The sequence below is a fragment of the Pseudomonas sp. RL_105y_Pfl2_101 genome (genome assembly GCF_963970585.1).
Classification (GTDB): Bacteria; Pseudomonadota; Gammaproteobacteria; order Pseudomonadales; family Pseudomonadaceae; genus Aquipseudomonas.
This window is the reverse complement of record NZ_CAXAPG010000007.1, coordinates 1-57548: the sequence shown is the minus strand read 5'-3', so window position 1 is coordinate 57548 and position 57548 is coordinate 1. Positions and strand designations below refer to the sequence as shown.

Sequence of the window (57548 nt, the reverse complement as noted above, 5' to 3'; positions counted from 1 at the left end):
AGGTACGCCTGGTGTTGCGCCAAGGTGATCCGCGGCGGCGCCTGATCCGGGTAGTGGGCCAGGGCCGCCGAATCATCTTCCAGGCACCAGCACCCCACTCCCTCGGGCACTGCACCGAGGGCCTGGAACATCGCCCGGTCACTGAGCAGCAGGCTGACGCCGCTGTCCTCGATCATGTAGCTCAAGCGGTCCAGCGGGTATTCCGGGTCCAGCGGCACATAGGCACCGCCAGCCTTGAGGATCGCCAGCAGGCCGATGACCATTTCCAGCGAGCGCTCCAGGGCCAGGCCAACCCGCACCTGCGGCCCGACACCTCGCTCAAGCAGCATCCAGGCCAGGCGATTGGCGCGGCTGTTCAACTGCGCATACGTCAGGGTCTGCCCGGCGAAAGTCAGGGCCGGCGCGTCGGGACGCATCCGGGCCTGTTCGTCGAACAGTTCGTGCAGGCAGTGGTCCAGGCGATGCTGACCGGGCTCGACGCCCAGGCTGTCGAGCAGTTGTTGCTGCTCGCGGGCATCCAGCAACGGCAGTTCGCTCAGGCGTCGGGCCGGATCGACCAGCAACCCTTCCAGCAGATTGCGCCAGTGTCCCGCCATGCGCGCGATGCGCGGTTCGTCGAACAGGTCGGTGCTGTAGGTCAGGCAGCAACCCAGGCGCTGATCCAGGTCGGTGACTTCCAGGTTGAGGTCGAACTTGGTGGCCCGGGCGTCGTTGACCAGGTATTCGACGGTCATACCGGCCAGCGTGCGACTCTGTTGGAACTCCCAGCGCTGCACGTTGCACATCACCTGGAACAGCGGGTTGTAGGCCGCACTGCGCGGTGGTTGCAGGGCTTCCACCAGATGATCGAACGGCAAATCCTGATGGGACTGGCCTTCGATGACGGTGTGGCGCACCTGTTCGAACAGTTCACCCACCGACATCTGCCCGTCGAGTTGGCAGCGCAGGACCTGGGTGTTGAGGAATGCCCCGATCAGCCCTTCGCTTTCCGGGCGGATGCGGTTGGCCACCGGCGCGCCGATACGCAGGTCGGTCTGGCCACTGTAGCGGTAGAGCAGCACGGCCAGGGCCGCGGTCATGGTCATGAACAGGGTCAGGCCATGTTGCGCGTTGAAACCACGAACCCGCGTCGCCAAATCATCACTGAGGTCGAAACGGAACAGTTCGCCGCGATGACTTTGCACCGATGGCCGCGGACGGTCACCGGGCAGTTCCAGCAGCGGATGTTCGCGGCCCAACTGCGCGGTCCAATAGTCGAGTTGTCGCTGACACTCACCGGACTCCAGCCACTGACGCTGCCAGACGCTGTAGTCCAGGTACTGCACCGGCAAGGGTTCCAGGGGCGATTCGCGATCGTCGATGAAGGCTTCGTACAGCGCGCTCAGTTCACGGGCGAAAATGTCCATCGCCCAGCCTTCGGTGACGATGTGGTGCAACGTCAGGACAAAGTAATGCTCATGCTCGGCGGTCTTGACCAGGCAGGCCCGCAGTAGCGGCCCGGTTTCCAGGTCGAAGGGCCGGTGGGCCTCGCTGTCGGCCAGTTGCTGTACCCGCTGCTGGCGAATGTCGGCGGCCAGCCTCGAGAAGTCCTTCCAGTCCATGCACAGGCCCGTCTCGCCGTGCACCTGCTGGCGGGCCACGCCATCGACGCTCGGGAACGTGGTGCGCAGGGTTTCGTGGCGCAGGATCAACGCCTGCAAGGCCACCTCGAAGCGCCCGACATCCAGCACCCCGCGCAACCGCGCCATGCCTCCGACATTGTAGGCCGGGCTGTCCGGCTCCATCTGCCAGAGGAACCACATGCGCTGCTGGGAATAGGACAGCGGCACTGGTTGGCTGCGGTCGACCGTCTCAATGGGCGGCTGGCGGTTGATCTGGCCGCTGGCCTGGATCAAGCGCACCTGTTCAGCGAAGGCCCCCAGCTCACTGGCCTCGAACAAAGTGCGCAGCGGCAGTTCGACGTCACAGATTTGGCGGGTGCGGGAAATGATCTGGGTCGCCAGCAGCGAATGGCCGCCGAGGGCAAAGAAATCGTCCCGCAGGCCGATGCGCGCAAGGCCCAGCACCTCGCGCCAGATGCCGGCGATTTGCTGCTCCAGGGCACTGCCCGGCTCGACGTGCTCGCGCACCTGCCATTGCGGTTCGGGCAAGGCGCGTCGGTCGAGTTTACCGCTCGGGCCCAGGGGCATGGCGTCCAGGCGCAGCAGTTGGGCCGGCACCATGTAGTCGGGCAGCTCGGCGGCCAGGGCGGTTTTGAGTCGATGGTTCAACTCGTCCTGATCCTGGGCGACATCCGGGGCGGTGTAATAGCCGATCAACTGCGGACCGGCCGAGGTGTCGCGCACCAACACCGCCACGTGGGCGACACCGTCCTGGGCCAGCAGACGCGCTTCGATTTCCTGCGGTTCAACCCGAAAACCGCGCAGCTTGACCTGCTGGTCGAGACGGCCAAGGTATTCGATCACGCCGTCAGTGCTCCAGCGCGTGCGGTCGCCGGTCCGGTACAACCGCGCACCGACCGGCCCCAATGGGTCGGCGACGAAACGCTCGGCGCTCAGGCCCGGACGACCGAGGTAACCCCGGGCCAGGCCCAGGCCGCCAATGCACAACTCGCCCGGCACACCGGCTGGTACGGGATTGAGGTCGCTGTCGAGTACCCGGCACAGCACGTTGCCCAAAGGTCGACCGATCGGCGAGCGCTCGCCATCGGCCTCGGTGCAATGCCAATGGGTGACGTTGATCGCGGTTTCGGTCGGGCCGTAGCGGTTGTGCAGTTGCGCCGACGGCAGTTGCGCCAAGACCCGGTTGCGCAGTTCGGAAGGCAAGGCTTCGCCACCGCAGAACAGCCGGCGCAGGCTGCTGCAGCGGGCGCTCAACGGCTCATCGACAAACAGACTGAGCAAAGGCGGCACGAAGTGCAGCGTGGTGACGCCAAACTGCTGCACCAACTGGGCGATGCGGTGCGGGTCACGGTGTTCGCCGGGGCCGGCCAGCACCAATTCGCTGCCGGTGATCAGCGGCCAGAAGCATTCCCAGACCGACACATCGAAGCTGATGGGGGCCTTTTGCATCAGCACATCGGTGGCATCCAGCCCGTAGGTCGCTTGCATCCATTGCAGGCGCTCGGCCAGGGCCGCGTGGGTATTGCCGACGCCTTTGGGCTGGCCGGTGGAACCGGAGGTGTAGATGACGTAGGCCAGGTGGTCGCCGTGCAGGTGCAGGCCCGGCGGGTGGCTCGGCCATTGCTCCAGATGCAGGGCGTCGATGGCGATGACACTGACGCCGTCGCACGCCGGCAAACGCTCCAGCAGTGCGGTTTGGGTCAGCAGCAAGTCGACGCCACTGTCGTGGAGCATGTACGCCAGGCGTTCGGCCGGGTAGTCCACATCCAGCGGCACATAGGCGCCACCAGCCTTGACGATCGCCAGCACGCCGATGAGCAACTGCGGCGAACGCTCGGCGGCAATCGCCACGCACACGTCCGGGCCAACGCCCTTGTCCCGCAGGTAATGGGCCAGGCGATTGGCCTGGGCGTGCAGCTCGGCATAATCGAGTTGGCCACCGTCCCAGCGCAACGCGATCCGCTGCGGCGTGCGCCGGGCCTGCTCGTTCAATTGCTCCGGCAGCCATTGGCTGGCCGGCGCGCACGGGGCTGCGCTCCATTGCTGCTGCTGGCTGTGTTCATCGGCGCCCAATAACGGCACATCGCCAATGGCTTGCTGCGGATCGGCACAGACCGCCCGCAACAGGTTGCAGTAATGCGTCGCCAGACGGGCGATAGTCGCCGCCTCGAACAGTTCGTCGGCGTAGTCGAACGACAGCGTCAAGCGGCCATTGCGATCTTCTTCGCTGTGCAGTTGCAGGTCGAACTTGGCTTCGCGGCTGTGCCACGGCAATGCCTCGACCAGTAACCCCGGCAGGCGCCGCAAGGCACTCAAGTCACGCTGCTGGTGGTTGAACATCACCTGGAACAGACCTTGTTCACGCGCCTCGGGAAACGCTTCGAGCAATTGTTCGAACGGCAGGTCCTGGTGGGCCTGGGCACCGAGTGTGGCTTCCCGGGCCTGGGCCAGCAGCGCGGCGAACGGTTGACGGGAATCAACCTGCCCGCGCAAGACTTGGGTGTTGATGAAGAAGCCGATCAGCCCCTGGGTTTCCAGGCGCGGACGGTTGGCATTGGGCACGCCGATGCGAATATCGGATTGGCCGGTGTAACGCTGCAACAGCGCCTGGAAGGCTGCCAGCAACAGCATGAACAGCGTTGCGTCGTGAGCCTGGGCCACGTGGCGCAAGGTATCGCCGAGGCCCTTGTCCAGGCGCAGGCTATGCCGTGCGGCACTGCGCTGGCGTTGAGCGCTGCGCGGGTGATCCGTGCCCAGCACCAGGGCCGAATGTTCCGCGCCCAGTTGCTGCTTACAGTAGCTCAGTTGGCGCTCGGCCTCGCCCTGGGCGAGCCACTGGCGCTGCCAACTGCTGTAGTCGGCGTATTGCAAGGGCAACGGCGCCAGACCGGCGACCTGGCCTTGGGAGGCGGCGAGGTACAAGCGGGAGAACTCTTCGATCAACACATCCATTGACCAGCCGTCGGCGACGATGTGGTGCAGCGTCACCAGCAACTGATGGTCATCCTCGTCAAGACGCAACAGGCTGACCCGCAGCAGCGGCCCCTTCTCCAGATCGAACGGCGTGGCCGCTTCGTCTTCTCGAACCTGGCGCGCCCGGGCTTCGCGCGAGTCGGCAGGCAGGTCGCCGAGGTCGATGACGTGCAGTTCGAATTCGCCTGCCGGATCGACCTGTTGCAGGGCCACGCCATCACGCTCCAGGAACCGCGTGCGCAGGGACTCATGACGCTCGATCAGTTGCTGGAAACTGGTGCGCAACGCGTCTTCGTCCAACTCACCGCGCAGGTGCAAGGCGCCGGGAATGTTGTAGGCATGGCTCGTCGGATCGAGCTGCCAGGTAAACCACAAACGGTTCTGGGCCAAGGATTGCGGCAACGCTTTGTCGCGCGACAATACGCTGATTGCGCCTTGAGGCTGGCCGCCGCCCTGTTGCTGGTTCGCCACCGCTGCGGCGAACGCGGCCAGGGTCGGGGCCTCGAACAGCAGGCGCAGGTTGAGCGCCAGCCCGAGGGTTTCGCCCAGTCGTGCGATCACCTGGGTGGCGGCGATGGAGTTACCGCCCAGCAGGAAGAAATGATCATCAGCCTGGATTTGTTCGACCTGCAACTGCTCCCGCCAGATTTGGCCGATGAGCGTTTGTAGCTCGGAGGACGGCGCAGATTCATCAGCGACCTCGACTTCGGCTGATGGGAACTGTGCATAACGGTCCAAGCTGCCGTCGGCCAATCGGCTGCGGCAGGCCGAGCGCTGCAACTTGCCGCTGGAGGTCTTGGGCAACGCGCCGGGATTGAGCAGCACCACCACGCTAGGGGCTTGCTGGCAGGCCTCGGCCACGGCCTGGCGAATGGCTTTGATCAAGGCTTCGGGCGGCAGAATTTTCTGCACGCTGCGGCTGATTTCCGCCGCGATGCCGATGCCTTCCTCGCCGCCATCGTTGACCGCGAACGCAGCCACGCGCCCCTTGCGCACCACCTCCACGTCGCGCTCGATGGTTTGCTCTATGTCCTGGGGGTAGAGGTTGTGCCCCCGGACGATCAGCAGGTCTTTCAGGCGACCGGTGATGAACAGCTCGCCGCCGCGCAAGAAACCCAGGTCACCGGTACGCAGCCAGGTCCGGCCCTCGTGCTGGACAAAGGTCTTGGCGCTGGCTTCGGGGTTGCGCCAGTAGCCCAGGGCGATGCTCGGGCCGGCAGCCCAGACTTCACCGACCTGATTGTCGGCCAGCGGCTGCAACGTAGCGGGCTCGACAATCAGTACTGCGTGCCCGGGCTGGCTGACACCGCAACTCATCACCGCACTGCCCTGCCCCGGCTCGGCACGGTTTTGTGCCAGTGCCGCATCATCGATCCGCAGCGAAGGAATGCCGTGGCGGCGTGGCGTGCCGGCGACGAATAGAGTCGCTTCGGCCAAGCCGTAGGAGGCCATGAAATTGTCCGGCGTGAAGCCGCACGGGGCGAACTTCTCGGCAAACCGCTCCAGCGTGTCGAGGCGGATCGGCTCGGAACCGGAATAGGCCACGCGCCAGCCGCTCAGGTCGAGATGCTGCAGGGCCGAGTCACTGACCCGTTCGCTGCACAGCCGATAGGCGAAGTCCGGGCCACCGCTGATGGTGCCGCCGTACTCGCTGATTGCTTCGAGCCAACGCTGGGGGCGGGCCAGGAAGTAGGCCGGCGACATCAATACGCACGGGACGCCGCTGAACACCGGCTGTAGCAAGCCGCCGATCAAGCCCATGTCGTGGTACAGCGGTAGCCAGCTGACGATGACGTCATCAGGGTTCAGATCGATGCCGAAGCCCTGGCGTATCAGCAGTTCGTTGGCGACCAGGTTGCCGTGACTGACCTGCACGCCCTTGGGCAACGCGGTAGAGCCGGACGTGTATTGCAGGAAGGCAATGTCATCGTCCTGCAACGTCGGCATCCGCCATTGCCCCGCGCGGGCCGGGTCGAGGGTATCGACGCACAACACCGGCGGTGCTGATTCGATGGCTTGCAACGGCTCGCGCAGGTCGCTGCGGGTGAGCAACAGGCGCGGTTCGGCGTCGGCAATGATCGACAGCAAGCGCTCTTGATGATGGCGACGGGCGGACTCCGGCGGATAGGCCGGCACGGCAATCACCCCGGCATAGAGGCAGCCAAAGAACGCCGCGACGTAATCCGGACCGCTGGGGAACAGCAGCACGGCGCGATCCCCCAGCGTTGCCTCGGCCCGCAAGGCGGCGGCGATGGTGCGAGCACGCAGGTCCAGGTCGCGATAACTCAACACCACACCCTGCCCGGGGGTGTCGGTAAGGAAGCGCAGGGCCACCCGGTCCGGCGTCAACGCGGCGCGGCGCTGGAGGGCATGAGCCAGGGTGATGGGGAGTTCGAACGCGTCGGTCATGGGGGGTTCCTGCCTGGATTCGGCTTGCAAGTTGTCACCCATGGGAACGGATAGTCCCGACCAATAATTAGTCACGGAGCCTACTCACCCAAGCATCGCACCGAAGCATCCGACGGCCACGCGCCGCGGCAATGGGTCGCAGCACCAAGGCGGACTTAAAATATTCAATAGTTCTTCTTCTCAATTGACAATCATTATCATTAAGCCTAATTTGGCGCTCGATGTGTAGGACGAGTGCGGCATCCCGACGTCCTGCTAACTTTTTGCAGCAAGGTGAATTCCATGACGGAACAAGTATCCACAAGCAGGTGCGACTCACCGTTACTCCAGGCATTCGTTGATAACCGGTTGATCCTGGTCAAGATCGCAGCGCGCATTACCGGCTGCCGATCCCGTGCGGAAGATGTGGTGCAGGACGCGTTTTTCCGGCTGCAATCGGCGCCCCAGATCACCTCCTCGTTCAAAGCGCAGCTCAGTTATCTGTTCCAGATCGTGCGCAACCTGGCGATCGACCACTACCGCAAGCAGGCGCTGGAACAGAAATACTCGGGGCCGGAAGAGGAAGGGTTGAACGTGGTGATCCAGGGTGCTTCGCCAGAAACCTCCCATATCAACTTCTCCACGCTGGAGCACATCGCCGACGCGCTGACCGAACTGCCCAGCCGCACCCGCTATGCCTTCGAGATGTATCGCCTGCATGGCGTGCCACAGAAGGACATCGCCAAGGAACTGGGGGTCTCGCCGACCCTGGTGAACTTCATGATCCGCGATGCCCTGGTGCATTGCCGCAAGGTGTCGGGGGTTCGGGGCGATACTTTCGCCCGGCGGTGATATGAGGCGTCAGTTCCGGCGCCATCGCGGGCAAGCCTTGCTCCCAAAGGTTTTTCTGGCAGGCAGATAGTGTGTGAAACCCGGAGCCGGTGGGAGCAAGGCTTGCCCGCGATGGCGACCTGATGACCGCCACCTGCCCCATGCCAAACCTCACATCAACCCACACCGATCAAAAAACCGCTCTCGCCCCAGGATCATCAGCGCCGCGCGCTTGTGGGGAAAGTCGAATTCCTTTTCACAATGGAAGCACTGGTTGTGCAGGTGTCCGATCATCCGGGCGTTGTCGGCCCGAGGCTCGGCGACCACGCGCTGGGTGCGCGGGTCGTCCAGGAACAAGTAATGCACCAGCGCCGACAACCAACTGGCCACCTTGTGCGGCCCCCGGTGTTGCTCTTCACCCACCAGCATGTGGATGCCGCGATCGTAGTTGCCGGCGTCATAGAACGGTGCGATCCGATCCTCCTTGGCCCAATAGGCTTCGAAATAAGCGAACGGCTGGTCATCGAAACAGCCGATCAGGGTCAAGACCCGGGGATCGGCCTGCAGCTTGCCCAGGTATTCGCGATGCTGTTCCAGGCTGCCCTCCTCCTGCCAGAAACTCGCCACACGCGGGCTGTTCTGCCAGCGGTTGAAACGCGTAAGGTCCTGCTCGATTTCCAAGGTACGCAAGGACACCCAGGCGCCCAGCCGTGCATCGAAACGCCGGTACACCTCGCCACGAGGCTTGATGGGCCGGCGTGGATGGCGCTGGCCATCGGTGATGGTCATGTGTTGCGGGTAACTGCCATTGAACGACACGCCCAGCCAGGGCTGCGGCAATTGCCAGAACATCGTGCGCTCGCAAACGTATTCACCGGCACGTTCAGCGGCTGTCAACAAACCGCTGAGCAAGGCTTCGCCGGGACGCTCGTCAAGGTGCCAGGTCAGGCGCTGGCAGTCGGGGTCGCGAGCAAACAGCCAATAGCAGGCCGCCCACAGCGCCGGGCCCACCGGTCGGTCGTTGATTTCCTGCAAGTGCACGTGCAACTCCGGACCGCGCGCAAGGCGCAGCCGGATCAGTGGCGCACCTTCAAGCATCAGGCTCAGGTGGCGTTCGGTTTCATCGGCGCCGAGGCGACGGCCGCCAGGCAGGGGCAGCGTCGTCGGGGGCTTGAGGTTGGACATGGGAGGGGCTCGCGTATTCGTCGGTAGTCAACGTGGGACGTGAGCCGGGAAGGGAAATTTAGTGGCGCATTCAATGTGAATGCATGGACACCAGATGAATTTGGTAGGGCTGGAAAATCTTCAGCAACTGGCCGTTGTCCCGCAACATTTGCAGCAACTGGGCAAACGCCTCACTGGAAATGGGCGCTTGCGGGCGGATCAGCGCGTAATGGTGGTAAATCTGATCAATGCGTTCAGACACCAGCAATTGCGGGCCGACTTCGGGATTGCGCAGCACGTAATCGTTAAGATATGAACGGGTCACCAGGGCGATGTCCGCGCGCCCGCGCAAGACCATCAGCAGGTTGCTGTCATGGGAGTACGTCAACGTGGCGTTGTATTGGCCGATAAGGAACTTGGGATCGGCGTTGAATTCGGCAAAGGCGTAGTGATAACCGCTGAACAAGGCCAGGCGCTTGCCCCTGAGGTCGATGAAATAAGCTTGCTGTCGATCCGGCTTGCGCTCGGCGACGAAGACTTCCGCATCCTCCAGGCCCATGTCTACCGAGGTGTGCGGTATATCTTGCCAGCCCCACTCGGGGTTCTCGAAAATCGCCATGTCGACACGGCCCTGCTTGAAGTCATTGAAGCGGCGTGGGATCGATGTCGGCACCAGCACGAACTGATAGTCGCTTTGCGACTGGTTCAAGGCCTCGACCATTTGCGGCAGCAGGCCGGTGTCAGCGCCCTTCTCGGGACGAACGGTATAAGGCGGAAAATGCGCCGCGCCGATCCGTACCAGTTGCGCGGCCTCGGTCGGCAAGGCCAGGAAAACGGCCAGAACAGCCAGCAGCAGACGCGAAGTCATCCCCATCGGCGAAAACGTCAAGATAACCCACTCCCCAAAAGTCCCCATCAATAACAATCAAACTAGGCGGTTTCAGCCACTTAGCCAGCCACACACGGTCATTTAAGGCATTGCTCGATTATTGTTTTTCTTCAAGCACCAGGATCAGGGCTTGCTCGGCCAGCTCATCGAGGCTCAGGCTGCCTTCGGCGCGAAACCAGGTGGTGGTCCAGGACAACGCTCCCGTGAGGAACCGCCGGGTAATGAACACGTCCCCACGAATATACCCGGCCTCCTTGGCCTGGCCCAGGACCTCGAGCCACAAGTCTTCATAAATATCACGCAGGGCCAGCACGTGTCGCTGCCCGTCCTGCGACAGTGAACGCCACTCATAGACCAGCACCGCCATGGCCTCGCCGGTGCCGCCCATGATCGACTGCAATTCGCAGCGGATCAGCGCCAATACCCGCTCAGGCACGCTGTCGGCCTCGACCAGGGCGGCGCGCATCAATGCGGTGTTGTAGCGCAGGGTGTCTTCCATCACCGCCCGCAGAATTTCGTCCTTGCTCTTGAAATGGTGAAAGATGCTGCCCGATTGAATACCCACGGCACTGGCCAGGTCCCGCACCGTGGTGCGCTCGAAGCCTTTGTTGCGAAACAGGTGGGCGGCGGTCTGGAGCAGTTTGCCGCGAGCACTGTCCGGGTCGGTCAGTTGCCCGTTGTCGACCAACTCGCGCATCACGCCCAGGGCTTTTTGCTCGTCCACCCATTCTCTCCTACAGTCGATCAATCCACGCGCGAACAGTGCACATCAAACCATCAGTGGCCCGGGCAATTTAAGCTGCCCGAGGCGACCAAGCAAGCGCTCGGCCAGAAGAACCAGCGGCCGCTTACAAACCAAGCGCTTGCTTGGCAGCCTCGAACCATCTTTGCCGGAGGGAACGCCATGCCAAAAACGATCCGTATCGGTTGCGCCAGCGCCTTCTAGGGCGATACCTGTACTGCGGCGGCGCAACTGATCGAGGGCGGGGCGCTGGATTACCGGGTGTTCGACTACCTGGTCGAGGTGACGATGTCGATCATGGCGGGGCGCGCCTGAAGGACTCTTCGAGCGGCCTGCGATCAGGCGGACGTGCCGTTGAAGATCGCCGTGCTGCTGGGCGATGAACTGCAACCGCAATTCGAACGGCTCGCCGCCCAGGGCATCCGAGAAATGTTCAGTGGCGAGCCCCTGCCGCCCGCGTGCGTGTCCATCAGCGCCTATCTCGGCGCGCCCGGCATCGTCGAAGCGTTGCGCCTGGGTGCCGATGTCGTGATCACCGGCCGCGTGGTGGACAGCGTCGTGGTCAGGCAATTGCAGGTCACGCGCAGCGACCAGATGAAAAAACGCCAGGTTTTGTTGCGCGTTGAAATGACCCACTAGTCGGATGCCGAGGGTTTGACTACGCTCAAACCCATCAGCACGCCGATACCGGGAACCCTGCAATGCCTCACTGGCTGGTGATTGATCTGGAGGCCACCACCGATGAAGGGGGCTGGCCGGTAACCGAAATGGAAATTATCGAAATCGGCGCCACGCTGGTGAATCGTGACGGTCGCGAAGTGGATCATTTCCAGCGCTTCGTGCGGCCCCTGAGGCGACCGCTGCTCACGCCTTTCTGTCGCGAGCTGACCCGCATCACCCAGGCCAATATCGCCAGTGCCGCGCCCTTGACCGAGGTCTGGCCGGCGTTCGAGCGCTGGCTGGCGCCGTATCAGTCGAAGCTGGAAAGCTGGGTCAGTTGGGGCGATTACGACCGCAAGCAACTGCTTCAGGAATGGCAGCACCAGCAGTTGCACAGCGTCCTCGGCCAGGTCCCGCACATGAACCTCAAGCAACGCTTCGCCAAGGCCCGTCGACTGGAGCGACCGCTGGGGCTCAATGGCGCGCTGCAACTGGCTGGCCTGCAATTCTGCGGTCAACAACACCGTGCGCTGGAAGATGCCCGAAATACCGCACGGTTGTTGCCCCTGGTGCTTCCGGGTTGAGCGGCAGCCCCCTCCCAGTGCAGCAGATGACGAATGTTGAAGCCTTGTGCATACTGGCCGGCCTTTTCCAGCCCCTTTTTCGAGGAATCGCCCATGTTTAAAGTCAACGAGTACTTCGACGGCACCGTCAAGTCGATCGCTTTTGGCACTGCCGAAGGCCCTGCGACCATCGGCGTCATGGCACCGGGCGAATATGAGTTCGGCACGGCCCAACGGGAAATCATGCACGTGGTCTCCGGCGCCCTGACCGTGAAGCTGCCTGACAGCACCGACTGGGAGACCTTCGAGGCCGGCAGCCAGTTCAATGTACCGGCCAACAGCAAGTTCCAAATCAAAGTGACCATCGATACCGCTTACCTGTGTGAGTACCGCGGCTAAGCCTGCCCTCACAACCCGTGGCGATGTAGGAGCGCTCGAGCCGATCTTTCCCCGGACACATGAATCTCAAGCGAAAGATCAAACGATCGCAGCCCAACGGGATCTCCCTCGCCACCAAAGCTAGAAAAACTGTTGCGAGATAAACAAAAATGCCCGTATCCAGTGACACGGGCATTTTTGTTTACAGGTCTTTTTATTCGAGCACTTCAACCGGCATGCCGACTTCAAGCCGACCGTTGCTGTCGTTGACCAGGTTCTGGCCGAACATCGCACCGTCGGGTGTCGAACGGTATTGCTGCAACGTAGCAAAGGGTTCGCGATTCGGATCGCGTTCGCCGGTTTGCGGATCGACCGTGGTCATGATGCACCGCGAGCAGGGCTTGACCAGCCGGAACTCAACCTCGCCGATACGAATGCGCTTCCAACCGTCCTCGGCAAACGCCTCGCTGCCCTCGACCACCAGGTTGGGGCGAAAACGCAACATTTCCAGCGAACGACCGACCCGACTCGACAGGTCCTGCAAGGACGCCTGGCCAATCAACAGCAGGGGGAAACCATCGGCAAAGGCGACCTTGTCATCATCCTTGCCATAACCGGCGGCGGTGGTACGCGCCAGATCCACCGGCACATGCACCAGGCGGGTAGGATTGCCGATGAATTCGCTGACCCAGGCCGCGGCCTCGTCACCGGCATCCGGCACACGCATGCTGTCACGCCAGATGATTACCCCGCGCCGCTGCTGCTCCACTGCGGAGGGTAGCGGCACGTCGATGGCGCCATGACCCGGCGCGCTGAGCGTCAGGCCGCCCGCTTCGTTCCACAAGGCTGAGAGCTGGCTCAGCTTCGCCACGGCTCGTTGGGTCAGGAAACGCCCCGTGCCCTCATCCACCAGCATCCAGCGCCGATCACCGTCCAGCCCCAGTTTGTCCAGGCCAATCCCTTGCAGGGGCTGGCCCTTGCCGGACTTCAACGGATACCGATACAGCGCACTGAGCCGCAACATGGTCAACTTCCCTGGTGGCGAAAAAATGCCACCTTATACGAGCCGGCCATTGAAGCAAACCAACATCGGCTTCAGTCGAGCATCAACCGCTGGCGCACCACATCGACCAGCTTGTCCGGCTGGAACTTGGAGAGGAAGTTGTCGCAACCGACCTTCTTGACCATCGAATCGTTGAAGCTGCCGGACAGCGAGGTGTGCAGTACGACATAGAGTCCACGCAAACGCGGGTCGTTGCGGATTTCGGTGGTCAGGCGATAGCCGTCCATTTCCGGCATTTCCGCGTCGGTGAAGACCATCAGCAATTTATCGGTCATCACCTCGCCGGTATCGGCCCAGGCCTTGAGCATGTTCAGGGCTTTGAGGCCGTCGCTGGCGATGTGCATTTTCACGCCCAGTTGCCCCAGGGTATCGCGCAGTTGCGAGAGCGCGACGTTGGAGTCGTCCACCAGCAACACTTCGCGACCACGGGCGCGCTCCAGCACCGGGTCTTCTAGCTTGTCCCGGGAGACCTTGGCGTTGTACGGCACGATTTCGGCCAGGACTTTTTCCACGTCGATGATTTCTACCAACTGATCGTCCACCTTGCTGATGGCCGTCAGGTAGTGCTCGCGGCCAGCGCTGGTCGGCGGTGGCAGGATGGCTTCCCAGTTCAAGTTGACGATGCGGTCGACACCACCTACCAAAAATGCCTGAACCGATCGGTTGTATTCGGTCACGATAATGGTGCTGTTGGGGCCCGGCACCAGCGGACGCATGCCAATGGCCTGGGACAGGTCGATCACCGGTAACGTCTGGCCCCGCAGATTGACCACACCGCACACGAACGGGTGGCGCTGCGGCATCAGGGTCAGCTTCGGCAGTTGCAGCACTTCCTGGACCTTGAACACGTTAATGGCGAACAACTGTCGGCCCGCCAGGCGAAACATGAGAATTTCCAGGCGATTCTCACCCACCAGTTGGGTTCGCTGATCTACTGTGTCGAGAATGCCGGCCATCGATGACTCCTGGGCTTATTCAGATGAATCCAATGAAAGAGATATCGGCTGCACGAGCCGAATCTTGACCCCCGGATAAAATACAAGCGCGGGGCATTGATGTCACATTAACATCATGCTTTACTGGCTTCACGACCTCATCTGCAATTTCCCTCCGTCGCGCGACCCTGGTTTGCGTGCAAAGTTCCCCTGTCTAAGGGATTCCCCTAGACACAATCAGGTCTAACCTGATATTCCCGTTATCCAATAGCCATTAATGTGACGCCATTCTCATTACTGAACGGAGTCAGGCCTTTGTGCGCGACCATAGGACATCGGACCTTCAGCCTTTGGGCCGATCCCACGTGTGCAATTGTTTGTGAATTCACTTTCGCTGAACGGCAAGGGCGTGTCGCCGTGCGTCCGAGCACGGTCGGCCTTGAGATCCAGCCGTTCGCCATAAGCGGTTTTCTTTCGCCTGACATGATGTTGTGGAGATAAGCATGCCGAACGATCGTAGTAACTGGAGTCAGCGTCTTCCCGAGCTTCTGATCGAGGCCGAGACGCTGCTGGCCAAGTCGGAGGAATGCCTGAGCCATCTGCAATTGATCAACAACGACAAGGACGCCATCGATTGCATGCTCAGCACCTTGCTGAAACTGTCGAACAAGGCCAATGCCTTGGCGCTGGAAGCCGTTTCGGAGTTTTCACTGCACATCCATGGTTTGCTCAGTCACGCGCAAAGCCACATGGAATTGCATGACCAGGCATTGGACGCCCTGAAGGATTGTTTAACCCTGATGGCCTGGCAATTGGAACTGGTCGATCACACCACCGGCCAGTTGGGCCTGGACAGCAGTGAACAGATCTCGTTGATCGAGGCATTTGCTTTCCAGGTAGGCCAGAACCCTGGCCAGGCATTGGCAGCGTCAGGTCCTCTGGCGTTGGTACCCTACTCACAGAAACAAGCCTGAGACGATGATACCTGCTCAGTGCGGCATACCTGATTCGCAGCGCTTTCACCACGCCATGCCGAACGCGACCAACGATAGGCGAAGTGGTACTATCTCCCGCGTCAGCCACTTCAAGACAGCGCCGTCAAAGCCGCCACCGAAGCCGCCTTCGACCTGAAACGTTTACCCGTCCCGGCCTGTCAGATGCGCTGACCGGCCTGCCCGCAGCGAACATTCATTGACTCCATCCGCTATGTACGCCAGCCTCAAGTCATTCATCACCTGGCCTCCCTCCCGAGAAAACGCCCGTCGCTTCACATTATTGCTGTGCATCTGCTCGGCCGTCGGCGGCCTACTGGCCTACCTGTTCGCCCTTACGGTGCCGTTGAGCCTGCTGGCACTGAATGTGGCGGCCATGACCTGTGTCTGGATCCACCATCGGTTGTCACGCAAATCCATCAAGTTCCAGCCTCAGGAATTGGCCGACCGGTTGCTTGAGGTCCAGGAAAACGAGCGCCATCGCCTCAGCCGCGAATTGCACGACGACATTGGCCAGTTGCTGACCGCGGCGAAACTGCAAGGAGAATGGCTCAAGCGGCGCATGCCGGAAGAATTGCAAGGCCAATGCGCACTACTCTGCGAGACCCTGGACGAAACCCTCAACAAGGTCCGCGATGTATCGGCGATTCTCAACCCCAGGGAACTGACCAGCCTCGGGCTTGAAGCCAGCCTGCGGGCACACCTGCTCAAGACGCTGGCCAATGCCCCGGTGAAGTGGAGCCTCGATTGCCAACAACGCATGGCAGGCATCCCGGAGGAAATGTCGGTTGCGGTGTTCCGGATTACCCAGGAAGCGGTCACCAACATCTTGCGTCATGCCCGGGCGACGAATCTGCTGGTACGCTTGCAACGCCTGCCTGACGGCCTGACCCTGCTGATCAGCGACGATGGCCAGGGGTTTGTCCCAGCCACCCACCCCGCCCGCGAAGGTCAACGAGGCATGGCCGGCATGTCGGAGCGGGTCGAACAGTTGGGCGGCACCCTCAAGGTCATCAGCGAGGCCGGCAAAGGCGCACACATCGAAGCACGCTTTCCCTGGGCACCGCGAGCCCTGGAACGAGCCAGTAAGAATAAGGTTTTCCTTTGATTTGTAATTTGCTTCTGGTAGATGACCACTCCCTGATCAGGGCCGGCGTACGCGCGCTGGTCATGGATATCCCGGGCTATGCCGTCATCGGTGAAGCCAGTGATGGCACGCAATTGCTCGAACTGGTCGAACGGCTGAACCCCGATATTGTGCTGCTGGACATTTCCATGAAGGACACCTGCGGCCTGGACGCCTTGCAACAGCTCAAGCGGGTGCGCCCCCACAGCAAGGTACTGATCCTGTCCATGCATACGGATCCGGCACTGATCATGCGGGCGCTGGAATCCGGAGCCCATGGCTACCTGCTCAAGGACACCACCGCCAATGAGCTGAAACACGCCTTGGAGGCGCTGCGCAGCAACGAACGCTACCTTAGCCCGGCCATCGCCCATACCGTGATCAACCAGGCGTTGACCCGCGTCCAGAAAACTCAGTCGGACCCCGCCCGGGCTCATAACCTGACGGCACGCCAGTTGGAAATATTGCGGCTGATCGTGCGCGGAAAGTCCACCCGGGAAATAGCCAACGGCCTGAACCTGAGCATCAAGACCGTGGAAACCCACCGGGCGCAAATCATGAAGCGCCTGCAGATCCATGACGTGGCCGGCCTTGTGCTGTTCGCGGTGCGCGAACAGATCATCAGCCTGGACGATTGAGCGCCGTCGCACCACCCAACAGCGGTGAATCGGGCGGCAGGTGCACGCGCAGTGCTTTGGGGTGGACAGTGAAGCGCAGAGCGTCTACCTGCAACGGCTCGCCATCGAGATTGATATCCAGGCCTTGCGCGACCTTGATCTCCACCCATGGCAAGCGCGCGCGGACAAACATGTTGTCGATGCCCAGGCCACCCGCGAGCAAGTCCTTCAACGTGCTGACAACCTCCTGAGGCGCCGGCAAGATACTGATGTCCAGCAACCCATCATTGACCAACGCCTGCGGGCACAGCACATGCCCTCCCCCTGCCTGCCGGCCATTGCCGATACCCAGCGCGAGCAAATCGCCCTGCCAGTGAAAATCGGGGCCTTGTAACTCACCATAGGCGGCACTCAGCTCATTGAATCGCGATAGGCCGGTAAACAGGTAGGCCGCGCCTCCCAGGACATTCTTCAGATCCTCGGAAGTGTTCGCCGTCACCTGGCTGCCGAAACCGCCGGTGGCCATGTTCAGGAAAATCCGGCCGCAGACTTCGCCCGCATCAACGACCTGCGGCGCAACGTCAAGCAAATCCAGGGCCTGCACAGGCTCCAACGGAACACCAGCCGCCCGGGCGAAATCGTTGGCAGTACCCAGCGGCAGCAGTACCAGGCTGGCATCACTCGAATGACGGAAGATCGCTTCGGCAATATCACGCAAGCTCCCATCGCCACCGCCGGCGATCAGTTGCGTATAACCGGCCTCCAGCGCTTCATCGACGCATCGTTGGGCATCACCCGCCTCCCAGGTCAACCGTACCGCCAAGTCCCAGCCCTGCTCACGCTTGAGCATCACTGCCGTGCGAACCTCTTCGTTGAGCGCTTGCTTGCCATGCAAAATCAACAGCGCCTTGCCTTTGCTCATCATTGTCTCCGTCATTGGAAGGCTCAGATAATGGGACCGCTCATTCGACCGAAAAAGCCCGCCACACTTCAATTTATTAAAAAAACAGGAAGGCTTGCCCCCCGGAAGAAAACCCGCAGGGCAGCTCGTTCGACCGGGACGTCTTGATTCGAAGAGTTTTCTTACAAGATCTGGCGAATCGGCTCAATTGACCCTCTAGCGGTATTGAGACACCTTGGCCTTCTGTTTTGCTGGAACGCTAAAAACCTCATCACACAAGGAAGTACTTACCCATGGATGGATACGTCACGGCCCGCAGGGGCCGGATCAGTCGCTCGAATAGTTATGGACAAAGGGATGAACCGTCCCATGCATAACCGTGAATACAAGCTGTTGCCCCGGCAGCGCGCGCCTCTTGGAAGCGGGCGGGCCGATACTCAGAACGAATGCAAAAGTTGCAGTAATCCCGTTGGAGGAATTGATTTGGAACCGCGCGTCGTTGAACTGGAAACCCACCTCAAATACATCCGCAAAGACATGGATGAAATTCGCACCGACGTTAAGGTGATTCGCCACAGGCTGGCCTATTCGGCTGGCGCTGCAGCGGTGGTGCTTGGCCTGCTGGGCTGGATTGCGAACAATCGATTCGATCAATTGGTGATGCTGCTCACGCGATGAAGGTGAGGCGCATGAAGGCCCGAGGATGCGACTCGGGCCCCGGGATACCTGCCACAGCGCTAGCCCAGGACTTCGCTCAAGGGAATGAAGCCCACTTCATCGCCCTCCACCAGCGTCCGTCCCTCGAGCACTTCGACCAGCCCTTCGGCCCAGGCTGCGCTGCGCAGGACACCCGAGCTTTGATTCCGGTAGATGATCGCTCGACCATTCTCCATGCGGCCTCGCAAGTATTCTCGTCGACTGCCCGCCTTCGCCCAGGCGAAACCGGCCGGCACCTTGAACTTGAGCGGCGCCACCGATTGAACGCCTTGGCGTCTTAGCAGGTAGGGCCGCGCCAGCAGTGCAAAAGTCACGAGGGTCGAGGCAGGGTTTCCAGGCAGGCCTATGACCGGCACGCCACGGTAATGCCCGAACGTCAGCGGCTTACCCGGCTTGATGGCGAGTTTCCATAGCGCCAGCTCGCCGTCCTCGCGCAAGGCGACACCCAGGAAATCCGCCTCCCCCACCGAGACCCCACCGGTGGACAGGATCAGATCGACATCCGACAACTGTGCCAGGCGCTCGCGGGTGGCCGGTAAATCGTCGGGCAGGATACCCGCATCAATCACTTCACAACCCATGCGTTGCAGCCACCCACACAGCAGCACGCGGTTGCTGTTATAGATCTGGCCTGGGCCCAACGCCTGACCGGGTTCGACCAGCTCATCCCCCGTGGACAGGACTGCGACACGGACTTTGCGGACCACTTCCAGCGATGCACAACCCAAGGAGGCTGCCAGCCCCAGTTCGATCGGCCCCAGGCGAGTACCGGCAGAGAGAACCTGCTCGCCGACGGTGGTCTCCTGCCCCTGGGGGCGAATGTTCTGTCCGCCGACCATAGGCTCGGTAAACCGCACCCGCTGGTCGTCTTCAACCACGGCATTTTCCTGCATCTCGACGCAATCGGCTCCAGCAGGGACTGGCGCCCCGGTGAAGATCCGCGCACATGTGCCAACGGCCAGCGGCTCTGGGGTCTGCCCGGCAAAAATCCGCTGGCTGACCTGCAACGGTTCGCCGTTCCAGTCAGCCAGTCGCAAGGCATAACCGTCCATGGCGCTGTTGGGCCATGGCGGTAAATCAAGGGTCGACACCAGATCCTCGGCGAGCACTCGCCCTAACGCCGCAGCCAAAGGTAAATGCTCGCGCTGGACAATCGGCGTGGCCGTCGCCATTTCGAGCAGTCGCTCCAACGCAACCTCAACGGCCATCAAGGCGCCGGCCTTGCCCGGTTTACCCACGGGATTCACAAGGCGCTGCCTGTTTCAAATGAGCCACGAAGTTGCACGGCCGATGCCGCACATCCAGTTGTTCGGCCAGGATGCCATCCCATCCGGTACGCACCGCGTTGGTCGACCCTGGCAGGCAGCACACCAGCGTGCCATTGGCCAGGCCGGCCAGCGCGCGGGACTGCACGGTGGAAGTGCCGATGTCGGCCACGGATATCTGCCGGAACAACTCGCCAAAGCCATCGACCTGCTTGTCCAGCAAGCACGTGACGGCCTCCGGCGTGCTGTCACGCCCCGTGAAACCGGTGCCGCCAGTGATCAACACCACCTGCACGACATCCTCGGCGATCCAAGTCGCGACTTGCGCCCGGATCTTGTACAAATCATCTTTGAGCAGGACCCGCGCCGCCAGGTTGTGGCCAGCCGCCGTTAGCCGATCGACGAAGACCTGCCCGGACGTATCGGTTTCCAGGGTACGGGTATCACTGACAGTCAGCACCGCAATATTGAGCGGCACGAAAGGTACATCAGCCTTGGCTTTCATAGGCTCGTCCAGTTGTGAAGGAAACAGCCCGGTGTTATATCACAGCGCTTCATTTTTTCGCCCGTGCGGAGACACGCCATGACCTCGAACACGTTGCTGCCACCCTGCTCCATCCTGCTCTTGGCGGGCGGGCGCGGACAACGCATGGGCGGCCAGGACAAAGGCCTGGTGCCGTGGCAGGGCGAACCGCTGATTGCCCATCTCCATCGCCAGACCCGGGCCATGAGCGATGACCTGATCATCTCCTGCAACCGCAACCCGCAACATTATGCGATGTATGCCGATCAGTTGGTGCATGACGAAGAAGGCGACTTTCCCGGGCCGCTGGCAGGCATCAGGGCAGGCCTCAAGGCAGCGAAGCATCCGTATTTGCTGGTGCTGCCGTGCGACGTACCGCAAATAGACTCAAGCCTGCTCGACAACATGCGCAAGACGGCCAGCCAGCACCCCGACAAACCGCTGATGGTGCGGCACGGCGAGCACTGGGAGCCGCTGCTGTGTGTCATCCCGTTGGCCCTGGCGGCAAGCTTCGAACAAGCCTGGCGCGAAGGCGAACGCAGCCCCGGTCGTATCATGCGCGCACTGCACGCGGCTGCACTGCAATGCCCAGCCGACGATCCCCGCCTGGCAAATCTGAACACGCCGGCGTTACTGGCCGAACACAAGGGCGTGTCAGATTGACACTAGCCAGGAACTTGCGCCCGATGTATACGTCTGAAGGTCAGTAACTTGAAGAATCCATTTCGGAGAAACAACATGACACAACGGACCCTCGCCACGTTCATGCTCGCTCTGGGCCTCGCCACCCTTGCCGGGTGCGCTTCGCCAACAGTGATCACCTTGAATGACGGTCGCGAAATCCAGGCCGTCGATACGCCACATTACGACGAAGAAAGCGGCTTCTACGAGTTCGAGCAACTGGATGGCAAGCAGACTCGCGTGAACAAGGATCAGGTTCGTACCGTTAAGGATTTGTAATCTGTAACGCTGCTGCCCGATATCGCTAAAAAACGGCGCTTCCTGAAGAGGGAGGCGCCGTTTTTTTTGGGCTTGGGCTTGGGCTTGGGCTGGGTTCTGGGTTCTGGGTTCTGGGTGTATATCCGTTTTTTTGGTAACGGTGGACATACACACCAAACCCTGAACAAAAAACTACCACCGCAACACAATATCACTCTCGAACACCCGCTCCTGACCAGTAACCGGATCAACAAAACGCAACCCTTGAGCCAGCAGCTTCAAAGGATTCGAGTAGTCATCCTCAACATCCCGAAGCACATCAGGATAAAATGGATCGTTGCAGATCCCCGCCCCAAGGGCATTCATGTGAACCCGCAACTGATGCTTCTTACCCGTAACCGGATATAAGCCATAGCGCCACAACTCACCGTTGCTTTCCAGCACTTCGATGGCCGTTTCGGTATTAGGCTCGCCGGGGCCTTCCTGCATTCGAAAAAACGGTTCGCCATCGATCATCCGGCTTTTATGCACCCGCGGAAAGGTCAGTCCAGGCAACGCGCGGGCAATGGCCTGGTAGCGTTTTTCGATCTGCCGCGTCGGGAACAACGACTGATACGCCGAGCGGGTGTTCGGGTTGGCCGAAAACAACACCAGCCCAGCCGTATGCCGGTCGATGCGGTGCAGGGGCACCAGATGAGGATTGTCCAGCCGTCGGATCAACCGTCGCAACAAGGTTTGCTCGACGTATTCGCCCGCAGGGGTGACAGGCAGAAAATGCGGTTTGTCTGCTACCACCAGGTGCTCATCGGCATACAGGATCGACTCCACCACCGGGATCGGCTTTTCATCGGGCACTTCACGAAAATAGTGGATGCGCAGACCTTCGCGGTATGGCAAGTCGACCTGGATGGCCTTGCCCTCCCCGTCCAATACCCGGCCCCGAGCGATCCGGTCCAGCCACTGCTCGCGACTGATGGTGCTGAAATGCTCGCACAGGCACTCCAGCACCGTCTGCCAGGAACCGGGCGGCAGGTACAGCGTACTGGCCTGATGATGAGCGGCGGAAAACGATGAACCGGACATTGAAAACTCTTAGGCATTTTTGCGAGGCGGTATTATCCGACAGTCGCACAGGCCAGCCCAGCAATGATTGCTCACGCGGTGACTGACGTCGATTTTGCCGCCGCTTCGGTGAACTCTTTCAACCAGCGCAGTACTTCCACCGCCTCCCAGCGACCTGGATCGTACAGCGCGTACAGCAGGCCCTGGTAACCCACCACATCCAACTGCTTGTGATAACCGGCACGCTGGAACAACGCTTCGATCTCGGCAAAACAGGTGTTGAAATGCAGTTTATTGAAAGGTGTCTTGCCTTCGGTAACCAGGCCATCCAGGCGCAGTTCCAGCACTGCCTCGCGTACAACGTCCGCGGACATCCTGTTTACGCTGCTTTTCAGTTGTTCGACATTGACCAAGGGGACGCACTCCAGATAACTGTATGAACATACAGTAACCGAAGAATGCGATTTTCGCCAATGGCCTCGCGTGAAAACAAGCGAGGAAAGGGGTCAACACAGAAATGCAGCGATCTGGTCGGAGTCATCGAAAGGCCAGTCCAGCTCCGCACCCGTATCGATCCTGCGCAGGACCGGGATACGTCGCCCATAGGCTTCGAATAAGGCTTCCTTCTCGGCGATGTCCACCAGTTCCACCAACAATCCATGTTCGACGAAAGGCATCAACACCCCTTCGGCAACTTCGCATAGATGACACCCCAGGGTGCCGAACAACTGGCATTCAGGAAGCATGGCGTGTAGACCCAAAAAAGATAGACGGTCATTCTAGGCCCGACCCGGGAAACCGTCGAGTCGCTGGCTCACTTCAAGGTGTTTCTGTAAAACGCTGATGCAAATCACTGAACGCCAATGCTTTTCCAGCGACGCTTGTCGCATTTTCCCCTCTACGCTATGCACTGTAGCCTTGAAACGGAGCTCCCCTTGTTTGCCAACCTGCTGATCATCCTTGCCTCGTCCCTGGTGGTCATCGCCCTGTTCAGGCGACTGCGCCTGCCACCCGTATTGGGTTATCTCTGCGTCGGGCTGGCGGTCGGGCCTACCGCGCTGGACTGGGTCAACGACAGCAAAGAACTGCCAGACCTGGCCGAGCTCGGGGTGGTGTTCCTGCTGTTCTCGTTGGGGCTGGAGTTTTCCCTGTCGAAAATGCTCGAACTGCGTCGGGTCGTGTTCGGCCTCGGCAGCCTGCAAGTGCTGTGCTCGGGGGCAGTCCTGGCGGGATTGCTGGCATTGAGCGGCGCGCCTGTGATCGCCGCGTTGTTGCTCGGTGCCGGGCTGGCCTTGTCCTCCACTGCCATCGTCAGCAAGGAGTTGACCAGCCTGGGAGAGATCTTCAGCAGCCACGGCCAAAACGCCATCGGGGTGTTGTTGTTCCAGGACGTTGTCGCGGTGCTGTTGTTGACCCTGGTGCCGGTGTTCGCCGGCAGCAGCGACCACCCGTGGTACTGGGCGCTGCCCTTGACCTTGGGCAAGACCCTGGTTTTATTCGGTGGCCTGCTGCTGGCCAGCCGGCTGCTGTTGCCGCGGCTGTTCCATGAGGTGGCGGCGTCCCGGTCGGCAGAACTGTTCGTACTGCTGGCCCTGGTGATCGTGTTGCTGACGGCATGGCTGACCCACCTGCTCGGCTTGTCGCCGGCCCTGGGAGCTTTCCTGGCGGGCATGCTGCTGGGGGAAAGCCACTACCGGCACCAGATCGAAGCCGACATACGTCCGTTCCGCGACATCCTGCTGGGGTTGTTCTTCGTCAGCATCGGCATGCTGATCGACCTGCAGCTGTTCCTCGATGACGGCCTGTTGATCCTGGGAATGACCCTCGGTCTGATGCTCATCAAGGGCTGCGTGGTTGCCGCCCTGGTGAAATGGCGCGGCAGCGACGTTGAAACCGCCTGGCGCAGTGGCCTGGCGCTAGCTCAGGGCGGCGAATTTTGTTTTGCCCTGATGGCCTTGATGCAGCAGAACCGCCTCATGCCCGCCGACATCAGCGGCCTGCTGCTGGCCGCGACATTCTGCTCGATGCTATTGACGCCCCTGTTGCTGCGGGCGGCGCCACGCATTGCCGCGCGCCTGCATCGCAAACCCAACGAAGAGGCGCAACTGGACCAGATCAGCGCACTCAATGCCGACTTGTCGGGTCATGTGGTCATCTGCGGCTACGGGCGCGTCGGCCAGTCCATCGGGCGGTTCCTGCGCCGCGAAGGCCAGGTGTTCATCGCCCTGGATGACGACCCGGTGATCATCCAGGAAGCCACCGTCGGGGAAAACTGCGTGCATTATGGGGATTCGCGACGAGGTGACCTGCTTGCGGCCATTGGCTTGAGCCGCGCAAGGTTGCTGGTGATCGCGGTGGACAAGACCGACATCGCCATTAGCGTGCTCAGGGCAGCCCGACAGGTCAACCACCAGGTACCGATTCTGGTACGCACCCGTGACGACAGCCAACTGGCCGAGCTGCAAGCTGCCGGGGCCAGCGAAGTGGTCCCGGAGCTGCTGGAGTCGAGCCTGATGCTGGCTTCCCACGCCCTGATCATGCTCGGCCTGCCCGAGCAGCAGGTCCGGCATCATGTGGATCAGGTCCGTCACGACCGCTATCGCCTGCTCCATGGCTTTTATCCTGGCAACCAGGACAGGGAGCCTTAGTGCGACGCTCAGTCCTGGCTGACGGCGCCGATCTTGTGAATCGACAGGTCGGCGCCGTAATACTCCTCTTCCTGGGTCAGGCGCAGCCCCAACACGGCCTTGATCATCCCATAGACCACAAACCCGCCGGCCAGGGCGACGACAACACCCAGCGCCGTGCCGATCAATTGGCTGATCAGGCTGACCCCACCCAGACCGCCCAGGGCGCTCTGGCCAAAGACGCCACAAGCAATGCCGCCCCAGACACCGCACAGCCCATGCAACGGCCAGACGCCGAGCACATCGTCGATCTTCCACTTGCCTTGGGCCGCGGTGAAGCACCAGACAAACAAGGCACCGGCAATGGCCCCCGTGACCAGCGCACCGACCGGGTGCATCAGGTCGGAACCGGCACAGACCGCCACCAGCCCGGCCAGCGGGCCGTTATGCAGGAAGCCTGGGTCATTGCGTCCGATAATCAATGCCGCCACGGTACCGCCCACCATCGCCATCAACGAATTGACCGCCACCAGTCCGCTCACCCCTGGCAAGGTCTGGGCACTCATCACGTTGAAACCGAACCAGCCGACAATCAGGATCCACGAACCCAAGGCCAGGAATGGAATGCTCGAAGGCGCAAACGCCACCAGGCGACCGTCCCGGTAGCGGCCGTTACGCGGGCCGAGCAAGAGCACGGCAGCCAACGCCAGCCAGCCGCCCATGGCATGCACCACCACCGAGCCGGCGAAGTCGTGGAAGCTGGCGCCAAACCGGGCTTGCAGCCAAGCCTGCAAGCCAAAATTGCCGTTCCAGACCATGCCTTCGAAAAACGGATAGACGAACGCCACGATCAGCACCGTGGCGCACATCTGCGGTGCGAACCGAGCACGTTCGGCAATACCGCCGGAAATGATCGCCGGGATCGCGGCGGCGAAGGTCAGCAGGAAGAAGAACTTCACCAGGCTATAGCCATGATCGGTGCTGAGCACCGCCGCTGGTTGCAGGAAGGTCACACCGTAGGCAATCCAATAGCCTATAAAGAAATAGGCCAGGGTCGAGACCGCGAAATCGCTGAGGATTTTCGACAGCGCATTGACTTGGTTCTTTTGCCGGACCGTTCCCACTTCAAGAAACGCAAAGCCGGCATGCATGGCCAGGACCATGACAGCGCCGAGCAGGATGAACAGCGTGTTGGAGCTGTGGACCAGACTGTCCACGGCACTTTGCGTATTTTCCATGGGATTGGCAGACCTGAAAAAGTTGAAAAAAGCACCAAGCCGGTTCGCGCGCCTTGCGAACGCACCAAGTTGAAACGACTCATTGGCCGCACGCAGGCCAACGAACCGCTTTGGTGCGCAAGAACGGTCAAAACGAAATCCCGCCTGGAGGTGCTTCGCGGGGTTTGATTATTGGGGTTAAGGTTTTTCGGGCTTTCGCCCAGCTTCAGCGCACTGGCACAGTGCTAACGCACCAGTACATGGCAAAAACCTGAGCAAAAGTTGTACCAGTCACTTGTACTGAACCTTCCAGCAAGGCTCATACTCGAACGTTTGAGATGTCACTTACGGAGATTCACCGATGGCCAGAACCCAGGCAAAAACTGCTCAAGAAACCCTGATGGAAGATTTCCAGGCGCTGGTCAGCGACACGGAACGGTTGCTCGATCACACCGCGACGCTGGCAGGCGATCAAGCCGATGCACTGCGCAGCCAGATTCACGAAACGCTCCTGCGCGCCCGCGAAACGCTCAAGCTGACGGAAGATTCCATGCGCGAACGCGGCCAGGCCGCGGTGGTCGCCACCGAAGAATATGTACAGGCCAACCCTTGGCAATCCGTGGGCATTGCCGCAGGCGTTGGCTTTCTGATTGGTCTGCTGGCGACACGGCGCTGATGATGGGTATCGACGAATCCGGCTCGTCCGAAGCGGGCACACAACCTACAGCACGCCGCCTGGGCGCGGCGTTCCTTGGCTTGCTGCATAGCCACGTCGAATTGTTCGGCATGGAGTTACAGGAACAGAAGGCACGCACCGTCAGCCTCCTGCTGTTCGCCGGCCTTGCGCTGGTGTTCGGCCTGCTGCTGTTGGTCGGGCTTTCGGCGCTGGTACTGATCCTGGTATGGGACACCTATCGCCTGGCCGGCATTATCGGCCTGTGCCTGTTTTATCTGCTGGCGGCGCTGTTCTGCGGGCTTCGCCTCAAGGCAGCGATCTATGACGAGTCCTCTCCTTTCCATGCCACCCTCGAAGAACTGGCCAATGACCGGGAGCGCCTGTTGCCATGAGCCTGCCTGATATTCCTCAAGCCCAGACACGACAGGAAATGCGCAAGGCGCTGGTGCGCCTGCGCATGGAAATGCATCGCCAGGAAATCCGTCAGGAAACGCGCCAATTGCTACAGCCCTTGCACCGGGTGCGCGGCTTGACGCAAAGCTGGCACGAAGGCTTCGGCATCAAGCACGCGCCACTGTGGGGCGTGGCGGCGGTGTCCCTGCTCGGTTTCATCACCGGCAAGCGGACCCGCAATGGGGCGGGCGGTGGCTTGACTGGCCTGATCCGCCTGGCAACGACATTGTTGCCGTTGGTCAAGCTGGCCAAGGACCTGCGCAAACCCTGACGACCGACACCCTGTGGCGACGTCGCAGGCGCTGTAGGCGCTGTCGAGTGCAACGAGGCTGCGATCTTACCCCAGCCAATTGAATCCTGACTGAACAAAAAGATCGCAGCCTTCGGCAGCGCCTACCCGCATAAGCCTTGCAGGACAACCCACGAACCGGGAAGCTAGGGCACCGACATCATCAAACGGAGCAACCAGCCTTGGATTGGCACACACTGTTGACTCGCGAACGCCTCGGAAAACCGCTGCACAGTCCGCAAGAACTGGGCCGCAGTCCTTTTCACAAGGACCACGACCGCATCATTTTTTCCGGTGCCTTCCGCCGCCTCGGACGCAAGACACAAGTGCATCCGGTCTCCAGCAACGACCACATCCATACGCGCCTGACCCATTCCCTGGAAGTCAGCTGCGTCGGGCGTTCCCTGGGCATGCGCGTGGGAGAAACCATCCGCAATGCCCTGCCTGACTGGTGTGAGCCAAGCGACCTGGGCATGGTGGTGCAATCGGCCTGCCTGGCCCACGACATTGGCAACCCGCCGTTCGGTCACTCCGGCGAGGATGCTATCCGCTATTGGTTCCAGCAGGCCGCTGGCCGTGGTTGGCTCGATGCAATGAGCGAAGTCGAGCGCAACGACTTCCTCAACTTCGAAGGCAACGCCCAAGGATTCCGCGTCCTCACCCAACTTGAATACCATCAGTTCGACGGCGGAACGCGGCTGACCTACGCCACCCTCGGCACCTATTTGAAATACCCCTGGACGGCCCGCCACGCAGACTCGCTGGGCTACAAGAAACACAAATTCGGTTGCTACCAGAGCGAACTGCCGCTGTTGGAGCAGATTGCCCACAAGCTCGGTTTGCCACAGATCGAGGATCAACGCTGGGCACGGCATCCCTTGGTGTACCTGATGGAAGCCGCCGATGACATCTGCTACGCGCTGATCGACCTGGAAGACGGCGTGGAGATGGATCTCCTGGAATACCCCCAGGTGGAATCGCTGCTCCTGGACCTAGTGGGCGATGATCTTCCGGACACCTACCGGCAACTAGGGCCGCTGGACTCGCGGCGACGCAAACTGGCGATTCTGCGGGGCAAGGCCATCGAACACCTGACCAACGCCGCCGCCCGGGCCTTTGTCGAACAGCAGGATGCGTTGCTTGCCGGCACATTGCCAGGGGATCTGGTGGAGCATATGCACGGCCCGGCAAAACGCTGCGTGTTGAATGCCAAGGACATGGCGCGCCGGAAAATTTTCCAGGACAAGCGCAAGACCCTCCATGAAATCGGTGCCTACACCACGCTGGAAATCCTGCTCAACGGATTTTGCGGAGCCGCCCTTGAACAACATGGGGGGCGCTCGCCTTCGTTCAAGAATCGCCGCATTCTCGACCTGCTGGGGAACAACGCGCCGGATCCCAACGGCCCTTTGCATAGCGCTTTTCTGCGAATGATCGATTTCATCGCCGGGATGACTGACAGCTACGCCAGCGAAATGGCCCAAGAGATGACCGGCCGCACGCGCCAATGAGCGGTGTGGGCTCTGCCTGGGGAAAAAACCTGTGGGAGCGGGCTTGCTCGCGAAATCGGCGGATCAGGCTGCGGCGATGTTGAATGAGCCTGCGCCTTCGCGAGCAAGCCCGCTCCCACAGTGGGGCCAACGTACAAGTTTCACAGCGTAAAACTTGTACGCACTATTGAACAAACCCGCGCGCCACTTGTTTGAATAAACGTCTCGCCGAAAGAAATATCCTTTCACAAAGGGCCAACAACCCTCCCGTCCTATTTCATCAGCCTACTAAAAAACCAATTACACCGTAATATCTTGCCTCTTTTTTTGTAGGAAACTTCTGAAATTGAAGTTGCATGCCCGTCTCTTCATACGGCCCTGGTTGTAAGTGGGCTAAGGTGCGCGCTTTATTCAAGTTCGCAGGGTAATTTATTCATGAACTCCGTTTTCATTGTCGACGATCATCCGGTCATCCGCCTCGCCGTTCGCATGCTTCTGGAGCATGAGGGCTATAAGGTCGTAGGAGAAACTGACAACGGCGTCGACGCGATGCAAATGGTGCGCGAATGCATGCCAGACCTGGTTATCCTGGACATCAGTATTCCCAAACTCGACGGGCTGGAAATCCTCTCGCGCTTCAACGCCATGACCACTCCGCTCAAAACGCTGGTGCTCACGGCCCAGTCGCCGACGCTCTTCGGCATTCGATGCATGCAGTCCGGCGCCTCTGGGTATGTGTGTAAACAGGAAGACCTCAGCGAACTTGTCAGCGCAATCAAAGCAGTATTGTCCGGCTATAACTACTTTCCCAGCCAGGCGCTGAATCCGGTACGTGCGGATGATCCACGCAGTGTCGAGCTGGACCTTTTCAAAAGCGTCAATGATCGGGAACTGATGGTGCTGCAACTTTTTGCCCAGGGCCGTACCAACAAGGAAATAGCCAAGGGAATGTTTCTGAGCAATAAGACCGTCAGTACTTATAAGAAACGGCTGATGCAGAAACTCAAGGTCAAGTCCTTGGTCGAGCTGATTGAAATGGCGAAGCGCAACGCGCTGGTGTGAGAAAAAACAGGATGCTCAGACGCATAACCGAATATCTCCTGCTGATCAGCGCGGCGTTATATACAGGAGTGCTCACGGCGGCACCGGATGCGCCCGAGCAATACACGCTGCTGGGGCGTTCGTCCACGGCCCACACCGAGGTCAAGCTGGATGATGTTTACCGCGCCTGGCTACAGGATCGGCAAGCGCTGGTCCTGGGAACGTCCGCCCCGGATTACCCGCCCTTCGATCTCTCTACCAGCGGACGCGACTACGAAGGCCTGACAGCCGATTATGCCGACATCATCGCCAAGGCCACCGGCCTGCCCATAAGCGTCCTGCGCTTCGGTTCCCGCGAGGCGGCCATGGCCGCACTCAAGCATGGGCAAATCGACATGCTTGGCACCGCCAACGGTTTCGAAGCGCGCAACCCCGACATTGTGCTGTCCACGCCGTACGCAGTGGACCAACCCGTTCTCGTCACCCGAACGAATGAAAACCGATCCCTGACTGACGATCTCGAGGGGTTGCGGCTGAGCATGGTCTATCACTATCTGCCGCTACGGGAAATTGAACAACTCTACCCCAAGGCACTCATCACCACCTACCCGTCCTACCAGAACGCCATCAACGCCGTCGCCTTCGGCCAGGCCGACGTATTTCTCGGCGATACCCTTTCCACCCACTACATGATCAATAAGGGCTACTTGAGCAATATCCGCATGGCCAGCTTCGGCAAACACGAATCCCATGGTTTCGGCTTCGCCGTACGACGTAGCGATACCCGTTTGCTGGAGGTGATCAACGCTACGCTGAACCAGGTTTCCATTGCCGAGCAAGCCGCCATCTCCAAGCGCTGGAGTGCAGGCAGCGACTTGTACCTCACGGACCACAGGATACAGCTGACCGACCGCGAGCAACGCTGGCTGGCCCGGCATCCGGTAGTCCGGGTGGTGGTGAACGACACCTCCGCGCCCTTCACCTTCTTCGATGCCGATGGTGATTTTCGCGGCATCAGTGCCGACCTGCTGGAGCTGATTCGGCTGCGCACCGGCCTACGCCTGGACATCCAGCGTCGCCAGAACGACAGCGAAATGATCGCTGCGGTCCTGAACGATCAAGCCGACATGATCGCTGCGCTTTTGCCCAGCAGCGAACGACAACTCCAGTTGAAGTTCAGCCGCCCCTACATCGACAGCTCGTTCGTCCTGCTGACCCGCAAACAGTCCGGTACGCCCACGACACTCGATCAGTTCAGCCACGCCAGCCTGGCAATCTCCAAAGGCAACCCGATCATTGAATGGATAAGCAGCCAGTACCCGAACATTCGGATCATCGAAACGGACGGCCCCTTGCGCGCCGTGGAAATGCTCGCCCATGGCCAGGTCGACGGCAGCGTGCACTCGCAAGTAATGGCCAACTACTTCATCTCTTCCTATGCGTGGCGCGACAGGTTGCAAATCAGCAGCACAGTGGGCACCCGACAGGCCATGTTCGCGCTGGCTACGGCAAAAAACGCCACAACGTTGAACGCCATCCTTGACAAAGCCCTGACCAGCATCGATCCCGACGAACTGGGCGTCATCAACAACCGCTGGCGCGGTTACGTCTCACCCTCGGAACATACCTGGCGCACCTACAACCGCCTGTTCCTCCAGATCGGCGTGGGCGTTGGCCTGTTGCTGCTATTTTCCCTGGCGTGGAACGCCTACATGCAACACCAGATCAGGCAACGCCAACGGGCGGAACTGGCCCTCAATGATCAGCTCGAATTCATGCATTCGCTGCTCAACGGCACCCCCCACCCCATCTACGTGAGGGATCGCAACGGCGTCCTGCAAAGCTGCAACGACAGTTACCTGCAAACGTTCGACGCCAAACGTGAAGACGTCATTGGCAAGAACCTGATGCCAGCTTCCATGAGCAACGCCTTCGAAGCCCAGGAGTACCAGGCGGACTACCAACGCGTCATGGCTGAAGGCACCGCCCTGATCATGGATCGCCCTCTGCACATCAAGGACAGGAAACTGACGATCTATCACTGGATCCTCCCCTACCGAAACTCCGCCGCCGAAGTGCAAGGCATCATTGGCGGCTGGATCGACATCAGTGAGCGGCGCCAGCTGTTCGAGGAACTGCGTGCGTCCAAGCAACAGGCCGATGACGCGAACCGCGCCAAAAGCACATTCCTGGCAACCATGAGCCATGAAATCCGCACCCCCATGAACGCGGTGATTGGCATGCTTGAGTTGGCCCTGAAACACGCAGACAAAGGCCACGTGGACCGCTCGACCATCGAAGTCGCCTACGAGTCGGCCTCCGGTATGCTCGAGCTGATAGGCGACATCCTGGACATCGCCCGTATCGAATCCGGCCACCTGAGCCTGACCCCCGAGCGAGTCAATCTCAAGACCCTGCTGCAATCGGTCATACGGGTATTCGAGGGCGTGGCCCGGCAGAAAAACCTGGCGCTGTCCCTGCAATTCGACGCCGCCGAGGGCAACCCCGACGCGTTGATGGACCCGTTGCGATTCAAGCAGGTGCTGTCGAACCTGATCAGCAATGCGCTCAAATTTACCGAGCAGGGCCACGTGGCGATCAAGGTCCGGCTGTCTCCAACCGACCGGGACGACGTCTTGCAAATGCACCTGGAGGTCAATGACAGCGGCATCGGTATTGGTCCGGCAGACCTGCAACGTTTGTTCGAGCCTTTTGCCCAAGTCGATAACACCAGTCGGATGGCCCGCAACGGCGCGGGGTTGGGGTTGGTGATCAGTCGCAACCTGTGCCGGATGATGGGCGGTAGCCTGCACATGAGCAGCCAACCCGGCGTCGGCACCCAGGTCCAGGTCCGCCTGCAACTGACCGTCCTGTCGACGGAGCCGGTTCGCCCCCCACCTGAACCGGTCATCGAGACGGCTCAGGCCACCCTGAACATCCTGATCGTGGACGATCATCCCGCCAACCGCCTGCTGATGTCGCAGCAGTTGGAATACCTGGGCCATCACTACCAGGTCGCCCATGATGGTGCCCACGGGCTCGAGGTCTGGCAAAAGCACCATTTCGATCTGGTCATCGCCGATTGCAACATGCCCATCATGAACGGCTACGAACTGGCCCGGTCGATTCGTCGCGAGGAGTCCGAGCAGCAACGACCGCCCTGCACCCTCCTGGGGTTCACTGCCAATGCCCAACCGGAGGAAAAACAACGCTGCCAGGACGCTGGGATGGACGATTGCCTGTTCAAGCCAATCAGCCTGAGCGCCTTGAGCCAATGGATCAAGGCCGTCAAACCCGCCGGCAGAACAGCGGCTTTCAGCATACAAAGCCTGCAGGCATTGACCGGTGGCGACCCGTCATCCAACCGGCGCCTGCTGGCTGAATTACTCAGCAGCAGCCGCTCGGACCGCCAAGAGTTACTCGATGTCGCCCGCGGCGCAAACCGCCAAGCGCTGAGCGAAACGGCGCACAAGATAAAAGGCGTCGCCCGCATCGTCCAGGCGACGTCGCTGATCCAGCGGTGCGAGGCGCTGGAGCGCGCATGTCACCAGGCGCAGGCACCTGAGCGACTCAGCGATTGCATCGACGCCCTTGACCGCGCCATGACCGAACTGGAGCGGGACCTCGAAACGGAGATCGCCAAGGCAAAATAATCCAGCGTTTACTATGCTATTCGCTTAGCAGTGCGTACCTGGGAGGGTTCTCGAGCGGTTTCCCGTGCACGCGGCAACACCCATCGAGAACGCCCCTCTGACTCTTGGAGTGACTGCAATGTCCAGCGCACCGCGTCCGGAAAAACGCCGGTTCCCCCTGCACATCCACATCAGCGTGATGTTTACCCTGCTTTTGTTGCTGACCGGGGTCGGATTGGGGATTTTCCATTATCGGCAAACCACGCAGATCATCCTGTCCAGCAGTGAAAAACTGTTCAACCGTATTGAACAGGATGTGCGCCTGGATCTTTACGATACCTACGAACCTATTCGCCACCTGTTGAGCCTGCTGGCCGACTATCCAGCGACGCGCACGCCCCAGATGGCGCAACGCCTGGCCCTGCTCGTGCCCTTCAGCCAGGCACTGCGGGACAACCCGAACCTGGCGTCGTTGTACCTGGGCGATCAGCACGGCAACTTCCTGATGGTCCGGCCGTTGCGCACCGCAGCCCTGAAAGCCGCCCTGCAAGCACCGACCGACGCGGCCTACCAGGTCTGGACCGTTGAGCGGGCAACCGAGCAAGACCCGGTTCAATCCCAATCGCTGTTCTACGACGAGACGCTGACGCTCATCGGGCGTCGGGACGTTGCCGACGAGCGCTACGATCCGCGCAGCCGCAGCTGGTTTCGCAACGCCGCCGGCAGCACCGAGCAGATCACCACCGAGCCCTACGTTTTTTTCTCCACCCATAACGTCGGCACCACCCTCGCCCGACGCAGTGGCGAGCAGGCTGTCATCGGCGCCGACCTGACCCTGGCGGCCCTGTCCCAGACCCTGGCCAAACATAAGGTGACCGCCGGCACCGAAGTCGTCCTGCTCGACCCCAAGGGCAACGCAGTGGGCTATCCCGACAGCAGCCGGCTACTCGCCGACGCCCAGTCGGCACGCCTGATCAAAGCCCGCGACCTCAGCCCGGCCATCGCCGCTGCGCTCGATGACAACACCGACACCACGCGCCTGGAAGCGGCCGGACGCCAGTGGATCGTTTCTCGCAGCCACATGCAGGAAGGCGGGCCCCAAGGCCTGGAACTGGCGTTGCTGGTCCCTGAAGATGAGCTGCTGGACAATGCCTATCGCATGCGCTGGCAAGGCGCGCTCATCACCCTCGCCACCCTGCTGCTGTGCCTGCCCCTGGGTTGGCTGACGTCCCGGATTCTGGTCAAGCCTTTGCGTGAACTGGTGCAGGAGGCCGATGCCATTCGCAGCTTTGACTTCAACTATCCGGTGTCCCGTCGCTCCCCCGTGCTGGAGGTCGACCAGTTGAGCGTATCGATGGCGCGCATGAAAGAGACCTTGGCGAGTTTCTTTGAAATCACCGCCAGCCTGCGTGCTGAAACCCGCTTCGCCCCGTTGCTGGAGCGGGTGTTATTTGAAACCGTGAAGATCGGCCAGGCCCAAGCCGGCCTGATCTACCTGCGCGAGAACGACGACAATCGGGTCAAGCCGTATGGGCTGGTAATCGATGGAACGCCCAGGGACCTCAACGCCTTCAAGCTGCGCAGTCATGAGCTACAGACTGGCGACAGCCCGCAATGGCTCCAGCAACTGGCCACCTCGGACAACCTCGTGACCTCCCTCGGCTTCGAACAGGCGGCCGATCTGCAGAGCGTCCTGCGGGCACTGGACTCGCCGCGGGTCCACTTGATCGGTATTCGCCTGCGCAATCGACACCAGGAAACCGTCGGCGTACTGGTACTGCTGATCACCGACAGCGGCACCGAAACCGACCTGGAAAAACTGCAGCCCGATCGCATCGCCTTCCTGCAGGCCGTGTCCGGTGTCGCCGCCCTGAGCATCGAGGGTCAGCGTCTGCAAGCCAGACAAAAGCAGTTGCTGGACGCCTTCATCCAATTGCTGGCCGGCGCGATCGATGCCAAGAGTCCCTACACCGGCGGCCATTGCCAGCGGGTGCCGGTCCTGACCTTGATGCTCGCTCAGGCCGCCGCTGCCAGCCAGGCGCCGGCATTCAACGCCTATCGGCCAACGGAGGATGAATGGGAAGCCCTGCACATCGCCGCCTGGCTGCACGATTGCGGCAAAGTCACCACCCCCGAATACGTGGTCGACAAAGCCACCAAGCTGGAGACCCTGAACGACCGGATCCACGAGATACGCACCCGCTTCGAGGTGCTCAAGCGCGACGCCTGGGTCGATTACTGGCAGGCCGTGGCAAGCGGCGGCGAGCTGTCCTCCCTGGCGCAGCAGCGCGACGCGACATTGACGGCCCTGGATGACGACTTTACCTTCGTCGCCCGCTGCAACCTGGGTTCCGAAGCCATGGCCGAGGCCGATCTGCAACGCCTGCAACAGATTGCCCAACGCCCGTGGACCCGGACCCTCGATGATCGCCTGGGGGTTTCCTGGGAAGAGAACCGACGCCAGGACCGCACACTCAAGCCGACACTACCGGTCACTGAATCGCTGCTGGCAGACAAGCCCGAGCATCTGCTCGAGCGCCACGCGGCCGAACTGATCCCGGCGGACAACCCGTGGGGCTTCCAGCTCGATGTACCGGCCTGGAAATACAACCGCGGCGAGCTCTACAACCTGAGCATCCCTCGGGGCACGCTGACCCGCGAGGAGCGCTACGTCATCAACCATCATATGGTGCAGACGATCCTGATGCTCAGCCAGTTGCCCTTCCCCAGTCACCTGGACAACGTCGCGGAGATCGCTGGCGGTCATCACGAGAAGATGGACGGCAGTGGTTATCCCAAGCGCCTCAAACGCGAAGAGATGAGCCTGCCGGCGCGCATGATGGCCATTGCCGACATTTTCGAAGCGCTGACGGCAGCCGACCGCCCCTACAAAAAAGCGAAGAAACTGAGCGAGGCCCTGGGCATCATGGCCACCATGTGCCGTGACGCCCATATCGATCCCGAATTGTTCGGGCTGTTCATCGATGAAAAGATCTACCTGAGCTACGCCAACCAGTTCCTCGACCCGCACCAGATCGATGAAGTCGATCCCCACAGCCTGCTGCTCAAGGCAGGGCTGAAGGCATGAAAGCCATTCCTGTAGGAGCTGCCGAGCGAAGCGAGGCTGCGATCTTTCCACTGCCGATTGAATCTCAAGCGAAAGATCAAATTGAATCCCAAGCGAAAGATCAAAAGATCGTCCGAACGCGGCCCGAGCCTTCGCCCGCGCCTACAGAAAGCGAGTCAGCAATCCGTCAGGCGCAGGAAGATCGCGGCCAACTGCTCGATGCCGGCTTGGTCATGCTCGGTAAAGCGCGCCAGTTTCGGGCTGTCCAGGTCGAGCACGCCGATCAGGCGCCCGTCCTTGACCAGCGGCACCACCAGCTCGCTGTTCGACGCGCTGTCGCAGGCGATGTGCCCGGCGAAGGCATGGACGTCTTCGACGCGCTGGGTCTGCCGGGTCGCGGCCGCCGTCCCGCACACGCCGCGGCCAAAGGGGATCCGCACGCAGGCGATCTGGCCCTGGAACGGTCCCAGGACCAGCTCTTCGTTGCGATTGAGGTAAAAACCGGCCCAGTTCAGATCATCCAGCTGACTGGACAGGAAAGCCGAGAACTGCGCGGCATTGGCGATGAAGTCATGCTCATCGGCCAGCAAGGACTCCAGCTGTGCCGATAACAACGCGTAGCCGTCAAGGCCGACTCCGGTGCCATTCAAATCGATCATGCCTTGTGCTCCAACAATTTCAGGCCTACCCAATAACGGGCAAACTGATAAGCGCAACGTCCGTTGCGGTTGCCGCGACCGGTTGCCCAGCGCACCGCCAGTACATCCAGCGCTTCGTCGCGCTGCCAGGCCAGCCCGGCCTTGGCCGCCAGCTCGCCGATCCAGTGCTCCACCACGTTGAGGAAATGCTCCTGGGTAAACGGATAAAACGACAGCCACAGGCCAAAGCGGTCGGACAAGGCGATCTTGTCCTCCACCGCTTCGCTGGGGTGAAGTTCGCCGTCGACTCGTTTCCAGTTCTCGTTGTCGCTTTCCTTTTCCGGCACCAGGTGACGACGGTTGGAGGTGGCATACAGCAGCACGTTGTCCGGCGCCTGCTCCAGGGATCCATCCAACACGCTCTTGAGCACCCGGTAATCGCCTTCACCGGATTCGAACGACAAGTCATCGCAGAACAGCACGAAGCGCTGGGGCAGTTTCGCAACCTGTTCGACCACGCGGGGCAGATCGGCCAGGTGATCGCGTTCGATCTCGATCAACCGCAGGCCCTGCTGGGCATGTTCAGCCAGCAGGGCGCGTACCAGAGACGACTTTCCGGTGCCACGCGAGCCCCAGAGCAAGGCATGGTTGGCGGGCATGCCATCGATGAACTGACGGGTGTTGCGGCCCAGTTGCTCGACTTGGCGGTCCACGCCGATCAGGTCCGACAGGCGCATCTCGAGGCTGACCTGCAGCGGCAGCAGGTAGCCGCTGCGCCCATCGCGCTGCCAACGAGCGGCCAGGGTCTGGGTCCAATCGATGGCGGGTCGGGGCGCCGGCAGCAAAGGTTCGATCCGGGCCAGCACGGCATCGGCACGCTCAAGAAAAGCATTCAATCGCGAGTCCACGTCTTCTCCTCGGACAGGTTCACAGTAATGATGGCGCTACAGCAACGAAACGCCGTATCCAGTGGCGGGTCTACTTCACACAATACACACCGGCTGCAGCGGACTTCAGAGATGATCAGCTATGCTTGACTGGCGAAGGGAAACGTAAGTGGCTCATCACCCCATGGACATCAAATTCACCCAACGGCTTTCCTACAAGCAGGCCCGCCTGACCGTCCTGGTGGGCTTTGTGTTGGGCACCTTGCTCAGCCTGATGCAGATCGGCATCGATTATGCCAGCGAAGACGCGTCGATCAACCGTGAAATCCTCTCGCTGCTGGAAATCAGCCACAACCCGGCCTCGCGCATCGCCTACAACATCGACGCCGAACTCGCCCAGGAGCTGTCCATGGGCCTGTTGCGCTCACCGGCCATCATCGGGGCCGATCTGGTCGACAACAACAATACCGTGCTCGCCAGCGTCAAGCGGCCCGAGCTGCAAAGCAGCAACCGGTTCATCAGCGACTTCCTGTTCGGCGCCCAGCGTCAGTTCGAGGACCGGCTCTACCTGGATCACCTGCCCGCCGAGTCCCTGGGCACACTGCGACTGGACGTCGACACCTATGCGTTCGGCAGTCGTTTCCTGCGCCGTGCCGAGGTCACCTTGCTCAACGGCTTCGCCCGCAGCCTGATCCTGACCGGCCTGCTGCTGGCTCTGTTCTACGTGATGCTGACCAAGCCCTTGGTGCGGGTCATCCGCGAACTGAGCAGCCGCGATCCGAGCAGCAGCGAACAGAACCACCTGGAATGTCCCTCCGGCCACCAGTCCGATGAAATCGGCGTATTGGTTTCCGTCGCCAACCAACAATTCGAAAATATCTCCACCGAAATCCAGCAGCGGCGCACGGCCGAAAATCGCCTCACCGAATACCTGGCGCAACTGGAGAACATCGTCTCGGCACGCACCGCCGAACTCAAGGCCATCAATGCCCGTCTCAGCCAGTCCAACGAGGAACTGGAAGTGGCCCGGCGCACGGCCCTGGACATGGCCGAAGCCCGCTCTGTGTTCCTCGCCAACATGAGCCATGAGATCCGCACACCGCTCAACGGCCTGCTGGGAATGATTGCCCTGTCCCTGGACGGTCCCCTGACGGCCGAACAACAGCAGCAGCTATCGATTGCCCATGACTCGGGCAAGGTATTGGTCGAACTGCTCAACGACATCCTCGATCTGTCGAAATTCGACGCCGGTCAACTGGAGCTCGAACGCATCCCGTTCGACCTCGGCTCCCTGGTCGAGGACACCGCCAACCTGCTTTCCCAGAACGCGGCCCCCAGTGTCGAGCTGGCCTGCCTGATCGATCCGCAGTTCCCGGCGCAGGTACTCGGCGACCCGACGCGGGTGCGCCAGATCGTCAGCAACCTGCTGTCCAACGCATTGAAATTCACGCGCTTCGGCCGGGTCGACCTGAAGTTGAGTCATTACGAAGGTGGCGTGCGCATCGAGGTCTGCGACACAGGGATCGGTATTCCCCAGGAAGCTCAGGCAAGAATCCTGCAGCCGTTCACCCAGGCCGGCGCCGGGATTACCCGCCAGTTTGGTGGCACCGGGCTGGGCCTGGCACTGACCTACAACCTCTGCGAAGCCATGCAGGGCCGGTTGACCATCAGTTCCGAAGCCGGCTTTGGCAGTCAGTTCTGTGCCGACCTGCCCCTGCCCTGCCATCTCCCGGCCACGCCGGTCGAACCGTTGCGCGGCAACGTCGTCGCCATCACCGCCAACAGCAGCGGGCTGGCCGAGTTGCTGAGCATGCTGTTGCCGGGGTGGGGTCTGGATTATGTGCAACGCACCATCGATGACGGGTTGCTGGGGCTCACGCCCGACGTACTGATTACCGACTGCCCGGAATGCCTGTTCAACCTGCGGCCAACCTTTGACGCACCGATCCTGCTGGTGACCGCCTATGGCAGCTTCATGCCCAGCGCAGAAGCCGCCGCCCTCGCCCCGCTGATACAACAGGCCCGGCCACTGGCGCGCCATGCGCTGTACCAGATTCTGCGGCGCGCCATGCAAAGCGAGGCGACCGTCATCAATGAGACACAGATCGAAACCCTGGCGCCGTCCAAGCGTGGACGGGTGCTGTTGGTGGAGGACAACCCGGTCAACCAACTGGTGGCCAAGGGGATGCTGGTAAAGCTGGGCTGCGAAGTCACCGTCGCGGCCCATGGCGCCGAAGCCCTGGATCAACTGGAACAGCAGGTGTTCGACCTGGTGTTGATGGACTGCAACATGCCGGTGATGGATGGCTACGAGGCCAGCCGACAGATCCGCCAAAGCGGGCGTTGGTCGGACCTGCCGGTTGTCGCCCTGACGGCCAACGCAATGCCCGAGGAACGCGAACGCTGCCGTGCGGCCGGCATGAACGATTACCTGTCCAAGCCATTCCGACGCGAAGAACTGGCGGCAGTGCTGGACCAGTGGGTGCCGACTACGTCAGTGCTTTGATCTGGCCCAACAGGTGATCGAGACCGTCTCGCAACGCTCCGAGGCGGTCCAGATCAACGCCGCTGTCACACAACAGGCGGGCCTTGAGCGGACCGACCTGTTCACGCAAGGCTCGCCCTGCCGTCGTCAGGCTCAAGTGCACCTCTCGCTCGTCCCGGGCCGAACGCTGGCGCTGGACCAGGTCCAGCTGTTCCAGGCGCTTGAGCAGCGGCGTCAGCGTGCCGGAGTCCAGCAGCAAACGCTCACCCAGGGCCTTGACCGTCGGCTGTGGCGGGGCCATGTCCTGCCATTCCCACAGCACCAGCATCGCCAGGTATTGCGGATAGGTCAGGCCGAGTTGATCGAGCATTGGCTTGTAGCCACGGATCACTGCACGCGAAGCAGCGTACAGCTTGAAGCACAACTGGCTGTCGAGTTTCAGCGAATCGACTGACAGGTCATTCATTTGAGCAGCGCTTCGATCTCGCCAGTCAGGTCCTGGGGCTTGGTGGTCGGGGCAAAACGCTTGACCACCTGACCGTCCTTGCCGATCAGGAACTTGGTGAAATTCCACTTGATGCCTTTGGACCCCAGCACGCCGGGAGCCCGCTGTTTAAGCTGGACAAACAGGGGATGGGCGTTGGCGCCGTTGACCTCTATTTTCTTGAACAGCGGAAAACTCACACCGAAGTTCAGCTCACAGAACTCGGTGATCGCCCCCTCGTTGCCCGGCTCCTGCTTACCGAACTGATTGCAGGGAAAACCCAACACCACCAGGCCCTGGTCCTTGTAGGTCTGCCACAGTGCCTCAAGCCCCTTGTACTGCGGGGTAAACCCGCACTGGCTGGCCGTGTTGACCACCAGCACTGCCTTGCCGGCGAAATCGGCGAGGGTCTTTTGCTCACCCTTGATGGTGGTGCATGGGATGCTCAGCAGGTTGTCGCTCATGACAAGGCTCCAGATGGGAAGAAGAGGAGTCTGAAGATAGCGAGCAATTAAATTGCATGCAATTTAATTATCGAAAAGCTCCACACAACAGACTGTGGGAGCAAAGCTTGCCCGCGATGAAGACGATGCGGTCTTTCACAGATCCGGGCGCCCTGTTTCGCGAGCAAGCTTTGCTCCCAGCGAATTATTCTCGAGGGACCAGATCCAGGCACACCGAGTTGATGCAATACCGCAAACCCGTGGGCGGCGGGCCGTCGGGGAAGACGTGGCCCAGGTGGGCGTCGCATTTGGCGCAGACCACCTCGGTGCGAATCATGCCGTGGCTGACGTCCCGTACCTCCACCACCGCGCTGCCCTCGATCGGCGCGTAGAAACTCGGCCAGCCACAACCGGAATCGAATTTGGTCTGCGAATCGAACAACGGCTCGTTGCAGCAGATGCAGTGGTACACGCCGTCGGTCTTGGTGGCGTTGTACTTACCGGAAAATGGCCGTTCGGTGCCCTTCAGCCGACAGACGTTGTACTGCTCCGGGTCGAGCATGGAGCGCCATTCTTCAAGAGTTTTGTCCAACTTTTCCATCGTCCTACCTCGGCAATTGAAAAAGCCCGATCCGATGCTTTTCCGCAGATCGGGTGGCACGTATGATTGCGCCTCGTCAGACGCCAGTCTGGCATTCACGTCATGCGCATTCAAACGGATTGTGGCGCCTATGCCGCGTCAGGCCTGGGCACAGACGCAGGATTCCCAGTACGGCCGTTCATACGCCGCCTGGATCGTTCATTTTCGGGAACACATCGCCATGCAGGTCAGCAAATCGAACAAGCTCGCCAACGTCTGCTACGACATTCGCGGCCCGGTGCTCAAGCACGCCAAACGCCTGGAAGAGGAAGGCCATCGCATCCTCAAGCTGAACATCGGTAACCCGGCCCCCTTTGGTTTCGAAGCGCCCGATGAAATCCTCCAGGACGTCATCCGCAACCTGCCGACCGCCCAGGGCTACAGCGACTCCAAGGGCCTGTTCAGCGCCCGCAAGGCCGTGATGCAGTACTACCAGCAGAAGCAGGTCGAAGGCGTTGGCATCGAGGACATCTACCTGGGTAATGGCGTGTCCGAGCTGATCGTGATGTCCATGCAGGCCCTGCTCAACAATGGCGACGAAGTGCTGGTGCCGGCGCCGGACTATCCGCTGTGGACCGCTGCCGTGAGCCTGTCCGGTGGCAACCCGGTGCATTACCTGTGCGACGAACAGGCCGATTGGTTTCCCGACCTGGCGGACATCAAGGCCAAGATCACGCCCAACACCAAGGCACTGGTGATCATCAACCCGAACAACCCGACCGGCGCCGTGTATTCCAGGGAAGTGCTGCTGGGCATGCTGGAACTGGCCCGCCAGCACAACCTGGTGGTGTTCTCCGACGAGATCTACGACAAGATCCTCTACGACGATGCCGTGCACATCTGCACTGCCTCCCTGGCACCGGACCTGCTGTGCCTGACCTTCAACGGCCTGTCCAAATCCTATCGGGTAGCGGGTTTCCGCTCAGGCTGGGTCGCCATTTCCGGTCCCAAGCATCACGCCCAGAGCTACATCGAAGGCATCGACATGCTGGCCAACATGCGCCTGTGTGCCAACGTGCCAAGCCAGCACGCGATCCAGACGGCGCTGGGCGGCTACCAGAGCATCAACGACCTGATCCTGCCCCAGGGCCGTCTGCTGGAGCAGCGCAATCGAACCTGGGAACTGCTCAACGACATTCCTGGCGTCAGTTGCGTCAAGCCGATGGGCGCGCTGTATGCCTTCCCGCGGATCGACCCGAAGGTCTGCCCGATCCACAACGATGAAAAGTTTGTCCTCGACCTGCTGTTGTCCGAGAAGCTGCTGGTGGTCCAGGGCACGGCGTTCAACTGGCCGTGGCCGGATCACTTCCGCGTCGTCACCCTGCCGCGGGTCGATGACCTCGATCAGGCCATTGGCCGGATCGGCAACTTCCTCAAGTCCTACCGTCAATAAGCCAGACAGCGTGCGGGGAGTCCTCACCTCGCACGCTGTTTGATTCAGCAACATATCCGCTCTGCCGACTACGCAAGGCCTTCTACACTAGGGGCTGGACAGCCAATGGGCTCCCGGCTCAACGTTCACGGGGGGGTAGGCACCATATTTTTTCCTCAGTCACTTTCAGAAAAGTCTTTCAAACATTTAGGACGGCTGTAGGACACAGTTTGAAATAGTCGGCGAGTTGAATAGCCTGCGGCGGCACCTTATATACCCCGCATAACGCTACATCTTTAGCACGAGGAGATTTTCACAACCATGATGCGCATCCTGCTGTTCTTGGCCACTAACCTGGCGGTCGTGCTGATTGCCAGCATCACCCTGAGCCTCTTCGGCTTCAACGGGTTCATGGCGGCCAATGGGGTTGATCTCAACCTCAATCAGCTGCTGATTTTCTGTGCGGTGTTCGGTTTCGCCGGTTCCCTTTTCTCGCTGTTCATCTCCAAGTGGATGGCGAAGATGAGCACCAGCACCCAGATCATCAGCCAACCGCGCACTCGCCACGAACAATGGCTGCTGCAAACCGTCGAGCAGTTGTCCCGCGAAGCCGGTATCAAGATGCCGGAAGTCGGTATCTTCCCGGCCTACGAGGCCAACGCCTTCGCCACCGGCTGGAACAAGAACGACGCACTGGTCGCCGTCAGCCAGGGTTTGCTCGAGCGGTTCTCGCCCGATGAAGTAAAGGCCGTGCTGGCCCACGAGATCGGCCACGTCGCCAACGGCGACATGGTGACCCTGGCACTGATCCAGGGCGTGGTGAACACCTTTGTGATGTTCTTCGCCCGTATCATCGGCAATTTCGTCGACAAGGTGATTTTCAAGAACGAAGAAGGCCAGGGCGTTGCCTATTACGTGGCGACCATCTTCGCCGAACTGGTACTGGGCATCCTCGCCAGCACGATCGTCATGTGGTTCTCGCGCAAGCGTGAATTCCGCGCCGACGACGCCGGTGCACGCCTGGCCGGCACCAGCGCCATGATCGGTGCCCTGCAACGCCTGCGCGCCGAGCAAGGCTTACCGGTGCACATGCCCGACACCCTGAATGCCTTTGGCATCAACGGTGGCATCAAGCAGGGCCTGGCTCGCATGTTCATGAGTCACCCGCCGCTGGAAGAGCGTATTGACGCACTGCGTCGTCGGGGTTGATAGCTGGGCTCAAAAAACCGCAGTAATGTTGTTCACTTAGAACAAACGGCGCTTCTTTCAGAAATGGGAAGCGCCGTTTTTTTTGGTTTTGTTGTTTTGGTGTGTATATCCGTTATTTAGGTAACGGCTGCTTATGGTTCCGCTCTTACAGCGGCTCACTTTTGAGAAGCGCAAAAGTAAGCAAAACGCTTCATGCCCCACCACTTCGTGCCCTCGCCTAGGCTCGGCGTGCCCTCACTCCGGCATTGCTCCGTGGGCCGCCGCGAAGGGCCCACGGAGCAATGCCGGAGTGAGGGCATGCCGAGCCCTAGCGAGGCACCGAGTGGTGGGGCAAAGCGCTTTTGGTTACTTTTGGCGCTCTTCCAAAAGTGACCCGCTGTAAGAGCGGAACCCTAAGCCGCCGTTACCGCAGCAACGGATATGTACTCGATCAACAAAATCCAGGCCACCCCCAATGGCATCAGCACAACCACCGCTTCAACCTCTGGACAGCCAATAAACACGCTCATCCAGCCGCTTCACACCTGCCTGCAAAAACTTCCAGCTCTCTCCCAGTACATCCTGTTCCTGCAAGACCTCCAGCCGCCAGACATCCCCCAGCAGCCGCTGCACCTCATCATCCCCGACAGAGAACGGTGGGCCAGGCATTTCATCCTGGTTGTAATCCAAGGTAATCAACAAGCCGACCCCATCGGGCAGGATCTTCTGCAGATGAGCCGCGTACCGTTCCCGCATCGGCACCGGCAACGCGATTAATGCAGCGCGGTCGTACAGTGCCGTGCAATCGGCCACGTCCTGCGGGCCCAGGGCAAAGAAATCACCGCAACGGATTTCGATATCACCGGACCGAAACACCTTGAATGCGCCCTCTTCACTGATGGTCGGCTCAAGCTGATGTTCAAGGAAAAAATCAGTGGCGGCTTTTTCCGACAATTCCACGCCCAACACCGAATACCCCTGGTGGGCAAGCCACAGTAGATCCAGGCTTTTGCCACACAACGGCACCAGCACCCGACTGCCCCGCTCTAACCCCAGTTGCGGCCAGAAACGTTGCAGGTAGGGGTTAACCTCCAGCAAGTGAAAACCAATCTGGTTGGATGACCAGCGCTTGTGCCAAAACTCGGGCTCCATGATTCACTCCAAAGAATTCGATAAAAACGGGTTGAAACTTATATTAGATTTAGATCACTGACCTAACGGAAGATGACCCCATCTTAACGCTCAGGAGTCCCTTCATGCTGCCCAGCCTGTTTATCTCCCATGGCTCTCCGATGCTCGCCCTGGAACCCGGCGACAGCGGTCCGGCATTGGCTCGCCTGGTCGCTCAATTGCCCAAGCCCAAGGCCATCGTCATCGTGTCCGCCCACTGGGAAAGCAATGAACTGTTGGTCAGCGCCAATCCGCAGCCGCACACCTGGCACGACTTCGGCGGTTTTCCACCCGCCCTGTATGAGGTGCGCTACCCCGCGCCTGGCGATCCTCAACTGGCGAGGCAAGTCGCAGACATGCTCAACGCCGCGCACCTGCCGGCACGCCTCGACCTTCAACGGCCGTCCGACCATGGTGTCTGGGTGCCATTATCCTTGATGTACCCCGAGGCCGACATCCCGGTGGTGCAGGTTTCCCTGCCCAGCCGCCAGGGACCGGTGTTGCAGACACAGGTCGGCCAAGCCCTGGCAAACCTGCGCCAGCAGGATATCTTGCTGATCGGTTCCGGCAGCATCACCCATAACCTGCGCGACCTGAACGGGAACGCCGGCCCCGACAGCATTGAGCCCTGGGCCAAGGCCTTTCGCGATTGGATGGTTGAGAAGCTGGCGGCCAACGACGAGACGGCGCTGCATGATTACCGTCGCCAAGCACCGAACGCCGTGCGCAGCCACCCCAGCGATGAGCACTTGCTGCCGCTGTATTTTGCCCGGGGTGCAGGGGGCAAGTTCAGCGTTGCCCATGCAGGGTTCACGATGGGGACGCTGGGGATGGACATCTATCGGTTCGACTGATTGACCGAGTCGCTCCATTCGCGAGCAAGCCCGCCCCAACACTGGACTGCAGCGCACGCAAATACGCCGCTCACTGCAATCACCTGTGGGAGCGGGCTTGCTCGCGAACGGGACAACGCCAATCAACCTGAAGGAACACCAAACGACAGGCGAAAAAAATCCCCGAACCAGTCGGGGATTTTTTATGTTCGATCAATCAGCCCGAGAGCCGATCAATCTTCGCGATAGCGACGCAGCTTAAGCTGCTTGCCTGCCACACGGGTGTCTTTCAACTTGGTCAGCAACTTCTCCAGACCATCTTCCGGCAGCTCTACCAGGCTGAAGCTGTCACGCACCTGGATGCGGCCGATCGCTTCGCGGGCCAGGCCGCCTTCGTTGAGGATGGCACCCAGCAGGTTCTTGGCGGCGATGCCGTCACGGGCACCCAGCGCGGTACGGCAGCGAGCACGGCCTTCGGCCAGCGGGATCGGAGCACGACGCTCGCGATCACCACGGTCCGGACGGTCACCGGTGCGCTCAGGACGATCGCCACGTGGTGCGTTGTTCGGCACCAGGGGACGTTCCTTCTCGATTGCAGCCAGGTTCAGCGCTTGGCCATTGGTGGCTTTGCGCAGCAGGGCGGCGGCCAGGGCGCGTGGGCTGCAACCGATGTCGGCGGTCAGGCGATCGAGCAGATCACCGTGGGTCGATTCGGCGTCAGCCACCAGTGGCGACAGGCTGTTGGTCAGTTTCTTGATGCGGGCATCGAGAACGGCCTGGGCGTCCGGCAGGCGAACCTCAGCAACCTTCTGGCCAGTCACACGCTCGATCACTTGCAGCATGCGGCGCTCACGAGGGGTAACCAGCAGCAGCGCACGGCCTTCGCGACCAGCACGGCCGGTACGGCCGATACGGTGAACGTAGGATTCCGGATCGTACGGCATGTCCACGTTGAATACGTGGGTGATGCGCGGAACGTCCAGGCCACGGGCAGCAACGTCGGTCGCCACAACGATGTCCAGGCGGCCATCCTTGAGGGAGTCGATCACACGCTCACGCTGGTTCTGGGCAATGTCACCGTTCAGCGCAGCGGCTTTGTAGCCTTTGGCTTCCAGGGCGCTGGCCAGGTCCAGGGTCGCTTGCTTGGTGCGCACGAACATGATCAGGGCGTCGAAGTCTTCCACTTCCAGCAAGCTGAGAACGGCAGACGTCTTCTGGTCAGCGTGAACCAACAGGTGAGCCTGTTCGATCGCGGTGACGGTCTGGGTCTTGGTCTGGATCTTCACGTGTTGCGGATCGCGCAGGTGGCGCTCGGCAATGGCACGAATCGATTGCGGCAGGGTGGCCGAGAACAAAACAGTCTGGCGAGTCGCCGGCAGGGCCTTGAAGATGACTTCCAGGTCATCCATGAAGCCCAGCTTGAGCATTTCGTCGGCTTCGTCGAGAACCAGGTGGTTCACGGTGGCCAGGACTTTTTCGTCACGACGCAGGTGGTCGCACAGACGACCCGGAGTGGCGACAACGATCTGCGCGCCATTACGGATGGCTTTCAGTTGTGGGCCCATCGGGGCGCCGCCGTAAACGGCCACAACGGTCACGCCAGGCATTTGCTTGGAGTAGGTTTCGAAAGCGGTAGCTACTTGCAACGCCAACTCACGAGTTGGCGCCAGGATCAGGGCTTGCGGTTCGCGCTTGGCAGGATCGATGCGATGCAGGATCGGCAGGGCGAACGCAGCGGTTTTACCCGTACCGGTTTGCGCCTGACCAATCATGTCGTGGCCGGCCATGATGATCGGAATCGATTGCTGCTGAATCGCCGAAGGTTCTTCGTAGCCGGTCGCAGTGACGGCAGCAAGAATGTTCGGGTTGAGATTAAAAGCGGCGAAGCCGCCGGTTTCCTGGGTCATGGGTCTGCCTCTAAGTGCATCCGCAAAGACCCATGCTCCAAAGCTGCGCATGCCGTGTTGAGACTCAAGAGTCGCCCTGGCTGCTTTGTCGGCGGGGATTTGCGAAAACGAATGAATGAAAAAGAACGTCGTGGAAGCATCCGTTGTGCGGACATGCAACCGAAGCTGACTTCGGGGAATTGCGCTACCTTGACGCGGCCCGGCTAAAGGCCGGCGCGCACTATACCGGAATTCGCCCAAAAAGGGAGCTTTTTTTATTACCAAATCCGGTTATGGGGCTCGCTGTCACAGGGCCTGGGGTTAACGGTACAACCGTATTTTTTACAGAGACCCTGCGTTACGGGAATGGGGTGCTAAAACGGTTCATCTTTACCTGTGGGAGCAAAGCTTGCTCGCGATGCAGGCACCGCGATTTGCGCAGGTACTGAGTTGTGTTCATCGCGAGCAAGCTTTGCTCCCACGACGGGTTGTCACACCTTGGACGGGGCTCAAGTCGCCGGGCGGATCGCCTTGATCAACGACTGCAACGAATAGCCCAGTCGTGGCGCCAGCCCTTCGGCCCTGGCGACCAGTCCTTGCATGTCCAGCTCCTGGTCCAGGTCCGCCGGCACAATCAGGATCACATTACCCTCCTTCACCGGCAGCTCCCAATAATGACGGTTGTACAAACCGCGCAACAGCGCCGCCCCCAATGGCTTGCCGTCATCGGTGGCCCACTGGTTGATCACCAGCCAGCCGCCCGGATTGAGGCGTTTCTGGCAGTTTTCCAGGAAACCCCAGGCCAGGTGCCCGACACCGGGACCGACATCGGTATAGAGGTCAACGAAAATCAAGTCCGCCGGCTCGGCGCTTTCAAGCAGCTCCAGTGCATCGCCGACGCGGATGTACAGTCGCGGATCGTCATCCAGCCCCAGATATTCGATGGCCAGGCGCGGCACGTCGGGGCGCAATTCGATGGCCTCGACATCTTCCAACGGCAGGAACTTGAGGCAGGCCTGGGTCAACGTCCCGGCGCCCAGCCCCAGAAACAGCGCACTTTCCGGCTGCTCGTGACACAACGCACCGATGAGCATGGCGCGGGTATAGTCATATTCAAGCCAGCTCGGATCGGCTGTGAACACGCAACTCTGCTCAATGGCATCGCCAAACTCGAGAAACCGGTAATCGGCCACCTCGAATACGCGAATCATGCCGAACTCGTCATGCACCTCGGCGAGCAAATGCTCGACGCGCTCCTCTGTCATTTCATCTCCTGATGGTGGCCGTGCCGGCTTGAGCCTGCGTATACGGAACAAAGACGCGATTGTCCGCGAAGCAACCGGAGCAGGTCACGCACTAATTTGCTGATAACATGGCCGTCCGAGCGTAAATCACCTAGAGATCATGATGAGCCAACCCTGGAGCCCTGACAGCTGGCGCGCCCTGCCGATCCAGCAACAACCCCGCTACCCCGACGCCGCGCACCTGTTGCAGGTGGAGCAGACCCTGGCCAGTTATCCGCCACTGGTGTTTGCCGGTGAAGCCCGGGAGTTGCGCCGTCAGTTCGCCGAGGTGACCCAAGGCCGGGCGTTCCTGCTGCAAGGCGGCGACTGCGCCGAAAGCTTTGCCGAATTCTCGGCGGCCAAGATCCGCGACACCTTCAAGGTGCTCTTGCAGATGGCGATCGTCATGACCTTTGCCGCCGGCTGCCCGGTGGTCAAGGTCGGACGCATGGCCGGGCAGTTCGCCAAGCCGCGCTCAGCCAATGATGAGACCATTGACGGCGTGACCTTGCCGGCCTACCGGGGCGACATCGTCAACGGCATCGGTTTCGACGAAAAAAGCCGTGTACCGGATCCGGAGCGGTTGCTGCAGTCCTACCACCAGTCCACCTCCACCTTGAACCTGCTGCGCGCCTTCGCCCAGGGCGGGTTCGCCGACCTGCATCAGGTGCACAAGTGGAACCTGGATTTCATCGCCAATTCGGCCCTGGCGGAAAAGTACAGCCACCTGGCCGACCGCATCGACGAAACCCTGGCATTCATGCGCGCCTGCGGCATGGACAGCTCGCCGCAACTACGCGAAACCAGTTTTTTCACGGCCCACGAAGCGTTGCTGCTCAACTACGAAGAAGCCTTCGTGCGCCGTGACAGCCTGACCAACGACTATTACGACTGTTCCGCCCACATGCTGTGGATCGGCGACCGCACCCGTCAGTTGGACGGCGCCCATGTCGAATTCCTGCGCGGGGTGAACAACCCGATCGGGGTCAAGGTCGGCCCGAGCATGGACCCCGACGACCTGATTCGCCTGATCGACGTGCTCAACCCGCAGAACGACCCCGGCCGGCTGAACCTGATCGCCCGGATGGGCGCCAACAAGGTCGGCGAACACTTGCCGCCGCTGTTGCGCGCGGTGCAGCGTGAAGGCAAGCAAGTGCTGTGGAGCTGCGACCCGATGCACGGCAACACCATCAAGGCCAGCAGCGGCTACAAGACCCGGGACTTTGCGCAGATCCTCGGTGAAGTGAAGCAGTTCTTCCAGGCCCACGAAGCCGAAGGCACCTATGCCGGTGGGATTCACATCGAGATGACCGGGCAAAACGTCACCGAATGCATCGGCGGCGCACGCCCGATTACCGAGGATGGACTGTCGGACCGCTACCACACCCACTGCGACCCGCGGATGAATGCCGATCAGTCGCTGGAGCTGGCGTTTTTGATTGCCGAGACGTTGAAGCAGGTTCGGCGCTAGGCTCTTCTTCGCCTGTTCAATTGCTTCGCGAACAGGCTCGCTCCCACATTAGATCTGCCGCGGACAGCTGTAGTCACCGCAGATCCCTGTGGGAGCGGGCTTGCTCGCGAAATGGCCAGTTCAGTCACCACTTGACTGAGCTAATGCCTGGGCCAGCCGCCCCCCACTCACCCGCTGACAATTGAGCTGCACCCGCTCCAGCCCCAGCCACCGGGCCATGCGCCTCAGGTTCAGCGCCAAGGCCTGCATCCCCTCCTCGTCCAGCCCCGACGCATCCTCGTGCACGGCATGCACGGCCAACTGCCCCAAGGCCCGTTCTGCCCGCAGGTCCACCCGCGCCGCAATGCGTTCGTGGTGCAGGAACGGCAACACGTAATAGCCATACACCCGCTTGTCCACGGGCGTGTAGATCTCCAACCGGTAGCGAAAGTCGAACAACCGCTCGGTGCGACCGCGTTCCCAGACCAGCGAGTCGAACGGCGACAGCAAAGCACTGGCGGCGACCTTGCGAGGAATTTTCGCCGCGGGTCGGCACCAGGCCGGCTGCTTCCAGCCCTGCACCTGGCAGCGCAGCAGTTCCCCGGCCTCCTCCAACTCAGCCAACCGCCCGCGGCTATCGGCCGGAGCGAGGCGAAAGTAGTCGCGCAGGTCTTTCTCGGTCGCAATGCCCAAGGCGTCGGCTGCGTGTAGCAACAAGGCGCGTTGGGCCTGGGCCTCGTCCAGTAACGGTTGCTGCAGGATCGAGGCCGGCAGCACCCGTTCGGGCAAGTCGTAGAGCCGCTCGAACCCGCGCCGCCCCGCCACCGTGACTTCGCCCGCAGCGAACAGCCACTCCAGCGCATGCTTCTCCGCGCTCCAGTCCCACCACGGCCCGGCCTTTTCCTGGCGCGTAGACAAACTGCCAGCACCTAGGGCGCCCTGCTCCTGGACCGACGCCAGGACGCGGCGGATGACATCCTGGCGTTCTTGGCCGAAACGCGCCAACTGCTGATAAATCCCTTCGCCACCCGACGCCCGATTCATGCGCCAGCGCATCAGCGGATACATCGACATCGGCAGCAGCGACGCTTCATGGCCCCAGTATTCGAACAGCGTGCGACGCCTGCCCTGGCTCCAGGCTGCTTGATCGAGCAAATCGCGATTGTAGTGACCGAGGCGAGAGAACAGCGGGAGGTAATGCGAGCGCACCAACGCATTGACTGAGTCGATCTGCAGGACGCCGAGGCGTTCGATCAGGCGGTTGAGGCGCAAGGGTTGCACCGAAGCTGGCGGTGACCGCCCATCGAATCCTTGGGCGGCCAACGCCAGACGCCGGGCCTGTTTGAGGGTAAAGGACAGCGTCGCGGGCATGGAGATCTCCTTCTCTGCTCGCAACTTACCTCAGCAATAAGGGGTTTGTGTAGGAAAGGATGGCTCATTTGTGCATGGGGTCGTCCCAGAACGGCCGAACCACTTCCTGCTCCACGTCGGCACGACTCACGCCAATATCCTTGAGCGCCTCGTCGCTCATTCCGGCCAATAGCTCGCGCTCGTGGTGCAATTCGTACCAGCGGCTAAACTTGTGCAGCAGGGCGCTGACTGAAAAGCCGTGAGAGAGTTTGTCTATCAGTAGATAACCTTTTTGACCTTTCATCGTGATGTCCTCCGTGGGGATGGATCAAGTCTCGCGCTAACGATAAGATCAATCCAACGAATGTTTCTTATGCAATACATCTCGGAGATTGATCAATTGTCGAGTTACCCGAGCATCGATACGGAAGTGCTGCGAACCTTTGTCGCCATCGCCGACCAAGGTGGTTTCACCCGGGCCGGGGAATTGGTCAATCGCACCCAGTCTGCCGTCAGCATGCAGATGAAGCGGCTGGAAGAAGACGTATTGCAACGGCGGCTGTTCGAGCGTGATGGACGCCAGGTCAAGCTCACGGCCGAAGGCCAGGTGCTGCTGGGCTACGCTCGGCGGATCCTCAAGCTGCACAGCGAGGTGTTCAATACCCTGCGTGAACCGCACATGGTCGGCACGGTGCGCATCGGCACGCCGGACGATTACGTGATGCGCTTCCTGCCAGGCGTCCTGCAACGCTTCGCACAGTTCTATCCGCTGATCGAAATTGAAGTGCACTGCGAGTCGTCCAAACAGTTGCTGCTGCGCCAGGACCTGGACCTGTCCATCGTCACCCGTAAACCTGGGGACGAAATCGGCCAGTTGCTGCGCAAGGAGCGCTTTGTCTGGGCCGAAGCCGCCTGCTTCAACGTCCATGAACAAACACCATTGCCGCTGGCGATGTTCAACAGTGACTGTTTCTGCCGGCAATGGGCCTGCAATGCGCTGGATGCCATGGGCCGCGACTATCGCGTGGCGTACAACAGCTCGAGCCTGTCAGCGCTCATGGCGGTGGTCGGCGCCGGCCTGGCAATCACGGCGCAACTGGAAAGCCTGCTGGCCCCGGACATGCGCGTACTGGGCGAAGCTGAAGACCTGCCGGAACTGCCCGAGGCCAGCATCATGCTGATCCGTAACCTGCATAACCCATCGCCGATCACCGAGTGCCTGGCCGAGCACATCGTCGAAGGCTTCAAACTTTAAAGGCGAGCAGCACCGCGCACAGCACCAGGAAACCGCAGAACAGCCCGCGCAACAATCGCTCCGGCAAGGCGTGGGCGACTTTCACCCCCCAACTGATGCTCAGCAGGCCACCGACGGCCAGCGGCAGGCCGATGCTCCAGTCCACCTCATGGTGAAACGCATAAGTGGCAAGGGTCACGCCGGTACTGGGCAAGGCCAGCGCCAGGGATAACCCCTGGGCGACCACCTGGCTGATGCCAAAAATGCTGGTCAGGATCGGCGTCGCGACCACAGCCCCACCAACACCGAACAAACCGCCCATGATGCCGGATGCCGCCCCGAGCACGCCGAGCCAGGGCCAGCCATACCGCATCTGCGCCGAAGTCGGTGCGTTGGCGGCGAACATGCGGGCCAGGTTGTAGAGTGTCAGCGCGATCAGGAACGCGACGAAGCCGATCCGCATGCTGTTCGCGTCGATCCCCACGGCCCAGATCGAACCCAGCCAGGCAAAGCAGAACCCCATGGAAGCCAATGGCAGGACATGACGCAATTCGATGCGATTGCGCTGGTGATAGCGCCACAATGCGAGCATCACGTTGGGCACCACCATGACCAGTGCCGTACCTTGGGCCAGTTGCTGGTCGAGGCCGAACCAGACGCCCAGCACCGGAATGGCAATCAGGCCGCCACCGATCCCGAACAATCCCCCAAAGGTGCCCAGCACGGCACCAAACACCAAAAACTGCACAAATTCGAACAAGACGATTCCCCTTTCATCAGGATGCTTATCCTACGCAGTCGGTGCCGGAGGGGAAACGTCACCGCTGTTCAGGGCATCAGAATTATCTGGCGCATTAAAGATTCGCCCGCTAGATTCGTAACGATCATTGATTGAAGGTTTTGCCATGAACACCCTCCGCGACACCCCCGAAGCCTGCGAAGCCCTGCTGCTCGACAACCAGGTCTGTTTCGCCCTGCACTCCACCTCGCTACTGATGACAAAAGTCTACAAGCCCCTGCTACAGGCCCTGGGCCTGACGTATCCGCAATACCTGGCGATGATGGTGTTGTGGGAAAAGGACGGATTGACCGTCGGTGAAATCAGCACGCGCCTGCTGACAGACCCCGGCTCGCTGACGCCACTGCTCAAGCGCCTGGAGGCCGAAGGCCTGCTGAGTCGCACCCGCAGCCGTGAAGACGAACGCGTGGTGATTGTCGAACTCACCGAACAGGGCCGCGCCCTGCGCGAACAAGCCCTCGATATCCCCCAATGCATCCTCGCCGCCAGCGGCTTGAGTCTGGAGCAGTTGAAGAAGCTGCAGCTTGACCTGCAAGCGCTGCGCGGGCATTTGCAAGACAGCCTCTAATTCCAATTCCAGGCGCACCACCGCCCCCACAAGCCCAGAGTCAGCCTGGGATGCAGTGAACGCCGCAGATCCAATGTGGGCTTGCTCGCGAAGGCGGTGGCACATCCTGAATCATCTTTAACTGACCCGCCGCTTTCGCGAGCAAGCCCGCTCCCACAGGGCGACTGATGGCGAGCCTGAAGGTAGCGTTCAGCCTAGCGTCAAAAAAACCAAATCCTCTAAAACAGCTCTAGTTAAAGGGTTACACGCCCTTTCAGTGGCGCAAATTCGACTCGCCTCAAAAATTTATCTTGCGCGCAAAATATTAGCGCTATACATTCTCTTCGCACTTACTTAGCGCGCAAACATTTAGCGCAGCAACGCCAACCCAGAAACGAGGCTCTCATCATGCAAACTCTCTACACCGCAATCGCAACCTCCACTGGCGGCCGTGATGGTCGTGCGATCTCCAGTGACAACATCCTCGACGTCAAACTCGCCACGCCCAAGGAACTCGGCGGTGCAGGCGGTGCGGCGACCAACCCTGAGCAACTGTTCGCCGCCGGCTACTCGGCCTGCTTCATCGGCGCACTGAAATTCGTTGCCAGCCAGAGCAAACTCAAGATCCCGGACGACGCCTCGATTACCGCCCATGTCGGCATCGGCCAGATCCCCGGCGGTTTCGGCCTCGACATCGACCTGCACATCAGTCTGCCAGGGCTGGACCAGACCGACGCGCAAAGCCTGGTCGAGGCGGCTCACCAAGTCTGCCCGTACTCAAACGCCACCCGCGGCAACGTTGATGTGCGCCTGCACGTCACCGTCTGACCCACGCCTGGACTCGAACCTAAGGAGATGCATATGAACACGCTCCGCCAAGCCTTGACCGGCACCCTTCTCGCCCTCAGCGTCAGCAGTGCTTTCGCCGACGGCATCGTCGAACACAACACCCAGGCGTTTCTCGACGCGCTGAATGCCGGCACCGGCAAGCCCCTGGAGCAACTGTCGCCCAAGGACGCCCGCGCCGTATTGGTGGGTGCCCAGGCGGGGGTGAAACTGACCTTGCCCAAGGCCGACATCAGCGCGAAAACCATCCAGGTCGATGGCCAGCCGATCAGCCTGACCATCGTTCGCCCAGCCGGGGTCAAGGGCGAGCTGCCCGTGTTCATGTTCTTCCACGGCGGCGGCTGGGTATTGGGCGACTTCCCGACTCACGAACGCCTGGTTCGGGATCTGGTGGCGGGCTCGGGCGCTGTTGCGGTGTTCGTCAACTACACGCCCTCACCCGAGGCGCGTTACCCGGTGGCGATCAACCAGGCCTACGCCGCCACGAAATGGGTGGCCGAACACGGCAAGCAGATCAACGTCGACGGCAAACGCCTGGCCGTGGTGGGTAACAGCGTCGGTGGCAACATGGCGGCGGTGGTGGCCTTGATGGCGAAGGACAAAGGCACGCCGGCGATCCGTTTCCAGGCCTTGCTGTGGCCGGTGACCGATGCCAGCTTCGAGACGGCGTCCTACAACCAGTTCGCCGAAGGGCACTTCCTCAGTAAAAACATGATGAAGTGGTTCTGGGACAGCTACACCACCGATGCCGGGCAACGCAGCGAGATCTATGCCTCGCCGTTACGCGCCAGCACCACACAACTCAAGGGTCTGCCGCCGGCGCTGGTACAAACTGCCGAGGCCGACGTCTTGCGCGATGAGGGTGAAGCCTATGCCCGCAAGCTGGACGCGGCCGGTGTACCCGTCACGGCCGTACGCTACAACGGCATGATCCACGATTATGGCTTGCTCAACGTGGTCAGCCAGGTGCCCGCGGTACGTTCGGCGATGCTGCAGGTGTCGCAAGAGCTCAAGCAGCACCTGAAGTGACTGCACGCCGAAGCTTTTGTGGCGAGGGAGTCCCCGCCGCGTCTTCGACGCTGCGCTGTCGCGCAGCAAACAAGTGCTCGGCTTAAGATTGGGTGCGCGCGGGGAAAGAGGCCGTAGCTATCACTGGTGTGTCAGCACCCGC

At 60.9% G+C, this 57548-nt stretch carries 50 protein-coding genes and 1 pseudogene (1 of these 51 running past the window's edge); 27 read left to right on the top strand and 24 right to left on the bottom strand.

Annotated elements, in window-relative coordinates; all coding sequences use genetic code 11:
- Window positions 1-7004: the 5' portion of a non-ribosomal peptide synthetase gene (locus tag AACY31_RS10695; protein WP_339504412.1), read on the bottom strand. The gene continues 5983 nt to the left of window position 1, outside the view; only the first 7004 of its 12987 coding nucleotides appear in the window; its start codon is at window positions 7002-7004; the stop codon falls past the left edge of the window.
- Window positions 7005-7286: 282 nt separating this feature from the next.
- On the opposite strand from AACY31_RS10695, the gene AACY31_RS10690 reads away from it, so the two are divergent.
- The gene (locus AACY31_RS10690; RefSeq protein WP_024619408.1) at window positions 7287-7835 is read left to right on the top strand and encodes an RNA polymerase factor sigma-70; all 549 of its coding nucleotides are present in this window, start codon (window positions 7287-7289) and stop codon (window positions 7833-7835) included.
- A gap of 150 nt (window positions 7836-7985) precedes the next feature.
- Here AACY31_RS10690 and AACY31_RS10685 read toward each other — a convergent pair whose 3' ends face one another.
- From AACY31_RS10685 to AACY31_RS10675, 3 genes are all read right to left on the bottom strand, one after another.
- Window positions 7986-8999 carry a GNAT family N-acetyltransferase gene (locus AACY31_RS10685; protein WP_339476598.1) on the bottom strand — a complete coding sequence of 338 codons (1014 nt, stop codon included), beginning with the start codon at window positions 8997-8999 and terminating at the stop codon, window positions 7986-7988.
- A gap of 70 nt (window positions 9000-9069) precedes the next feature.
- Window positions 9070-9846 carry a substrate-binding periplasmic protein gene (locus tag AACY31_RS10680; protein WP_339477058.1) on the bottom strand — a complete coding sequence of 259 codons (777 nt, stop codon included), beginning with the start codon at window positions 9844-9846 and terminating at the stop codon, window positions 9070-9072.
- 118 nt (window positions 9847-9964) lie between these two features.
- A complete protein-coding gene (locus AACY31_RS10675; protein WP_339476595.1) occupies window positions 9965-10591 on the bottom strand; it encodes a TetR/AcrR family transcriptional regulator in 627 nt (208 codons plus the stop codon).
- A 180-nt stretch (window positions 10592-10771) separates the two neighbouring features.
- Between AACY31_RS10675 and AACY31_RS10670 the strand changes: the two are divergent.
- The 3 genes and pseudogenes from AACY31_RS10670 to ppnP all read left to right on the top strand — a co-directional run.
- Window positions 10772-11173 (top strand): annotated as a pseudogene (locus AACY31_RS10670) (acyclic terpene utilization AtuA family protein); the annotation flags it as partial.
- 137 nt (window positions 11174-11310) lie between these two features.
- Window positions 11311-11853, top strand: a complete 543-nt coding sequence (locus AACY31_RS10665; RefSeq protein ID WP_339476593.1) for an exonuclease domain-containing protein — start codon at window positions 11311-11313, stop codon at window positions 11851-11853.
- Window positions 11854-11946: 93 nt separating this feature from the next.
- A complete protein-coding gene (ppnP, locus tag AACY31_RS10660; RefSeq protein ID WP_339476590.1) occupies window positions 11947-12231 on the top strand; it encodes a pyrimidine/purine nucleoside phosphorylase in 285 nt (94 codons plus the stop codon).
- A 193-nt stretch (window positions 12232-12424) separates the two neighbouring features.
- Here the strand turns inward: ppnP and AACY31_RS10655 are convergent, their stop codons facing one another.
- Window positions 12425-13234 carry an MOSC domain-containing protein gene (locus tag AACY31_RS10655; protein ID WP_339476589.1) on the bottom strand — a complete coding sequence of 270 codons (810 nt, stop codon included), beginning with the start codon at window positions 13232-13234 and terminating at the stop codon, window positions 12425-12427.
- Between the two features lie 71 nt (window positions 13235-13305).
- The gene (locus AACY31_RS10650; protein ID WP_339504410.1) at window positions 13306-14229 is read right to left on the bottom strand and encodes a chemotaxis protein CheV; all 924 of its coding nucleotides are present in this window, start codon (window positions 14227-14229) and stop codon (window positions 13306-13308) included.
- A gap of 482 nt (window positions 14230-14711) precedes the next feature.
- Here AACY31_RS10650 and AACY31_RS10645 point away from each other — a divergent pair, with 482 nt between their 5' ends.
- The 3 genes from AACY31_RS10645 to AACY31_RS10635 all read left to right on the top strand — a co-directional run bounded on the left by AACY31_RS10645 (window position 14712) and on the right by AACY31_RS10635 (window position 16964).
- Entirely contained in the window at window positions 14712-15182 is a 471-nt protein-coding gene (locus AACY31_RS10645; RefSeq protein WP_339476586.1) for a hypothetical protein, read from the top strand.
- 232 nt (window positions 15183-15414) lie between these two features.
- Window positions 15415-16308: a sensor histidine kinase gene (locus tag AACY31_RS10640; protein ID WP_339477055.1), complete on the top strand. Its 894-nt coding sequence runs from the start codon at window positions 15415-15417 to the stop codon at window positions 16306-16308.
- Window positions 16305-16964 (top strand): response regulator transcription factor, encoded by a 660-nt coding sequence (locus tag AACY31_RS10635; protein WP_339476583.1) that lies wholly within the window; start codon window positions 16305-16307, stop codon window positions 16962-16964. Before AACY31_RS10640 ends, AACY31_RS10635 begins: the two co-directional genes overlap by 4 nt.
- Here the strand turns inward: AACY31_RS10635 and yegS are convergent.
- The gene (gene yegS / locus AACY31_RS10630; RefSeq protein WP_339491330.1) at window positions 16948-17865 is read right to left on the bottom strand and encodes a lipid kinase YegS; all 918 of its coding nucleotides are present in this window, start codon (window positions 17863-17865) and stop codon (window positions 16948-16950) included. The genes AACY31_RS10635 and yegS overlap by 17 nt on opposite strands.
- Before the next feature lie 348 nt (window positions 17866-18213).
- Here yegS and AACY31_RS10625 point away from each other — a divergent pair, with 348 nt between their 5' ends.
- The gene (locus AACY31_RS10625) at window positions 18214-18522 is read left to right on the top strand and encodes a hypothetical protein (protein ID WP_339477053.1); all 309 of its coding nucleotides are present in this window, start codon (window positions 18214-18216) and stop codon (window positions 18520-18522) included.
- Window positions 18523-18581: 59 nt separating this feature from the next.
- Here the strand turns inward: AACY31_RS10625 and AACY31_RS10620 are convergent, their stop codons facing one another.
- Together AACY31_RS10620 and moaB are read right to left on the bottom strand one after the other, a co-directional pair.
- Window positions 18582-19769 (bottom strand): molybdopterin molybdotransferase MoeA, encoded by a 1188-nt coding sequence (locus AACY31_RS10620; protein WP_339477052.1) that lies wholly within the window; start codon window positions 19767-19769, stop codon window positions 18582-18584.
- A 22-nt stretch (window positions 19770-19791) separates the two neighbouring features.
- Entirely contained in the window at window positions 19792-20331 is a 540-nt protein-coding gene (moaB, locus tag AACY31_RS10615; RefSeq protein ID WP_053120541.1) for a molybdenum cofactor biosynthesis protein B, read from the bottom strand.
- A 78-nt stretch (window positions 20332-20409) separates the two neighbouring features.
- Here moaB and mobA point away from each other — a divergent pair, with 78 nt between their 5' ends.
- Entirely contained in the window at window positions 20410-21012 is a 603-nt protein-coding gene (gene mobA / locus AACY31_RS10610; protein WP_339491331.1) for a molybdenum cofactor guanylyltransferase MobA, read from the top strand.
- Window positions 21013-21087: 75 nt separating this feature from the next.
- Window positions 21088-21309: a YgdI/YgdR family lipoprotein gene (locus AACY31_RS10605; protein ID WP_003199454.1), complete on the top strand. Its 222-nt coding sequence runs from the start codon at window positions 21088-21090 to the stop codon at window positions 21307-21309.
- 171 nt (window positions 21310-21480) lie between these two features.
- Here AACY31_RS10605 and AACY31_RS10600 read toward each other — a convergent pair whose 3' ends face one another.
- From AACY31_RS10600 to AACY31_RS10590, 3 genes are all read right to left on the bottom strand, one after another.
- Entirely contained in the window at window positions 21481-22371 is an 891-nt protein-coding gene (locus AACY31_RS10600) for a pseudouridine synthase (protein ID WP_339476576.1), read from the bottom strand.
- A gap of 71 nt (window positions 22372-22442) precedes the next feature.
- A complete protein-coding gene (locus tag AACY31_RS10595; RefSeq protein ID WP_003199451.1) occupies window positions 22443-22763 on the bottom strand; it encodes a hypothetical protein in 321 nt (106 codons plus the stop codon).
- A 93-nt stretch (window positions 22764-22856) separates the two neighbouring features.
- Window positions 22857-23096 carry a glutaredoxin family protein gene (locus AACY31_RS10590; RefSeq protein WP_339476573.1) on the bottom strand — a complete coding sequence of 80 codons (240 nt, stop codon included), beginning with the start codon at window positions 23094-23096 and terminating at the stop codon, window positions 22857-22859.
- A 189-nt stretch (window positions 23097-23285) separates the two neighbouring features.
- Between AACY31_RS10590 and AACY31_RS10585 the strand changes: the two genes are divergently transcribed.
- Window positions 23286-24998, top strand: coding sequence for a cation:proton antiporter (locus AACY31_RS10585; RefSeq protein WP_339476571.1), 1713 nt, complete (start codon window positions 23286-23288; stop codon window positions 24996-24998).
- Window positions 24999-25006: 8 nt separating this feature from the next.
- On the opposite strand, the gene AACY31_RS10580 is transcribed toward AACY31_RS10585, so the two are convergent.
- Window positions 25007-26215 carry an ammonium transporter gene (locus AACY31_RS10580; RefSeq protein WP_339476570.1) on the bottom strand — a complete coding sequence of 403 codons (1209 nt, stop codon included), beginning with the start codon at window positions 26213-26215 and terminating at the stop codon, window positions 25007-25009.
- 340 nt (window positions 26216-26555) lie between these two features.
- Between AACY31_RS10580 and AACY31_RS10575 the strand changes: the two genes are divergently transcribed.
- The 7 genes from AACY31_RS10575 to AACY31_RS10545 all read left to right on the top strand — a co-directional run bounded on the left by AACY31_RS10575 (window position 26556) and on the right by AACY31_RS10545 (window position 36863).
- Complete coding sequence (locus tag AACY31_RS10575; RefSeq protein ID WP_339476569.1) at window positions 26556-26870, top strand: DUF883 family protein; 315 nt, start codon at window positions 26556-26558, stop codon at window positions 26868-26870.
- A gap of 2 nt (window positions 26871-26872) precedes the next feature.
- On the top strand, window positions 26873-27262 hold the full coding sequence (locus AACY31_RS10570) for a phage holin family protein (protein WP_003199439.1): 390 nt from the start codon (window positions 26873-26875) through the stop codon (window positions 27260-27262).
- The gene (locus tag AACY31_RS10565) at window positions 27259-27594 is read left to right on the top strand and encodes a hypothetical protein (protein ID WP_339476567.1); all 336 of its coding nucleotides are present in this window, start codon (window positions 27259-27261) and stop codon (window positions 27592-27594) included. The genes AACY31_RS10570 and AACY31_RS10565 overlap by 4 nt, the downstream gene beginning before the upstream one ends.
- A 200-nt stretch (window positions 27595-27794) precedes the next feature.
- Window positions 27795-29123: a deoxyguanosinetriphosphate triphosphohydrolase gene (locus tag AACY31_RS10560; protein WP_339476565.1), complete on the top strand. Its 1329-nt coding sequence runs from the start codon at window positions 27795-27797 to the stop codon at window positions 29121-29123.
- Between the two features lie 414 nt (window positions 29124-29537).
- Entirely contained in the window at window positions 29538-30164 is a 627-nt protein-coding gene (locus AACY31_RS10555) for a response regulator transcription factor (RefSeq protein ID WP_339476563.1), read from the top strand.
- An 11-nt stretch (window positions 30165-30175) separates the two neighbouring features.
- On the top strand, window positions 30176-33796 hold the full coding sequence (locus tag AACY31_RS10550; RefSeq protein WP_339476561.1) for a transporter substrate-binding domain-containing protein: 3621 nt from the start codon (window positions 30176-30178) through the stop codon (window positions 33794-33796).
- A 118-nt stretch (window positions 33797-33914) separates the two neighbouring features.
- Window positions 33915-36863: an HD domain-containing phosphohydrolase gene (locus tag AACY31_RS10545; protein ID WP_339504409.1), complete on the top strand. Its 2949-nt coding sequence runs from the start codon at window positions 33915-33917 to the stop codon at window positions 36861-36863.
- Between the two features lie 155 nt (window positions 36864-37018).
- Here the strand turns inward: AACY31_RS10545 and AACY31_RS10540 are convergent, their stop codons facing one another.
- A complete protein-coding gene (locus AACY31_RS10540) occupies window positions 37019-37501 on the bottom strand; it encodes a GAF domain-containing protein (protein WP_339476557.1) in 483 nt (160 codons plus the stop codon).
- A complete protein-coding gene (locus tag AACY31_RS10535) occupies window positions 37498-38388 on the bottom strand; it encodes an ATP-binding protein (RefSeq protein ID WP_339504407.1) in 891 nt (296 codons plus the stop codon). Before AACY31_RS10535 ends, AACY31_RS10540 begins: the two co-directional genes overlap by 4 nt.
- A gap of 163 nt (window positions 38389-38551) precedes the next feature.
- On the opposite strand from AACY31_RS10535, the gene AACY31_RS10530 reads away from it, so the two are divergent.
- The gene (locus AACY31_RS10530) at window positions 38552-40873 is read left to right on the top strand and encodes a hybrid sensor histidine kinase/response regulator (RefSeq protein ID WP_339476553.1); all 2322 of its coding nucleotides are present in this window, start codon (window positions 38552-38554) and stop codon (window positions 40871-40873) included.
- Here the strand turns inward: AACY31_RS10530 and AACY31_RS10525 are convergent.
- From AACY31_RS10525 to msrB, 3 genes are all read right to left on the bottom strand, one after another.
- Window positions 40857-41318, bottom strand: a complete 462-nt coding sequence (locus tag AACY31_RS10525; RefSeq protein WP_339476552.1) for a MarR family winged helix-turn-helix transcriptional regulator — start codon at window positions 41316-41318, stop codon at window positions 40857-40859. The genes AACY31_RS10530 and AACY31_RS10525 overlap by 17 nt on opposite strands.
- Window positions 41315-41800, bottom strand: coding sequence for a glutathione peroxidase (locus AACY31_RS10520; protein ID WP_003199416.1), 486 nt, complete (start codon window positions 41798-41800; stop codon window positions 41315-41317). Before AACY31_RS10520 ends, AACY31_RS10525 begins: the two co-directional genes overlap by 4 nt.
- A gap of 184 nt (window positions 41801-41984) precedes the next feature.
- Window positions 41985-42380: a peptide-methionine (R)-S-oxide reductase MsrB gene (gene msrB / locus AACY31_RS10515; RefSeq protein WP_339476549.1), complete on the bottom strand. Its 396-nt coding sequence runs from the start codon at window positions 42378-42380 to the stop codon at window positions 41985-41987.
- Between the two features lie 220 nt (window positions 42381-42600).
- Here msrB and AACY31_RS10510 point away from each other — a divergent pair, with 220 nt between their 5' ends.
- Complete coding sequence (locus tag AACY31_RS10510) at window positions 42601-43812, top strand: pyridoxal phosphate-dependent aminotransferase (RefSeq protein ID WP_339477050.1); 1212 nt, start codon at window positions 42601-42603, stop codon at window positions 43810-43812.
- Between the two features lie 300 nt (window positions 43813-44112).
- On the top strand, window positions 44113-45000 hold the full coding sequence (gene htpX / locus AACY31_RS10505) for a protease HtpX (protein ID WP_339504406.1): 888 nt from the start codon (window positions 44113-44115) through the stop codon (window positions 44998-45000).
- Window positions 45001-45477: 477 nt separating this feature from the next.
- Here htpX and AACY31_RS10500 read toward each other — a convergent pair whose 3' ends face one another.
- Window positions 45478-46131 (bottom strand): thiopurine S-methyltransferase, encoded by a 654-nt coding sequence (locus AACY31_RS10500; protein ID WP_339476543.1) that lies wholly within the window; start codon window positions 46129-46131, stop codon window positions 45478-45480.
- A 104-nt stretch (window positions 46132-46235) separates the two neighbouring features.
- Between AACY31_RS10500 and AACY31_RS10495 the strand changes: the two genes are divergently transcribed.
- Window positions 46236-47003: a DODA-type extradiol aromatic ring-opening family dioxygenase gene (locus AACY31_RS10495; RefSeq protein WP_339491460.1), complete on the top strand. Its 768-nt coding sequence runs from the start codon at window positions 46236-46238 to the stop codon at window positions 47001-47003.
- A 212-nt stretch (window positions 47004-47215) separates the two neighbouring features.
- On the opposite strand, the gene AACY31_RS10490 is transcribed toward AACY31_RS10495, so the two are convergent.
- The gene (locus AACY31_RS10490; protein WP_003199404.1) at window positions 47216-48889 is read right to left on the bottom strand and encodes a DEAD/DEAH box helicase; all 1674 of its coding nucleotides are present in this window, start codon (window positions 48887-48889) and stop codon (window positions 47216-47218) included.
- Window positions 48890-49377: 488 nt separating this feature from the next.
- A complete protein-coding gene (locus AACY31_RS10485; protein ID WP_339476538.1) occupies window positions 49378-50133 on the bottom strand; it encodes a spermidine synthase in 756 nt (251 codons plus the stop codon).
- A 142-nt stretch (window positions 50134-50275) separates the two neighbouring features.
- Here AACY31_RS10485 and AACY31_RS10480 point away from each other — a divergent pair, with 142 nt between their 5' ends.
- Window positions 50276-51622: a class II 3-deoxy-7-phosphoheptulonate synthase gene (locus AACY31_RS10480; RefSeq protein WP_339491459.1), complete on the top strand. Its 1347-nt coding sequence runs from the start codon at window positions 50276-50278 to the stop codon at window positions 51620-51622.
- Between the two features lie 120 nt (window positions 51623-51742).
- Here the strand turns inward: AACY31_RS10480 and AACY31_RS10475 are convergent, their stop codons facing one another.
- A complete protein-coding gene (locus AACY31_RS10475) occupies window positions 51743-52972 on the bottom strand; it encodes a winged helix-turn-helix domain-containing protein (protein ID WP_339476533.1) in 1230 nt (409 codons plus the stop codon).
- Window positions 52973-53036: 64 nt separating this feature from the next.
- Window positions 53037-53255, bottom strand: coding sequence for a DUF1127 domain-containing protein (locus AACY31_RS10470; protein WP_003199394.1), 219 nt, complete (start codon window positions 53253-53255; stop codon window positions 53037-53039).
- Window positions 53256-53351: 96 nt separating this feature from the next.
- Between AACY31_RS10470 and AACY31_RS10465 the strand changes: the two genes are divergently transcribed.
- Complete coding sequence (locus tag AACY31_RS10465; RefSeq protein ID WP_339504481.1) at window positions 53352-54206, top strand: LysR substrate-binding domain-containing protein; 855 nt, start codon at window positions 53352-53354, stop codon at window positions 54204-54206.
- Here the strand turns inward: AACY31_RS10465 and AACY31_RS10460 are convergent.
- Entirely contained in the window at window positions 54196-54945 is a 750-nt protein-coding gene (locus AACY31_RS10460) for a sulfite exporter TauE/SafE family protein (protein ID WP_339476529.1), read from the bottom strand. The genes AACY31_RS10465 and AACY31_RS10460 overlap by 11 nt on opposite strands.
- Before the next feature lie 145 nt (window positions 54946-55090).
- Here AACY31_RS10460 and AACY31_RS10455 point away from each other — a divergent pair, with 145 nt between their 5' ends.
- From AACY31_RS10455 to AACY31_RS10445, 3 genes are all read left to right on the top strand, one after another.
- Window positions 55091-55552: a MarR family winged helix-turn-helix transcriptional regulator gene (locus AACY31_RS10455; RefSeq protein WP_339476526.1), complete on the top strand. Its 462-nt coding sequence runs from the start codon at window positions 55091-55093 to the stop codon at window positions 55550-55552.
- 387 nt (window positions 55553-55939) lie between these two features.
- Window positions 55940-56359: an organic hydroperoxide resistance protein gene (locus AACY31_RS10450; protein WP_339476523.1), complete on the top strand. Its 420-nt coding sequence runs from the start codon at window positions 55940-55942 to the stop codon at window positions 56357-56359.
- Window positions 56360-56392: 33 nt separating this feature from the next.
- Complete coding sequence (locus AACY31_RS10445; RefSeq protein WP_339476520.1) at window positions 56393-57406, top strand: alpha/beta hydrolase; 1014 nt, start codon at window positions 56393-56395, stop codon at window positions 57404-57406.
- Window positions 57407-57548 lie beyond the last annotated feature (142 nt).

Excerpts from the sequence above, each read along its gene's own strand:
- AACY31_RS10490 (WP_003199404.1), bottom strand. The coding sequence starts at position 48,889 with ATGACCCAGGAAACCGGCGGCTTCGCCGCTTTTAATCTCAACCCGAAC.
- AACY31_RS10565 (WP_339476567.1), top strand. The coding sequence starts at position 27,259 with ATGAGCCTGCCTGATATTCCTCAAGCCCAGACACGACAGGAAATGCGC.
- AACY31_RS10500 (WP_339476543.1), bottom strand. The coding sequence starts at position 46,131 with ATGGAGCCCGAGTTTTGGCACAAGCGCTGGTCATCCAACCAGATTGGT.
- AACY31_RS10520 (WP_003199416.1), bottom strand. The coding sequence starts at position 41,800 with ATGAGCGACAACCTGCTGAGCATCCCATGCACCACCATCAAGGGTGAG.
- AACY31_RS10685 (WP_339476598.1), bottom strand. The coding sequence starts at position 8,999 with ATGTCCAACCTCAAGCCCCCGACGACGCTGCCCCTGCCTGGCGGCCGT.
- AACY31_RS10485 (WP_339476538.1), bottom strand. The coding sequence starts at position 50,133 with ATGACAGAGGAGCGCGTCGAGCATTTGCTCGCCGAGGTGCATGACGAG.
- AACY31_RS10455 (WP_339476526.1), top strand. The coding sequence starts at position 55,091 with ATGAACACCCTCCGCGACACCCCCGAAGCCTGCGAAGCCCTGCTGCTC.
- AACY31_RS10470 (WP_003199394.1), bottom strand. The coding sequence starts at position 53,255 with ATGAAAGGTCAAAAAGGTTATCTACTGATAGACAAACTCTCTCACGGC.
- AACY31_RS10510 (WP_339477050.1), top strand. The coding sequence starts at position 42,601 with ATGCAGGTCAGCAAATCGAACAAGCTCGCCAACGTCTGCTACGACATT.
- moaB (WP_053120541.1), bottom strand. The coding sequence starts at position 20,331 with ATGAAAGCCAAGGCTGATGTACCTTTCGTGCCGCTCAATATTGCGGTG.
- AACY31_RS10530 (WP_339476553.1), top strand. The coding sequence starts at position 38,552 with ATGGACATCAAATTCACCCAACGGCTTTCCTACAAGCAGGCCCGCCTG.
- AACY31_RS10445 (WP_339476520.1), top strand. The coding sequence starts at position 56,393 with ATGAACACGCTCCGCCAAGCCTTGACCGGCACCCTTCTCGCCCTCAGC.
- AACY31_RS10655 (WP_339476589.1), bottom strand. The coding sequence starts at position 13,234 with ATGTTGCGGCTCAGTGCGCTGTATCGGTATCCGTTGAAGTCCGGCAAG.
- AACY31_RS10665 (WP_339476593.1), top strand. The coding sequence starts at position 11,311 with ATGCCTCACTGGCTGGTGATTGATCTGGAGGCCACCACCGATGAAGGG.
- AACY31_RS10570 (WP_003199439.1), top strand. The coding sequence starts at position 26,873 with ATGGGTATCGACGAATCCGGCTCGTCCGAAGCGGGCACACAACCTACA.
- AACY31_RS10495 (WP_339491460.1), top strand. The coding sequence starts at position 46,236 with ATGCTGCCCAGCCTGTTTATCTCCCATGGCTCTCCGATGCTCGCCCTG.
- AACY31_RS10540 (WP_339476557.1), bottom strand. The coding sequence starts at position 37,501 with ATGATCGATTTGAATGGCACCGGAGTCGGCCTTGACGGCTACGCGTTG.
- AACY31_RS10555 (WP_339476563.1), top strand. The coding sequence starts at position 29,538 with ATGAACTCCGTTTTCATTGTCGACGATCATCCGGTCATCCGCCTCGCC.
- AACY31_RS10625 (WP_339477053.1), top strand. The coding sequence starts at position 18,214 with ATGCATAACCGTGAATACAAGCTGTTGCCCCGGCAGCGCGCGCCTCTT.
- AACY31_RS10590 (WP_339476573.1), bottom strand. The coding sequence starts at position 23,096 with ATGCTTCCTGAATGCCAGTTGTTCGGCACCCTGGGGTGTCATCTATGC.
- msrB (WP_339476549.1), bottom strand. The coding sequence starts at position 42,380 with ATGGAAAAGTTGGACAAAACTCTTGAAGAATGGCGCTCCATGCTCGAC.
- AACY31_RS10600 (WP_339476576.1), bottom strand. The coding sequence starts at position 22,371 with ATGTCCGGTTCATCGTTTTCCGCCGCTCATCATCAGGCCAGTACGCTG.
- AACY31_RS10525 (WP_339476552.1), bottom strand. The coding sequence starts at position 41,318 with ATGAATGACCTGTCAGTCGATTCGCTGAAACTCGACAGCCAGTTGTGC.
- htpX (WP_339504406.1), top strand. The coding sequence starts at position 44,113 with ATGATGCGCATCCTGCTGTTCTTGGCCACTAACCTGGCGGTCGTGCTG.
- mobA (WP_339491331.1), top strand. The coding sequence starts at position 20,410 with ATGACCTCGAACACGTTGCTGCCACCCTGCTCCATCCTGCTCTTGGCG.
- AACY31_RS10640 (WP_339477055.1), top strand. The coding sequence starts at position 15,415 with ATGTACGCCAGCCTCAAGTCATTCATCACCTGGCCTCCCTCCCGAGAA.
- AACY31_RS10480 (WP_339491459.1), top strand. The coding sequence starts at position 50,276 with ATGAGCCAACCCTGGAGCCCTGACAGCTGGCGCGCCCTGCCGATCCAG.
- AACY31_RS10545 (WP_339504409.1), top strand. The coding sequence starts at position 33,915 with ATGTCCAGCGCACCGCGTCCGGAAAAACGCCGGTTCCCCCTGCACATC.
- AACY31_RS10645 (WP_339476586.1), top strand. The coding sequence starts at position 14,712 with ATGCCGAACGATCGTAGTAACTGGAGTCAGCGTCTTCCCGAGCTTCTG.
- AACY31_RS10550 (WP_339476561.1), top strand. The coding sequence starts at position 30,176 with ATGCTCAGACGCATAACCGAATATCTCCTGCTGATCAGCGCGGCGTTA.
- AACY31_RS10650 (WP_339504410.1), bottom strand. The coding sequence starts at position 14,229 with ATGGCCGGCATTCTCGACACAGTAGATCAGCGAACCCAACTGGTGGGT.
- yegS (WP_339491330.1), bottom strand. The coding sequence starts at position 17,865 with ATGAGCAAAGGCAAGGCGCTGTTGATTTTGCATGGCAAGCAAGCGCTC.
- AACY31_RS10620 (WP_339477052.1), bottom strand. The coding sequence starts at position 19,769 with ATGGCCGTTGAGGTTGCGTTGGAGCGACTGCTCGAAATGGCGACGGCC.
- AACY31_RS10475 (WP_339476533.1), bottom strand. The coding sequence starts at position 52,972 with ATGCCCGCGACGCTGTCCTTTACCCTCAAACAGGCCCGGCGTCTGGCG.
- AACY31_RS10605 (WP_003199454.1), top strand. The coding sequence starts at position 21,088 with ATGACACAACGGACCCTCGCCACGTTCATGCTCGCTCTGGGCCTCGCC.
- AACY31_RS10580 (WP_339476570.1), bottom strand. The coding sequence starts at position 26,215 with ATGGAAAATACGCAAAGTGCCGTGGACAGTCTGGTCCACAGCTCCAAC.
- AACY31_RS10450 (WP_339476523.1), top strand. The coding sequence starts at position 55,940 with ATGCAAACTCTCTACACCGCAATCGCAACCTCCACTGGCGGCCGTGAT.
- AACY31_RS10575 (WP_339476569.1), top strand. The coding sequence starts at position 26,556 with ATGGCCAGAACCCAGGCAAAAACTGCTCAAGAAACCCTGATGGAAGAT.
- ppnP (WP_339476590.1), top strand. The coding sequence starts at position 11,947 with ATGTTTAAAGTCAACGAGTACTTCGACGGCACCGTCAAGTCGATCGCT.
- AACY31_RS10680 (WP_339477058.1), bottom strand. The coding sequence starts at position 9,846 with ATGACTTCGCGTCTGCTGCTGGCTGTTCTGGCCGTTTTCCTGGCCTTG.
- AACY31_RS10690 (WP_024619408.1), top strand. The coding sequence starts at position 7,287 with ATGACGGAACAAGTATCCACAAGCAGGTGCGACTCACCGTTACTCCAG.